The organism is Gammaproteobacteria bacterium (assembly GCA_009845905.1).
In the GTDB taxonomy this organism is placed as follows: domain Bacteria; phylum Pseudomonadota; class Gammaproteobacteria; order Steroidobacterales; family Foliamicaceae; genus Foliamicus.
Map to the genome: position 1 here is coordinate 1 of VXYS01000003.1, position 57,671 is coordinate 57,671.

The following is a 57,671-nucleotide window of genomic DNA, read 5'->3' on the forward strand; positions in this document are numbered from 1 at the left end:
GTGCTGGACCTCGGCGACAACGCCGTGGGCGACATCACCGCGCTCGGGAGTCTCGGGCACCTGCGCGTGCTCGACCTGTCGAACAACGCCGTATCCGACCTGTGGCCACTTTCGGGACTGACGGCGCTGCGCCGGCTGGACCTGTCCGGAAACCGGGTGGCGGACCTGCGGCCGCTGTCGGAACTGCGCCACCTTGAAGTGCTGGTTCTGGACGGCAACGAGGTCTCGGACCTGGCGCCGCTATGGGGCCTGCAGAAACTCGCGCACCTCGACATGGGGAAAAACCGGTTGGAGGACGCCGCCCCGCTGGGCGAAGCGCGGTCGCTGCAGCGCTTGGACCTCGCGGACAACCGCTTGCGCGACATCCGGGTGCTCGGCGACCTGGAGAAGCTCGTGTGGTTGCGCGTTTCCGGGAATCCCATCACAGACTTCTCCCCGCTCGATCGACCGACGTCTGTCCGCTGGCTCGTAATCGACGCCCAAGCCCCGGGTGCACGGTAGGCCTCAAACTGGCTGACTAGTATTACTCGAGGTTTCCGGAACACACTCCGAACCTCCGAAATCCCCACCCCGCAGAACGGCGAGTTGACACGGGTCCTGAGGGAGCGAGGCTGTGAGCCCGTCGGTATCGATTCCAGCCGCGAACTCATTGCCGCCGCGCGGACGCTTGGTCTGGACGTGCGCGAGCAGGACGCCTGCGAAATGGAATTCGAGGATGAATTTGATGCGGTGTTCAGCAATGCCGTGCTTCACTGGATAAGCGACACCGACATCGTCATCGGGAACGTGTACCGCGCGCTGCGACGCGGCGGGCGCTTCGTCGGGGAGTTCGGCGGTTACGGCAACTGCGCGGCGATCGTGACGGCTCTCGTAGATGAACTGGAACTGCGCGGCATTGACGGTTCGAATGCCAGCCCCTGGCATTTCCCGACGGCCGATGAGTTCAGCAACAGACTGGCCGCAGCGGGATTCAGTGTGCCGTACATCGAACTAATCCCGCGTCCGACGCCGCTGCCCGAAGGAATGCAGGGTTTTCTTGCGACGTTTGCAGACAGTTTTGCTGCGCATGTTGCCCGTGATCAGCGCAATGGATATCTGTCGGCTGTTTGCGACCGGCTCGAACCGCTGCTCCGGAGGAACGAGGAGTGGACCGCGGACTATGTGCGGCTGAGGTTTGAGGCCGCTAAAGAGTGACGCGGGCAATCCCGAACTGGCGGCACGCGACCGCTATCTTCTCGCCTTCCAACAGGCGGGCTATGAATCGATGTCGTTCATCCATTGGCTTGCACTCTCTCCAGGGCATCCGGGACTCCCAAATACCCAATTTGTAAACCATGTCTCAAGAATATTCTGTACGCTACCTCTCGATAACGGCACAAGTGCACCGATTCTGAGGGGAACATTTTTCCCTAAGCCCAGGTGGACGATTCTGGGGGAAAGATCACACTTAGGAATTGGTTCCCAAATTGTGTATTTCGCCATAGTATTGTGCTCGTTTGCCGGTAAGGGGGGATTAGTCAACTCAAAGCCGGTCTGTGACCGGGCGCTATAGGTGCTCGCGGATTTGTTGAGGATGCTGCAAACCAAATAGCAGGCGGCGTGGTAATACGCGAGCAACCGCCGGCTTGCTGATTATCGGAGTGATCGTCAAGTAGCTGAAATGAACGAATACACAAGAAACTCAGGTCGTGCACCAAGCATCATGTTTCTGGTTGGGGCTGGAATATCAATCCCCGTTGGAATTCCAGCCATGCAAGGGATCTACGCAGGTTTCCTACGGAAGGAGAAATCAGGAATTACGGACCTGGAACTGAGAACCTGCAAGTTCTTGACCGGAAATTTGAAGGTAAGGCCCGACTTGGAAGAGTTCCTTCTTGCTGCAAATGCAATCACAAATTTTCGCGATTCTCCTCTTGCAGCCTTTGTTGAAGCATCTGTGTCAAACCGCTCGTATGGAACCAAGATAGAGGAATACCGCAAGCGGGCAAAGAAAAGGGCAAGTCAAGTTGAGGCCGTGCGGAACAGAATTCTCGAATTTTTAGCGCGTACCTGTTTTGAGTTTGACCGCCCAAAGGCAATAGAGATATTTGGAGAGTTTGTCGAATCCATTGCGTCGGCAGGATATCCCGTTTTTTCTACGAACTATGACTTCGCGCTCGAACATGTTGCCGTCACGAGAGAAATTAGGGTCGAGAATAACTTTGAGCAGCACGGGCGCGGACAGGGGCAGAGATGGTTGTGGAACGACTCTATTAACTTCCCGACCGGTGGGGCCTTGACATTGATCAAGCTCCATGGCTCTGTCACTTGGTATCGGGATGACACCGGAGTAATCGAGAATATTCAATTCGACACAAATAAGAATTTCGCGGGAAGGGACGTAAGTCGGCTAATCGTTTTTCCCACGCGCTTCAAAGACATTTATGACCAGCACTTTTTTGCTCTGTATTCTCACTTCCTTTCGGTACTTGCGGATGCAAAGGTCTTGATCATCGCTGGGCATAGCCTGCGAGATGAGTACTTAAGAGCGGGCATTATCGAACGCTTTAGGACGGGCGGCCTTCAAATCATTGTCATAGATCCAGAATTTCCCAAAGCGCTTCCAGCGGAACTCAAGCCGGCACGTCTTGGCGAAACCGGACCCATAGTTCATATCCCTTACCCATTTGAGGATATTCGTGATGAATTGACGCACCTTGTAAGGAATAGCGAGCCCTCAGCAATCCCCAGACTTTTTTCAGAGATTGTGCAATCTATCAAACTCAAGTCGAACAAGCTTGCAATCAGGGGTGACATAAGAAAACTGAAAGCCGGAGAACCGAAGAAGTTCTTGGCTCGCGTAGAAGCACAAATTCTTCCCAAAGATAAACCAGCAATCCTTCGATGCTGGATTCAATCCGCGCGACGTGTTCGTCCTGTGACATCAAGTGATTTCTTGGAAGGTGGTAATTTTGTGGTTGAAAGAGGTGAAAGCGGTATGATTCGAAGCGATATTCCTATAGAGATCATCGTTCCGAAGAAAAGGCAATGGGCAGTTCAGGGCGACGTTTTGCTCAAGGTTGGGCTTGTCAAAGCTTCAGTAAAACGTCCGGCTCGGTTGAATCAGGAGTCAACAATTGCATTGGATGAACGCGTGTTCTCGTACAGTTCAGACTAGGAGCAGTTGACCCTTAGAGCGCAGGCCAATATCCGGCGGGCGGCAATACCCGTAACTAAGGTAACAATTCCCCTAGATCAGAGCCGCCTGGGATATGGACCTTGCATGATTCAGCTGTGAAGCATGTTCGAGGCGATTCATATAGCCGCATATTGAGAACGGGTTTGTGCCTTGCGTCGGGAAACGGTTTGCAATGCTGTTATGTTGCCCGTTGGATAAAGGCGAGGAGTTCCAAATGTCGACCTGCTTTGTTATTCAGCCCTTTGACAAGGGAAGATTTGATAAGAGATACGAAGATGCCTTCAAACCGGCGCTAGCAAACGCCGGTTTCGATGCCTACCGCGTAGATGAAGATCCCGGAGCCGACGATGTGTTGATAGATGCCATCGAAAAGGGCATAACACTTTCTCCGATCTGTTTGGCAGACGTAACAACGGATAATCCAAACGTTTGGTATGAACTCGGATTTGCCTACGCGGCCGGCAAGCCAGTGATCTTGACCTGTTGCGATGAGCGAGAGGACGCATTGCCTTTCGACATCCGACATAGGAAGGTTATTCATTACAAGTCCGAGTCAACAAGCGACTTCGAGGCATTAAAGCAGCAGGTGACAGAGAGGGCGAAGGCCCTGCAGAGAGGTGCAATTCAGGGGCAAATTAGCAAATCCGATCCGATAGCGCCGAGGGACGGACTAACACAAATGGAAATTCAACTTCTTGGTGTAGTGGCGGCGGCGACAGCGGCGCCCGGCACTAGGCACAGCATTTGGCTAGTGCAGAAAAATGCACAGTCAATAGGACTTACGGATGTTGCGATTGGCATTGCGTTTCGAGGTCTTCTGCGGCAAGAAATCATTGCTGTCGAGGAAGTAGACGATCCAAATGGAACCTATGATGGCGCATATGTTACTGATAGTGGATGGGATTGGATTAAAGAACACTCAAGTTTTTTCAATCTGACCGCGAGGCCTCCGCAAGACCTTGATGACTTTGAAGGCGAGGTGCCGTTCTAGCCTGGTAGTGCGAAAAACAATTGACGTTATTGGATGCATAGGGACGTCTTTCTTCCGCGCTCCAAGCCAATGATTCCCAGTCGAGTAGTACGGAATGCCAAAAGCTAACCAGACACCCGAACAGGCCGCACGCGACATCATTGACGGGAAGTTGGAGCAGGCTGGCTGGAAAGTGCAATCGAAGGACAGAATAGATTTCGGCGCTGGCCCCGCGATTGCAGTGCGCGAGTATCAGACGGACATCGGCCCTGCCGATTACGTTCTCTTTGTCAATAAAAACGCGGTCGGGGTTATCGAGGCCAAGCCGGAGAACTGGGGGCAGAACATAACGAAGGTCGAAGCGCAATCGGGCGGTTATGCCGCTGCCAAGCTCAAGTGGCTGAACAATCAGGAGCCCTTGCCGTTCGTGTATGAAAGCACCGGCGTGTTAACGCGTTTCACGGATACGCGCGATCCGAAACCCCGATCCCGCGAGATATTCGGCTTCCCTCGGCCGAAAACACTACAACAGTGGCGCGATCAGCCAGCGTCGTTGCGCGCACGCCTCCAGAGGCTACCCGTCCTGGATCGCGAGCGACTCAGGAAATGCCAGGTCAACGCGATCAAGAGGCTGGAGAAGTCCTTCAAGGAAAACCGCCCGCGCGCCCTCATTCAGATGGCCACCGGCTCGGGCAAGACGTACGCGGCCATCACGTCAATCTACCGGCTACTCAAGCATGTCGATGCCGAGCGCATCCTGTTTCTGGTGGACACGAGGAATCTGGGCAAACAGGCTGAGCAGGAGTTCATGGCCTACATGCCCAGCGACGACAACCGCAAGTTCACCGAGCTTTACGGCGTTCAGCGCCTCAAGTCGTCCTTCGTCAGCACGGATAGCCACGTCTGCATCAGCACCATCCAGCGCATGTACTCGCTCCTCCAGGACAAGGAACTGGACGAAGCCGCTGAGGAGGTCAATCCCGCAGAGCTAAAGGTACGGCCCAAGGAACCCGTGCCTGTCGCCTATAGCGGCAAGATTCCACCGGAGTTCTTCGATTTCATCATCATCGACGAGTGCCATCGCTCGATTTACAACCTCTGGCGCCAGGTGCTGGAGTACTTCGATGCCTTTCTCATCGGCCTGACCGCCACGCCGGATAAACGCACCTACGGCTTCTTCAAGAAAAACGTGGTCAGCGAATACGGCCACGAGCAAGCGGTCGCCGACGGCGTAAATGTCGGCAACGAGATCTATGTCATCGAGACGGAGACGACTCAGCAGGGCGGGCAGCTCAAGCTGAATCAGCAGGTCGAGAAGCGGGAGCGGTTGACGCGCCGCAGCCGTTGGGAGGTTCAGGATGCAGATGTCACTTACAGTCCCCGGGAACTCGACCGCGATGTAGTAAACCCGGATCAGATACGCACGGTTATCCAAACCTTCCGTGACAAGTTGCCCGAGATATTTCCTCACCGCGACGAAATCCCGAAGACACTGATCTTCGCCAAGACCGACAGCCACGCCGACGACATCATCCAGACCGTGCGTGAGGAATTCGGCGAGGGCAACGAGTTTTGCAAGAAGATCACCTATCGGGCCACCGAAGACCCGGATTCCGTGCTGGCGCAATTTCGCAACGACTACTATCCGCGTATCGCCGTGACGGTGGACATGATCGCCACCGGCACCGACGTGAAGCCGCTGGAATGCCTGCTTTTCATGCGCGACGTGCGCAGCCGCAACTATTTCGAGCAGATGAAGGGCCGCGGTGTCCGCACCCTCGGCCATGATGACTTGAGGAAAGTCTCGCCATCGGCTGGCAGCGGCAAGACCCACTATGTGATTGTCGATGCCGTCGGCGTCACCAAATCGCTGAAAACCGCGAGCCAGCCGCTGGACTCCAAGCCCTCCGTACCACTCAAGGACCTGGCAATGGGCGTGATGATGGGCGCTTGCGACGAGGAAACGATCAGTTCCCTTGCCGGCCGTCTGGCCCGGCTCAATCAGCAACTCAGCCCCGCGGAGCAGTCGCGAGTTCAGGAAAAGGCCGGCGGGGTTGCTCTCACAGCGATCGTCGGCAATCTGCTAGCTGCCATCGATCCTGATCGCGTATTAGACAAGGCTATTGAAATCAACCCCAAGGCCGTCCGCGAGGAGGCATCGCCCGCAGCCTTAGAAAAGGCTCGGCAAGCCTTGGTCGGCGAAGCCGCCAGCGTATTCGATGGCGAATTGATTGAGTTGATTGACAACATTCGCCGCGACAAGGAACAGACCATCGACCATGAGGGCCTGGACACCCTGACCGGTGCCGGATGGGCGGGCGACGCCCGGGAAAACGCGGCAGCGATCGCGCAGGAGTTCAGGCGATACCTGGAAGACAACCGCGACGAGATCGAGGCGCTGACTATCTTCTTCGAGCAGCCGCACCGCCGCAGCCAGGTGACCTACGCCATGATCCGGGACGTGCTCGACAGGCTGAAGAGCGACAGGCCGCGGCTGGCCCCGGCGCGAGTCTGGCAAGCTTACGCGCTGCTAGACGATTATCAGGGGGGTCAGCCGATCAACGACCTCACGGCACTGGTGGCGTTGATCCGCCGAGTTTGCGGAATGGACTCAACGCTTTCGCCGTACCGAAATACCGTCCGCCGCAATTTCCAGATCTGGATCATGACGCGCCACAAAGGAAGTGGCGAGAAATTCAACGAGCAGCAGATGGCATGGCTCCACATGATCCGCGACCACATCATCACATCATTCCATCTCGACCGCAGCGATCTGGATATGGCTCCATTTGACAGCCAAGGCGGCATGGGGCAGATGTACAAGCTGTTCGGCGACCGGATGGACGACGTGATTGGCGAGTTGAATGAGGCGCTGGCGGCGTAGATGACCTTAGGTATTTCGCCGAGTGAAATAGTAGGCCAGGGCACCTACCAGCTTCTATGCAAGGCTTCGCATTGGGAAAGGATTCCTCTGTCACAAGTAGCCGAAGTCCAAAATGGCTTCGCATTCCAGTCTGCATACTTCGATAGAGAAAACGGGGTCCCGCTAATTCGAATTAGGGACATTCAAGGAATTCATACAGAACACCGCTACTTTGGAGAATTTGACGAACGGTACAAAGTTTGTTCTGGAGATATTCTCGTAGGGATGGATGGAGACTTTAGGGTCGCGCGCTGGAAAGGTGAAGAGGGTCTGTTGAACCAGCGCGTGTGCAGAATTCAGAATCAAAGCAATCTCTTTGATGGCAGATTCCTATTTCTTTGCCTGCAACCGTATCTAAACGCAATAAACGCTGAGACTTCATCTGTGACGGTAAAGCACTTGTCATCCAAGACTATCGAGGCAATTCCACTTCCACTTCCACCGCTCAACGAGCAACACCGCATAGTCACCAGGATCGAAGAACTGTTCTCCGAATTGGACAAGGGCGTCAAAAATCTGGAGAAGGCGCGCGAGCAGCTCAAAATCTATCGCCAAGCCATCCTGAAACACGCCTTCGAAGGCAAGCTCACAGCGCAATGGCGCGAAGGAAATAAAGACCAGCTAGATAACCCTGAGCAATTGCTAGCGCGTATCAAACAGGAACGTTCGGCTCGCTACGAACGGCAACTCAACGAATGGAAAGCCGCTGGGGCAGAGGGTCGCAAACCTAAAGCCCCGAAATCTCTACCCGATCTCACTGCTGAGGAATTGGGCGAATTGTCTGAGCTACCGGATGGATGGAGTTGGACTCGTTTCGGTTTGCTCGACATAGAACTAAGACGGGGACCATTCGGAAGTTCGATTACAAAGAGCATGTTTGTTCCGAGCGGCTTTAAGGTCTATCAACAAGGGAATGCCATTTACCGAGACGCCTCACGAGGCAGCTACTTCATCAACGAGGAAAAGTATAGAGAATTATCGGGATTTGCTGCTTTGCCTGGCGATTTCATAGTGAGTTGTGCTGGAACGGTAGGCAGAATTTTTGAACTTCCAGAAAGCTCGGTGCCGGGAGTGATAAATCAGGCCCTAATGCGAGTACGCATCAACGACTCGATCCTCGATAGGCGCTTCTTTGTTAGGTTATTTGAGTCTGCCTTTTTTCAACGGAAAGTGCTTTCAGACGCTAAAGGCACGGCGATGGTGAATTTGGCGGGAATCAAACAGCTTAATTTAGTTCCAGTTGCAATTTGCAGCTTGGGCGAACAAGAGGCAATTAACGAATTGCTTGATACACGGCTTGCCGAAGTTGATCAATGCGAACAAGTCATCACTTTCTCACTGCAACGAGCCGAATTTTTGCGCCAATCGATTCTGAAGAAAGCCTTTTCTGGTCAACTCGTAGCGCAGGATTCCGATGATGAGCCGGCATCAGTGCTTTTGGAGCAAATCAACGCGGAGAGGGAGAAGGTTAGAAAGAGTGTGGAAACCGCCAGGAAGGCCAGAAAGATGAGAACTACTGCATGAACAGCGCCCCCATCGTTTCCAAGGTCTGGAGCTTTTGTCATACGCTGCGCGATGACGGGGTGGGTTATGGCGACTACCTAGAGCAACTGACCTACCTGATATTCCTTAAAATGGCGGACGAATATTCCAAGCCGCCCTACAACCGCGATTTAGGCATTCCTGCCGAGCACAAGTGGACTAGCCTGAAGTCAAGGAAAGGCGCGGAGTTGGAAGACCACTATGTCGCCACGCTGCGCAAGCTAGGCACAAAGAAGGGCCTGCTGGGACAGATATACGTCAGCGCCCAGAACAAGATTCAGGATCCGGCAAAACTGTATCGCCTCATCGCCATGATTGACGATGCCAGCTGGGTGACCATGGGCGCAGATATCAAGGGCGACATTTATGAGAGCCTGCTGGAAAAAAATGCTGAGGACACCAAGTCGGGCGCAGGTCAGTATTTCACGCCTCGCGCCCTAATTCGCGCCATGGTCGAATGCGTGCGGCCCGAACCGGGCAAGCGCATCGCTGATCCGGCCTGCGGCACAGGCGGCTTCTTTCTGGCGGCGTACGATTTCATCACCAATCCGGATAACTTCAAGCTCGATAAGGAGCAGAAGGCGTTCTTGAAGTTCGAGGCGTTTCATGGCAACGAGATTGTGGTCAACACGCGACGGCTTTGCCTGATGAACATGTTCCTGCACAACATCGGTGAAATTGAGGGCGGCGCGCCGATATCGCCGAATGACTCTCTGGTCGCCGACGCCGGTGAACGCTTCGATTACGTGCTGGCGAATCCGCCGTTCGGCAAGAAAAGTTCAATGAGCTTCACCAACGAGGAAGGTGAGCAGCAAAAGGATGACTTGACCTACAACCGCCAGGATTTCTGGGCCACCACCTCAAACAAGCAACTCAATTTCGTGCAGCACATCCGAACCATGCTCAAGACCACCGGCCGCGCTGCCGTGGTCGTGCCCGACAACGTGCTGTTTGAAGGCGGCGCCGGCGAGACGATCCGCAAGAAACTGCTGGACAACACCGATCTGCACACCATCCTGCGCCTGCCGACCGGCGTGTTCTACGCGCAAGGCGTAAAGGCCAACGTGATCTTCTTCGACAACCACGAAGCCAGCCCGAATCCCTGGACGAAGCAGGTCTGGTACTACGACTACCGCACCAACATTCACCACACGCTCAAGAAGAAGCCGATGCGCTTCGAGCATCTGTCGGATTTCATCGATTGCTACAACCCGCAGAACCGGCACCAGCGCGAGGCCACATGGGACGAGGAGAAGGCGCCGGAAGGCCGCTGGCGCAGCTACAGCTACGAGGAGCTTACGGCCCGCGACAAGACCAGCCTCGACATCTTCTGGCTCAAGGACAAAAGTCTCACCGATCTCGACAACCTGCCCGAGCCAGACGACCTCGCCGCTGAAATCATCGAGAACTTGGAAGCGGGTCTCAACAGCTTCCGGGAAGTGCTCGCGGGTTTAGAGCGATCCCCTGATCGTTGAAAATTGCTTTGGCAACGTTCATGAGGGGTTGCGATTATGAGCTTTGAACCGAGAGAGAAATACCTTTCTCGTCTGATCAACGAGCTTCGCAGGTTGCCCGCAGAGACGACTTGGGTCGAATTCAAAGAAAACAAAGCCAAACCAAAGGATATCGGAGAGTACATTTCCTCTTTGAGCAATATGGCGGCCTTGGAAGGCAAGGCCAATGCCTACCTGGTTTGGGGCATTGAAGATGGTACGCATGACTTGAAGGGGACAAAGTTCGAGCCAAGAAAGCGGAAGGTCGGCAACGAAGAGCTAGAGAACTGGCTAGGACGATCTTTGACACCAAGACTGCACTTCCTTTTTCACGAACTCAAGGTGGAGGAGAAGCGCGTGGTGCTATTGGAGATCCCCCGGGCAACCGTTCGTCCGACACAATTCTCTGGAGTCGAATACATTCGGGTGGGTTCGTACCAGAAGAAACTGAAGGATCATCCAGGCCTTGAGCGCGAGTTATGGCGCATTTTTGACATTACGCCCTTCGAGGCATTGAAGGCGATGGAGCAAGTAGATACGGGAGGAATTCTCGATCTTCTGGACTATCCAGCATATTTCGACTTGTTGTCGCAGCCATTACCCACTGACCGCGATGGGATTCTGAAGCGGCTGGCAGAAGACCAAATCATTGTTTCAAATCATGCTGGAAATTGGGACATTACCAATCTTGGAGCGATACTCTTCGCAAAAAACCTTGCTGCGTTCAGACGGCTAGATCGAAAGGCTATGCGGGTTATTGTCTATGAGGGGAAAGGACGCATTAGAACCATACGGGAGCAGGTCCACCACAAAGGCTATGCAAGCGGTTTTGAGGGTTTGGTCGATTTCATCAATGCCTTGCTTCCGCGTAATGAGATTATTGATGCGTCCTTGCGTAGAAATGTACCTATGTTTCCCGAATTGGCGATTCGTGAACTGGTTGCCAACGCTCTCATCCATCAGGATTTTGACGTGACCGGCAGCGGACCCATGGTCGAAATATTCGAAGACCGGATGGAGATCACCAATCCCGGTCTGCCGCTGGTAAACATTGAGCGTTTCTTGGACACGCCTCCAACATCACGCAATGAGTCGCTTGCGTCTTTGATGCGGCGTGCGGGTATCTGTGAGGAACGAGGTAGCGGTATTGACAAGGTAGTGTTCGAAACCGAGTTTATGCAGTTACCTGCCCCCATTTTTGAATCTCCAGAGGGTCATACACGTGCTGTCTTGTTTGCCCATCGAGAATTCAAAAAGATGAATCGAACAGATCGCGTGCGAGCCTGTTACCTTCACGCTTGCCTCCGTCATGTCGAGCGCGACCCAATGACGAATTCCACGCTTCGCAAGCGATTTGGCATCGAAAAGAAAAATAGCGCAACTGCGTCCCGAATCATTCGGGACGCCTTGGCGGATGAACAAATCAAACCATTCGACCCGGAGCAGGGAAAGAAATTCGCAAAGTACCTGCCGTTCTGGGCTTGAGTTGGAATGGTTGCTATTTTTTGTGACAGTTATTTGATGAAAAATTCCTGTGACGGGAAGGATATTCTTTGTTCAAAGATCTAGTTCTTTTTTTGTTCAACAGTTTTGTTTCTCGCGAACTCTCACTTTTGTTTGATAGTTATTTGATGGGTAAAGCTGAAGCGTGCGAGGTTTTGGTTACTCAAAGATCTAATTCTTTTTTTATTCAATAGTTTTTGTCTCTCGCGAACTCCCACTTTTGTTTGACGGTTATTTGATAGGGAAAGCTGGAGCGTATAAGAAATCGTTTGTTCAAAGATCCGATTTATTGGTATTCAATAGTTTTTGTTTTTCGCGAATCCCAATTTAATTTAGCCCCGTTGATCTTCCCCGAAGAGAGGACGTGCATGATAAAGACTTATATGAAGACGTTGCTGGAAAACGGGTCGCAGCGCGACGCGGGATTGGGCGACACAATCAATCCGCTCGAGGGCAGGTGAATGGGATTTTCCGATCAGAGCCACGTTAACCGTGTTCGTGATGCGCTCTGGGAGCGTGCACAAGGTGCGACCGTCATGGTTGGCGCAGGGTTCAGCAAAAATGCAGTCAGCATGCGCACGCCCGGGCAAACCCCGCCCACGTGGAAGATCCTCGCGCAGAGCATGCGCCAACTCCTGTATCCAGACTGTAATTCTTTTCAGACGAACGACCCACTGAGGCTGGCGCAGGAATTTGAGGCAGCTTTCGGTCCGAATGCCCTGAATGGGTATTTACGCAACATGATTCGCGACAGTGACTTTGCACCGGGCAATACGCACGAAAAACTCCTTTCCTTGCCATGGCGTGACGTGTTCACAACGAATTGGGACACGCTCTTGGAGAGAACGGCGCCATCAATCGTGGAATACCCGTACAGCATTGTGCGCAGTACGGACGAAATCCCACTCGCCGCAGGCCCGCGTATCGTGAAGCTGCATGGGTCTGTGGACGCCCGGTTTCCGCTCATATGCACAGAAGAGCACTACCGCACCTATCCGCAGAGATTTGCGCCTTTCGTCAACACGGTGCAGCAAGCCATGATGGAAACACTGCTGGTCCTGATCGGGTTTTCCGGCGACGATCCCAATTTTCTGAAATGGTCTGGATGGGTGCGGGACAATCTCGGTGAATCGGCGCCCAAGATTTATCTGGCGGGTTGGCTGGGTTTGACCGTTCACCAGCGCCGTATGCTTGAGGATCGCAATATTGTGCCGATCGATCTTGCCCGGCACCCTCAAGCTAGCAAATGGCGCAGGCGCCCCCGGGATGTTCGACACTCATATGCGACGGATTGGATTCTTCGCACGCTCGGTTTTGGGCGGCCCTATGACATTGCGCTTTGGCCTTTTCCTTCCCCTGGTCCCTCAGAAGAAATACCGGAGCACCTCAAGCCATTGCCGGTAAAAGCAACCAATGAGCCCATGGCAGAGCCTGAATTGACCACCAAAGAAGAAGGGTCATCCAGTAGCAAACTTGATATCGCAGAGGAACTGATTGATGTCTGGCGCTACAACAGGACGAAAGCGTATCCAGGCTGGCTGAGTACGCCGTCGCGCGTGCGGCAAGGAATGGGGATCTCGCAAAAGCGCACCGAGTTCATTCTGGACGTGTTGCCGGAAATGGATGTGGTAGCTCGATTACGGGCGTTGTATGAGGTGGTGTGGCGTTGGGAAATCCGGCTTAAGCCGCTTTCTCAAGCGGAAGTGGTGTCGGCACGTCTCGCGGAGACTGCGCGCGTAGTTTTGGCCCAAATTGATTGCGAGCGCCAAGAGATAGACGGCGAAGCCGTGCGGGATGCGGACTGGGTGGAAATCTCTAAGGCATGGGTTGCGGTGTCCTTGGCTTTGGCTACGGCTGCGCGGCTTCGATTCGACGCGGAGGAGTTCAACCAGCGGCTAGTGGACATAGCATGGTTTGAAGACGGTTCAAGCGACATCGCGCAGCGCATTCAGCACGAGAAGTGCCTTTGGGCTATTTTTGACTTGGGCTTCGAGTCGCTTGAAGGTTTGCTTGAAGCGTGGCGCACGGATGATTGCGATCCGGTGTGGATGATGCGTAAGGCCGCGCTGTTGTTCGAGCTCGGTCGCGATGCCGAGGCGCGCGAATTGAACCAGAGAGCACTGCATGTTGTTCGCAGTGTTCCCGACAGCGACATCGATGTTTCGGCCAAGTCCCGTGAGGCTTGGGCACTCTACTGTTCGTGGCTGACACCGGCGTACGAAGAATACCGGAAGGCGGCGACTGATACATGGAGGCGATGGGCTGAGTTGACACCAGTGCTCTGCAATGCCCCACAAGAGATGCAGTTCTGTGCTGAACAGATCAAGGGCGAGAGTGCTCTGGACAAGGGCCCACTTTTCGATCTTGGAATGGTTCGAATGCCGGGCTTGTCATTTTCCAATGCCGAAATCTGGCAGTGGTCAGCAGCACACCGTGCAGTGCGTCTAGCGGAAGTCGCTGGTCTACCGCCTTCGGTGGAGATTACAACTGTTGCGGCCAAGAACATGCTGCTCGCGGCAAGGCGGCTATGGCGACACGAACCTGAATTTGCGGCGCGCCTTGTGCTGCGGGCGTCCAACAGCGATTCGTGCGACACGCTCAACTTCGTGCTCTCACGGGCTCGTGTAGCGGTCATTCCTGATGAGGCGGTGCAGCGGCTGGCGAACACTTGTATCCGCGGCATCGAATTCATCCGGCGGCGAATCGTGGTATCGGATGCGCTGGCTCGAGACTACTCGCGCAAACGGCTGGTGGTCCTAATGGAAGCTCTTTCACGGTTCGTTTTGCGAATGGAGTCGCAAGAACTGGACTCAATCTGGAGCAAGGTGATCGGCTGGTACTCGCACAGCGACATTGCCGCAACGATGCTAGTTGAGCGAGCGGTCTGGAACTTATTGCTCAGGACCTGGGAGGCATTGCCTGACAGTATTCGAGAAGACCGGGTTCTCGACCTTTTTGAAGCCCCCATTGTCGGCATGGACGGATTTGCGGTTCAAGGCGTTGGAGACGCTGGAAAAAGGCGCCTCGCCACAAACTATCCTGACACTTATGCGGTGCTCGCCAGACACGGTTCTCCCCCAGTGGCGCGAACGAAGGCAACAAATTCAAGGCGGGCGGAGATCGTTCGCAATCTTGTGCGCGCGCTAAAGGGGGATGAGGAAACACGAAAGCGGGCCGCCCTAAGGACACTTCAATTGGAGAATGTGGTGAAGCTGAGCGCCGGGGAACGCTCCAGAATCTCCAAGGCTCTATGGGGCGTTGGCTTTGTCGAGCATGATGAATTGCCGTCTGGGACGGACTTGTTCGATTGGGCCTTTCTTGTGTTGCCCGAGCCGAAGAAAGGACTTGCGGAGAAGCAGTTTCGCGCCAAATGGCTGGATGAGGACAGCTTGGCCGAGCCCAAAGACTACTGGGAAACCTTTTGGCAAGTGGGGTTTGCAATCAGGAATCTTCGGGTGCGTGGTAAGCCTTTCCCGCTCTCGGAGCAGGAGCAGTCGCGTCTGGCGGACGCAATCAAGCAATGGTCGGAGGAACCGGTGCCCGCATCTCTGCGACGGCTCACTGGAGCGTCCGCAGACTTCTTCCCTGGTGGTGCCGACGACCAAATTCGGAAGGCCCTAAGCGGCCTGTGCCACATTCTCGTGGCGATCGATATTCCGCAAGAAGTTGTCCAGCAGCTGTACACGAAAGCGATGAAGTTGAATGAATCGGCAATGCCGGCTCGAAGTCTATACGCCGGTTTTGCGCGCCTGTTACCTCACTTGCTCGACGATATTGTTCATGAAATGAAAGTCGCGCTGGCTTCCGATGTTTCTAGGATAGCGGTAGATGCGTCGGTAGGACTGGCGTTCTGGTTGCGAAGAGCATCGGACGAAAACGCTGTAGTAGTCTCACCACCAATCGAATTGGTACGAGAGATCGGGGTTATCGTCGCTGCGCGCAGAAAGGCTGCGCTTGCAATTTCTCTCAGGATGGCCGACTGGATATTCGCGCACGGTTGCGACAAACAACGCGATGCCATCGCGCCGCTCGTGGCCGAGGGACTCGAAAAGCTCCATAAGAAACTCCAATATGGCGAACTCCAAGATGAAGACTTCGATGTGCCGCTGTTACGTTGGCGTTGCGCGCAGTTGGCGCTTAGCATGATCGAGAAAGGATATGACGCCAACGATGCGGTAATTCGTTGGAGCAGAGAAGCGGCGAACGACCCGCTGCCGGAAGTAAGACATGCCGGCAACAATGATCCGCGAATGTCCAAGCCTGATTAGATTGCTGCTCCGGCAAAGCTACAAACCCTGCAGTTCAAAGTAGTCTTCATCAATTCCCTTAATTTCGTAGTTGGCCCTCGTTCGAACGCCGACATCGTGGTGAACCAACAGGCGGGCCAGTTCCTCCCCATCAATCAGCACAATGCGCTTGGGATTCCCCGCAACATAGTCTTCCGCGGCCTGCGAGAAGCTGGATGTGGTAACGAATACGCCCTTGATGGTACCCGCGTTATCCAATGCCCCCGCAAAGTTGCGCACATCCGCAATGCCCACGCGATTGTTGCGGGCATACCTTTTCGCCTGAATATAGACTTCGTCTAGGCCAAGTGAGTCTTCCTTTATCTTTCCGTCAATGCCTTCGTCGCCTGAGCCTCCGGTAACGCGCGCCAGCGCTGCATCACCACCGCCGTAACCCATCGCTGTCAGCAGATGGACCACCACGCGTTCAAGAAACGCCGGCTCGGCATCACGAATCCGTCCCAGTATTTCGGCTTCCAGAATTGCCCGCATTTCCCGGTAGGCATTTCCCATCGTTTCTTCAGGCGTTGTCTCGAGCGCGTCGTGTCTTGAGTCTGATGGACGGTGCTGCGGTTGCGCTTCCCTCTGTGCTCTGACACGCTCCTCCCATTCGACGAAAGATGGGTAACGACGCAGGAAACGGTCGTCGATTCTTGCCGGTCTCTGCGCTAATAGCCGCTCTCCATCAGTAGTGAGTTTGTAGACTGCGCGGCGAACCCGATCGATCAGACTGGCCTGCATTAGTCCGAGCAAAGCGAATTGCACTTGAACTGCCAGCTTTGATCCCCCACTTGGATATTCTTCTGCCACCTGTTCTTTTGTGAAGCCTTCAGCGGCGGCCACTCGCTCGCGTATATCTGCAAGAGATGTCTCAGTTCCGTTGGCAAGTGCCTGCAGAACGGGCAGCATGAATGTTTGATAGTTTGTAAATGTTGGCATGAGTCCCCCGCGGAACGAGTGCTTTCGAAGAATAACTACGGCTTACTCGCCGCTGTTGTTGTATAAACCGCGCAGCCTACCAGACCTAGCAAGACAAGCTGTTTGGCTTTAACGCGAGCTAAGTGAGCGGCACGCCTTATCTGAGAATAAAGCAGAGTCGTTCTGGAATATCTATAGCTCAAGCACCGCTAAAGAATGATGAGCTCTAATCTCAACAGATCGCCAACTTTGTTCGTTGACAGCTGCGTAACCCATTCGCATACTCTTACTTAGAAACTCAATTTGTCGACCCCATATGGGCGACGGACCCTATGGCCACCATCCGGTGGCCATAGCTTTTTCAAAGGCCGCGATTTTGAATATTTGCTGCATCGACAAAGCCGAAAAATTTGGAATATTGCGCAGTCCGCCCCATCCGATTGACAAGACGCGGCTAATCGTAGAATCTTTCTTGGTTGTAACTACAATTTGTAGGGCTCAATAGAACTTGGATTATGAGTGGGAAGAGACAAGAATCAAAGACAGACAAACCATGAGAAAACACAATAAACCCCTGACGCCCAGGCAGATCGCGGACGCCAAGGATCAGGACATTGACTTCAGCGACATTCCCGAGCTGGATGACGATTTCTGGCGAAATGCCGAGCTGGTTGAGCCGGACCGGACGGAGCAGATCACCTTGCGCGTCAAGCGTTCCGTGTTGGCCTACTTCAGGGCGTCCGGGAAAGGTTATCAATCCCGGATGAACCGCGTGCTTGAGAGCTACGTGCGCGCCCAGGAAAAATAGAATGACCTGCCGCACGGTCTATGCAGCCATCGCCTTGGCAGCCCTTTTCGCGACTGGCGCCACCGCCCAGGACCGCCCCAACGTCCTCCTCATCATGACCGACAACCAGAGCCCCAACCTGCTTGGGGCGTACGGCAATCGGGACATCAGGACCCCCAATATCGATCGACTGGCGCGCGACGGTTTGCTGTTCGCTCACGCCTACGCTACCTCCGGTGTGTGCTCGCCGTCGCGTGCCGTGCTGATGACTGGGCTGATTCCGTCGGCCAATGGCGTGCACAACGGACTGCCGGCCCGTTACGCGGTCGAAGACTATGCCGCGATTGAGGAATTCCGCAACTTGCCGCAGACGTTGGCCGACGCCGGCTATTACACCGGCCTGGTCGGGAAATATCACCTGGGCCGGCATGAGAAACCCCAGCTCGGGTTTCAGTGGTGGACCACGTTCCGCGGTGGCCATACGTCCAGTTTCGTCGACGCGCAGATCTTCGATAACGGCGAGTCCTATAACGTGCTCGACCGGGACGAACATCTCACCGACTTCTGGTCCCGCCGGGCGGTGGACTTCCTTGCCCACTACAAGGAACAAGAATCGGCCGAGGGAGCGCGTCCGTTCTTCCTCTGGCTGTCCTACAACGGGCCGTACATTCTGCCGCCCACGGTGAATCAACCGCCGGTCTCCCGCCACGCGGACTACTACGAGGACAACGTGCCCGCCATGCCGCAGAACCGGGTGCACCCGTACATGCGGGAATGGGCCAGGAACAATACGGCGCCCGCGCCCGAGCCGACCGAGGGCGGAACCTATCCCTGGTCGGCCATCGATGCGCTCAACAACTCCACGGCCATGATCAACATCGCCGCGGAAATGACGCATGTGGACGAGGGCATCGGCACTGTATTGGCGGCATTGGATGAACTGAGCCTGCGCGACGATACATTGGTGGTGTTTCTCGCCGACCAGGGATCGAGCTGGGGACAGCTTGGCCTGTGGGGCAATTCGTCCTGGGGCGAACCCGAGCCGGCCTACAACGCCAACATGCAGCTGCCGTTGATCTTTCGCCATCCCGGCCGCATCGAAGCGGGTGCGACGGAAACAGCCATGGTCAATCAGTTCGATATGCTGCCGACCTTGCTCGAATACCTTGGTCTTGGGCATCTGGAGATCGCCAATTCTCCCGGAGAGAGCTTTGCGCCGATGCTGCGCGGCCAGGACGTGGCCTGGGAAGACGAGGTTTTCTTCGAATACATCTCCACCCGGGTGATCCAGACCCGGCAGTGGAAATACACCAAGCGCTTCCTGGCGTCGCCGAACGAGCTCTACGACATGATCGACGATCCGGGCGAGACCACCAACCTCGTCGACGAACCGGCGTTTGCGGAGGTTGTTGCGGACCTGGACACACGCCTGACGGCGTTCTTTTCCGAGTATGCCGATCCCGCTTTCGACCTGTGGAAAGGCGGCACCGGCAAGGCGCTGGTCTACTACGGCGCGCGCAACCAGAAATTCCGCGACGCCTTCCCCGACTGGCGCGAACCCTTCGTAGAAAAGCAGACCGCCTTCCGCGACCGCTAATCCGGGTGACGAACGCGATTCCAGCGACTATGACCGCCGTGCTGCTGACCCGGCACGGCGGCGTCGATGCGCTGGAATACCACGACGACGTTCCCACGCCAACGCCGGGAGCCGGCGAGGTGCTGATCCAGGTCGCCGCGGCTGGAATTAACAACACGGACATCAACACCCGCGTCGGCTGGTATTCCATGAACGCCGCCGCAGCCGGTGGGACGCGCGGCGCAACGGAGGTCGGCGAGGTCCGGGCCGAAGACGCCTCCTGGTCCGGTGCGCCGATGGAGTTTCCGCGCATCCAGGGCGCCGACTGCTGCGGGCGGATCGTTGCGGTCGGCGGCGGGGTCGCGCGCTCCCGGATCGGCGAGCGCGTCATTGTTCGGCCACTGCTGCGATCGTACGTTGGGTACCGCCCCTTCGAATGCTGGACCTTGGGTTCGGAGTGCGACGGGGCATTCGCGCAGTTCGTCAAGGCGCCTGCGCGTGAGAGCTACGCCGTGAACTGCGATTGGAGCGACGCTGAGTTGGCGAGCGTTCCCTGCGCCTTTTCGACTGCGGAAAACATGCTGCACCGAGCCTCCGTGGGGGCCGAGCGCGTGCTGGTGACAGGTGCATCGGGTGGGGTGGGCTCGGCGGCCGTTCAACTCGCCACGCGGCGCGGCGCGTTCGTCGTGGCGGTGGCCGGCCGTTCGAAGGCGGACGCGGTGCGGGCCCTCGGGGCCGACGAGGTCGTGCCCGCGGATGCCGACCTGGCCGACGCTGTGGGCGAGAAAACCCTCGACGTGGTGGTCGACGTTGTGGCGGGACCCTCCTGGCCGGCTCTGCTGGAAGGTCTAAAGGTCGGCGGGCGCTACGCGGCGGCCGGCGCGATCGGGGGACCCTTGGTACAACTGGATCTTCGCTCGCTCTACCTCAAGGACCTCACCTTCTTCGGCTGCACCTTCCAGGAGGACGCCGTGTTCGAGAACCTGATCTCCTATGTCGAGCGCGGCGAGATCCGGGCGGTCGCGGCCAGGACCTTCCCTTTGCGGGAGATCGCGCGAGCCCAGGCGGAGTTCCTCGCCAAGGACTTCGTCGGCAAGCTGGTGCTGGTCCCGCCGACTCGCTGATGCGCGGGATTCACAACGCCGGCCGCAAATCAACAATCCGATCTTCAACGACGCCCGAGCCCTTGAGCCGATAACGCTCGACGTCTGACTGCACTGGCGTGTCTCACACGGTGACGCCCTTGAAGGGAAGACCTTGCCACCCTGTTCGTGGGAGTACTGGTTTACGGTGCGCCGAACGGTGCGCTCAATCTTCCGTGGCATGTTCCCCGCGGTAACACCAGTGCCAAGGCTCGTAGTCAAAACCCCATTGATTGTCTCTGGGGAATGACAGCCTGAAACCGAACCTCGCGGCGTTCCTCGTGAGCCAATGGAAAGCAGCTGACTCGGCGAACTCTTCGCTCACGGGCTCGCAACCCAAGGTTCCTACGTCAAGTGCACGTCCAGTGTGGTGCTCGCTACAGCCGGGCGGCGCCATTACTGCGAAAACTTCGCGAATCGTTTCTCCCCGGTTCAGCTTGTCGCTCACAAGTTTGTATTGGCGGTCGAAGCTGCGAAACGCCGAGATGATGATGAGAGAAATCCCGTCAGCCTTCGCTGTTTCGCGCATCCTTTTCCACGATGCAGCAGCTTCGGGAACGAGCAAGTGCTCTCGACCGCTGGCGGAAACATCAGCGATCACGAGTTTCAAGGCATCGGGGTATACAGGCAAGCGCCGCTGTTCCAACAGGTCAGCTGAGGCGCCCAGCTTTCGAAGCGTGTCCCGCACGCGGCTCTGCAATTCTGCGTGGGTTGTTTGCTCTGTCATCACTGCAGTAGAGTAACGCTTGAGTCGCTGGAAGATTCCTGCCCTCTTTCCGAGGCCCGTACGTCAGTGCGGGCTTTCGTGTATTAGGAGCGCAAATAGACACAATTAGCCACCATTATTGGATTATTTCGGAATGGACTGATCGGATAGAATCAGGTGTCTCATCGCCTGCGGGCGGGCAAAAGACATGGCGACGTTAGCTACTCATTTCTCGAACCTGGAAGCTGCTGCGATCAAGTCCGATGAGCGCGCGGAGCGTATAGCCAGCAAACATTCTCTGCTCCACGAGGGCCAAATTGCTGGTTTTCAGGTTGTGCCCCTGTTCGTGATGATTCATGTCCTTGAACTGGCCGTTTACTTCGGTCTGAAGGACATAAATCGACAAATTGCATCGCTTGAAATCACTACGGAGGAACATCGCGCATGGTGTAGAAGCGCGGCTGGGAAATTGTCCGAGATTGCTCGGCGTGCAGCGACGATAGACGAGAAAACGCGCGGCACGCCTTCTCTGTTTTTCTTTCGGAAGTGGAACGAAGATGCGGCATGCTTGGCGGAAGATGCGGCGGAAACGCTTGCATTAGCTGGGAGTACAGAATTCACACGGCTGCTTGAGGACGACTTGGCAATATTGGCTTAAGTGCGCTTAGGCCGGCAAACGGAATGGCGGGGAGCTGCGGCTCCCCGCGCTTTTTTTGGGACCAGGATGCGGTGACAGAGCGCTCAGTCGCAACCCTTCAGTATCATTTGCCCTCGCTAGTAACGGGCTTGCTTCCTGCCCATTATGGGCAATAATATGCCCGCAATGGGCAGGATGGCTTCAACACTCCCGGCCAGAGGCAAGGCGGTCCGTCGCTCAGACGCGCCGACCAGTCTTGCCGACGCGCTCTTTACCACTACCCAGCAGCGTGTTCTGGCGCTGTTGTACGGCCAGCCGGCGCGCAGCTTCTTCGCCAGCGAACTGATCCGGCTTACCGGCTCCGGCTCGGGCGCTGTTCAGCGCGAACTCAAGCGGCTCGTCTCAAGCGGCCTGGTTAATGTGAAGCACATCGGCAGGCAGAAGCACTTCCAGGCGAACTCCGACTGCCCGGTATTTGATGAACTTTGCGCGATGGTGCGCAAAACCGTCGCCATGGCGGAGCCTATCCGGCAGGCTCTCGCACCGCTCGCCGAGAGAATTGCACGCGCCATGATCTACGGCTCCGTGGCGAAAGGAACGGACACCGCAAGTAGCGATATCGATCTTCTGGTTGTAGCTGATGAATTGACACTGGAGGCGCTTTTTGAGGCGCTTGCCCCTGTCGAAGCCGACCTGGCTCGAAAGATCAACCCAACTCTCTACACCCTTGCGGAATTCGAGGGCCGGCGAGCCGCTGGAAACCCGTTCCTGACCCGCGTATTCGAGGGCGAACACATTGTGCTCATCGGAGAGGAATGTGCCGCAAGATGAACTCAACAACTTGGTTCGCATCGGCAAACTCAAGCTGGAACCCCCTGGGCGTGCTGAGCTTGAAGGACTATTACGCTCGGGCAGCCTGCGGCTCGCCGATAGTCGGCGCACTGATATCAGCCTGGAAAGCCGATTCGACCTCGCTTACAACGCAACTCACGCATTGGCGCTCGCGGCTCTGCGGGCCGAAGGCTATCGTGCCGATTCCCGCTACCTGGTCTTTCAATGCCTTCAACACACTATCGGCCTGTCCAGTGCCCAGTGGCGCGTGCTGGATCAGGCTCACCGCAAGCGCAATCTAGCCGAATACGAGGGCGAATTGGATGTGGACGAGCAACTGCTCGTAGCTATGCTTAGAGTGGCGCGTGAGATTGAGAAGCGGGTATCCAGTCTGGTCGCGGAGTAGCAGCACACCGTCGACCATGAGAAAACACGATTTGCAATGAAAGACTCATACGACTTTTCAAAATCGGTTAAGAACCCGTACCTTCAGAAACCGAAGCAGGAAAAGAAGATGCCCAAGGCTAAAGCGGGCGACATTGCTAAGCCGCGTCCCCGAGCGCGGAGTCTGAGCCACGACCTGATCAAAAAATGTTGAGAATGCCGGGATCTAGGCTGAGACCTACGCTATGCGTTGCTGCGGCGATGGTCTTGCTTGTCTCGACTGCGGCGATGGCGCAGCAGCGCGTGTTGATCATCGGCGGGGCAGGGCATGCGGGGTCGGCGGTCGCCAGGATGCTGATCGAGCGTGGCGATCACGTCACGGCGTTTGTCCGCGCCACGACCGACCGATCCAAACTGGAAGGCGTGCCGGTCGATTACGTGGTCGGCGACGCGATGGAGGCGGATGAAGTGGCGGCCGCGCTCGAAGGCCAGCAATTCGATGTGATGTTCGAGACCGTGCAGGTCTGGCCCGGCACCGAGGCTAGCTATACGCAGATGTACGAAAACTTCGTCCCCTCGGCCAAGCGCATGGGCATAAAACAATTCATCAGCATCGGCGGCGGTTGCGGCGAAAACCCAAGGGAGGACTGCCCGCTCAGCCCACCGCTCTACGAGCTTTCCCAGGATATGAACCAGTCCGAGCACATTCTTCGGGATTCCGGCGTGCCCTACACGATCATCCGCGTCGGCGTACTGATTCCATCCAACCCATTTCATCCCGACGCCGACAAGCGAAGCGGCACGTCGTACATGACGACGGACCTGACCCGGTTCGGCGGGGTGCTGCGTGTCGATCTGAACGAGCAGATAGTGGCCTGCATCGGCGCCGAGCATTGCCTGAACAAGACCTTCATCATCGATGATCCCACGATAAAACCGCAGATCGACCACTGGATCTGCAAGCGGGCGAATGAAGGTCCCGTCGTCTCCGGAAACGTCCCGGCCTGCGGCCCGATGCCGCGCGTCACCGAAGCCCAACTAAGAGGCAAACCATGACCCTGCTGACCCGCCGAACCGCGCTCGCAACCGCCGGCGCCGCCGCAACTTCGTTCTTCGTTCCCGACCGCGCAGACGCTGCGTCACCGCCTCCGCGGCTGGAGTTTCCGACGACCGAGTCCCATGTCCGAGCGTTCATCAAGATCCTGGCCAGCCTCGAGGACGACACGATCTTCCATTTGTACAAAGGCACGCTGGAAGCGGTGGTTCCCGGCAGTGCTCCGGTTCGGCTTGTCGACAGCACCACCATCATTCGCCGTCAGGTCGAGGTTGTGCCGGAAGGCCGTCTCATCAGCATTTGGGAAGCCACCGTCTATCACGGGCAGGGCGAAACCGAACCGCTCGAGTCGTTCGTCAATCCGCTCAACGGGCGCACGGTGCGTCCCTTTCATCAGCGGGAAGGCCGCGGTCAGACGCTGTGGACGGACCAGGCACCGCATTTCCTGCTCGACGACGGGTCCCTGTTTTCCCGGTACGGCCCGGAGAACCCATTCGCGATGGAGTGGTCGCAGGCCGGCGAACGGGTCTGGACCTCGCGGTATTCCGCCGGCGTCTACCTCAAGCATCCGCTCGATCCGGAAGACTGGCCCCTGGAATACTCCGGCCCGGACCTCCTGTACTCGGAAAAAACCACCAGCAACGGGCTGGCGCGCGAACTCGCCGACCCGTCCATAGCCAACGCGTCGGCCACCTATTCGCTCAATATGTCCCTGATCTGGTGGCCCTGGCTGCTCATGGGGCAGCAACCCGGTTTTCTCATCTGGAACACCAACGGCATCAAGCTCCCGAACCGCGATGCGATTTCCATCTCGGACCGGAGACTGGTCGAGGCGGTTCATCCCACCATCTTCGGTTCCGGTACGCCGTGGGAAGGGCGGCTGAATCTGTGGACGGAATACCCGCAGAAGCGAACGCCCGAGAAAGTCTGAGCTCTCTGGCGACCTGAGCAAGGCATTCGGGCGTCAGTGTGTGCGGGCGATTCAACATCATCACCGATCCCAGGGCGTGGATGGACGCGCTCGATGTCCTTTACTCGATCATTGAGGACGGGTTCGAGCCGCGCTACAACATAAGCCCTTCCGAACCGCCGCTTCCCGCCGGGTCTAAGCGCGCCTCGCCCCGGCGCATCACCCGCGTGCCGATCGTCCTGCAGCGGGGCGACGAGTTCGTCGGCGAAGATGCCATCTGGCCGCTGATTCCGGTGTGGGCGCGAGGCGAAGTGCCCAAGTACAGCACCGCCAATGCGCGCTCGGAGGAGATGGCGGACAAGAACGCGTATCGCAACGCCTGGAAGCGCGAGCAGCGCTGCCTGATCTACGCCACCGGGTTCTACGAATGGCAGGCGCGTCCCGGCGTGCGGGCCAAGCAACCTTGGCATATCCGGCTCAAGGGGCAGGGCGGGTTTGCATTCGGCGGACTCTGGGAGAGCTCACGCGCGAGCGACGGCACGGAGGTCCTGTCCTGCACGATCGTGACGCTGCCCGCCAACGAACTGATGCGCGGGATTCACAACGCCGGCCGGAACCGGCACCGCATGCCGTTGATACTTCCGCCGGATGCCCAGAAGGCCTGGCTTGAGGCGCCCGCAAAGTCGGCCATGGACAGGGTCGCCGCCGTGCCGTCCGAGGCACTGGAGGCGTGGCCGGTGTCCACCGCCGTCAACAATCCGAATTTCGACGATGCACGCCTTCTGGAACCGATCCAGGCATGACGGTGCTGATAGTCGGTGGTGGTATCGGTGGTCTGGCGGCGGCCGTAGCGTTGCGCCGCGCAGGCATCAATGCCCGGGTTTTTGAACGGGCTCGTGAGATTCGCGAGGTGGGGGCCGGGGTGACTATATGGTCGAACGCCATCATGGCACTCCAGAGCCTGGGGCTGGGCAAGCAGGTTCGATCACTGGGCTCGGAAATGCTCCGGATCAACGTCCTGTCCGCGAAAGGGAAGCTGATCTCTTCAATCGACGTGGAGGCAATCGCGCGCGCATGCGGCGCGCCGTCACTCGCATTGCATCGGGCCGATTTGCAGCGAATTCTGCTTGACGCGCTGGATACGGACCAGGTGCATACCGCGAAGGAGTGTGTCGGCGTCACTCAGGACCGGAATGGCGTATCGCTTCGTTTTGCCGACGGCACGGAGGCGGCGGGAGAGATTGCGATCGGCGCGGATGGCGTCCGTTCGATAGTCCGATCTTCATTGTTCGGAAGTCAGAAACTTCGTTCTGCGCGGTACTACTGCTATCGGGGCATGGCCGAAACGCCTGGGGTCAATAAGCACGAGGTTCTCTCGCTGCTGCTTCCCGGACTTCAGCTCGGTGTGTTTCCTGAAGTCAGGCCAGCCGAGGCCTATTGGTTTTTGTGTCGGAATAAGCCGTTCGATATCGCCTGGGCGGATGCCGAGTACGATCACATGGCGTTTCTTCGATCAGTCTCCAGGGAATTGCCCGCGGAACTCGGTGCAATGATCGTCGGGACCCCCCCGGAGAGGATTCTTGTCGACGAAGTTCTTGATCGTCCCCCGGACAAGCACTGGGGGCACGGCCGGGTCAGCCTGATCGGCGACGCTGCCCATCCGATGGCTCCGACCTTCGGCCAGGGAGCCTGTATGGCCCTTGAGGACGCGGTTATCCTCGCGGACAGCCTTAGGCGCGCGATAGACCCGGGATCAGGATTGAGGGATTACGAGAACAGACGTCGCCGGCGAACGGCAACGATCACAAGGCTCTCGTGGTACTACGGAAACACTTTTCAATGGGAGCAACGTGCGCTGGTGATGTTCAGAACACTGTTTGCCGCGTCACCCTTCGGCCCCTGGAACCTGCGTAGAATTCTGCGCAAAGCCTGGCGATTCCATTTGCCCGAATTGGCCTGACAAGCAAACGAGTACGCAAATCGGCGTTGAGCGTGCCGATCTGCGCCGGAAGGAGAGAACAATGGAAATAACAGGTGATCGTGGTCAGCGGACCCGTTGGGAGGAGGAATACGACGTTGTCATTGTCGGATTTGGCATTGCTGGCTGCTCCGCCGCTATCGAGGCGTTGGACGCCCGGCCCGACGCCAGGGTTCTGATACTGGAGAAGGCGCCGGAGGAGCACGCCGGCGGGAATTCCCGTGCTTCGGGTCAGGGGCTGGTCATTCCGAAGGACAAGGAGGCCATGAAGCAGTATCAGCGCAATCTGAGTTATTCGAACCCGGTTCCGGAGGACTTGCTGGAGTTCTGGGCCAGCGAACTGATGGAGCTCCACCCCTGGATCGAGGAACGCGCCAGGGACGCCAAACAGAAATATCGGGTTTCCGAGCCCATCTACGAATTCGCCGATCTGGGCGCCAGGGAGGCGGTCAGGGAGCAGGCGACCATACTGCCCCGGCCGGGAGGGCTGTGGGAGGCATTCAGGAAGAATATCGACAGGCGCCCGGTCACGGTCTGGTACGAGAGCCCCGCGGTGGACCTGGTGCAGGATCGCGACAGCGGCGGGGTCTTTGGCGTTGTAGTCGAACGCGGCGGCCGGAAGGTCGCCGTCAAGGCCCGCGGTGGCGTCGTCATGGCCTGCGGCGGATATGAACACAACGAGGACATGAAGCGGAATTACGCGGGGTGGACGGACGTCCCGACCTTCGGCAGCCCGTACAACACCGGCGACGGCATCCATATCCTGCAGCGCGCGGGCGCAGATCTGTGGCATTTGCGCAATCGCATGAATTCCGGCGGTTTTCACCTTGCTTTCAAGGTGCCCGAATACGAGACCGCGTTCATGCGCGCGTTCGACTACGCCAGCTACAGCTGGATCGAGGTGGCTGCCGACGACCGGCGCTTCGGCGACGAAACCTACCCGTTCAACCGCACGCACTACAAGTGGAAGCAGCACGGCCACTACGTCGACACCCTGCATGCCTGGGTGATGCCCGTGCACATGATCTTCGACGAGAACGTTCGCAAGAACAATTGCCTGGGCATGAAATGGATGACCTGGAACATGGCGGTCGAGAAGTACGACTGGAGCGATGACAACAGCAGGGAAGTGGAGAAGGGCTGGATCACCCGGGCCGACTCGATTGCGGATCTTGCCGTCAAGCTGGGCCGGGACCAGGATCGGCTGGTGAAGACGGTTGCCGAATACAACGCCGCCTGCGCCGACAAGGCCGATACTCTCTTCAACAGGGACCCTTCAACGCTTGAGCCTCTCGAGACGCCTCCGTATTACGCGATCGAACTCAAGCCGGGTCTCGTATGCACGTCCGCCGGGGCGAAGCGCACGCCCAGGGGCGAAGTGCTGAACCGCGCCGGCGAGCCCATTCGGGGCTTTATGAGGCGGGGCAGCTGGGCTCCATGATTTCCGACCTTTATCAGAACGGCACGTATCTGACGGAAGCCATGATCTCCGGCCGGTCCGCGGGCCGTAATGCCGTGTCGAGATCCTGATCCGAGGCGTCCTGTTCCCAAGACGGAGGAAACCATGCAGATTGGAATCATCGGCACGGGAGCGATTGGCGGCTACGTTCGGGACGAGCTGAAACGCAGGGGGTTCGCAGTACGTGCGCTTCTCGTTCTTCCGGAAAATGTAGCGGAGACCGTCGGCGAGTTTCCCGACTGCGTGTGCGTCTCGTCCGCAGCGGAACTGCCCGACGACATCGACCACATGATCGACTGCGGGGGCCACGTTGCGCTGAAGATCCACGGACCCGAAATTCTGCGCCGCGGTGTCGATCTCACGACGGTATCGGTAGGTGCGCTGGCTGATGCAGAGCTCTACAGCGACCTGGACCGGGCCGCCGCGGAAGGTAACACGAAGCTATACCTCGTCAGCGGCGCGATCGCTGCGCTCGATTGCCTGCGGGCAGCGCGCGTCGGCAACCTGCAGTCCGTGACCTACACCGGCCGCAAGCCACCGAAGGCCTGGAAGGGCTCGCCCGCCGAAGAGAAACTCGATCTTGATAATCTCGTCGGCGAAGCGCAGGTCCATTTCGAAGGCACCGCGCGGGACGCGGCTACGCAATACCCCGAGAACGCCAACGTGGCTGCTGCCGTCGCGCTGGCCGGCGCCGGATTCGACGAGACGCAGGTAAAGCTGATCGCCGACCCGAATGTGGACCAGAACATCCACGAGATCGTGGCCACGGGCGATTTCGGCCGGTTCTCGTTCGAGATCAGGGGCAACGCACTGCCCGACAATCCGAAGAGTTCGGCAATTGCGGCAATGAGCGTCGTCAGCAGGCTGGAGCAGGAAACGCAACGCATCCGTTTCTAGGCGGAGCGTCGCCTTGACCGGGCAGGGGCCTCAAGCGGTAAGGAATGCGACGCCGGTCCAGCAGATCGCGGCGAGGCCGGCGGCGATGGATGCCTGCGGGATTTGCGTTTTCACGTGGTCCATCAGGTCGCATCCCGTACAGACGGAACTGAGCACCGTGGTGTCCGATATTGGCGAACACTGATCGCCGTATACGCTGCCGTCCATGACCGCGGCGAAACAGAGCGTCATGAACAGTTCCGGGTGGGCGAGTCCCTGGCCGGTCGCCACCGCCCAGGCCAGCGGCATGGCCAGCGGAAACGCCACGGCATAGGTTCCCCAGCTCGTGCCGGTGGAGAACGCGATCACGATGGTCAGCAACTGCAGCAGCACGGGCAGTATGAAATACGGAATGCTGGATCCGAGTTGCTCGACGAGAAAGTGCCCGCCGCCGGTTTCCCGGCTGATGCCGCCGATCGTGATCGCCAGCAGCAGGATCACCGACCCGATCAGCACGCCCTTGATGCCGTCCTGAAATCCGGTCATCAGGTCCTTGAGCGACATGCCCTTGGCCAGCGCCATCCCCGCGGCCAGCAGGAGCGCCGCGCCGAACGCCCAGTGCACGTTGGGCGATCCGAAAGCGATGAACGTTCCCACCGCAATCGCAATCAGCGTCCCCAGCGGCAGGAAGAACTCCAGGATGTGCGGCTTGTAGCCTTCCGGCACGTTGCTGCCCTGCAATTCCTTTGCGGCCAGCGGCGCCGCGTCCGGCGCATCGAGCGCGCCGGTCTCGCGCGCCCGCGTCATGGCTTCCTTGAGCTGCTTGCCCAGGAACAGAGGCTTCTCCACGCTGAGCAGGAAGGTGCCCAGGACCGCAAAAATCGCGTAGAAACAGAAAGGCACGCTCTGGAAGAAGAAGGCGATGCGGTCCGACTCGGTGGCCAGGAAGCTCACGCCGGAGACGAATATGAAGGCTTGCACGTAGCCCGGCCAGGCATTGAAAGCGAGTTGCGAGGCGATGGGCGACGCCGTGGAATCGACGATGTAGGCCAGTTCCTCGTGGCTGACGCGTTCCTGGTCCGCGATGGGCTTGACCGTCGTGCCCACCAGCACGGTGCTGACGGTGCCTCCCTGGAAGAAGACCACGCCCAGCAGCCAGGCCACCAGCTTGGCGGAGCGCGGTCCGCGCACGAACCGCGCCGTAACGAACTCGGCGAACGCCTGGGCCGCGCCGGTGCGCGACCACACGCCCATCAGTCCGCCGAGCAGCCACAGGTAGAGCACCAGAATACTGGCCGAATTGGTGGTTGCGAACGACGGGATCAGAACTTCGCCGGTCAGGTCGTAGCGGCCCAGGATCAGCGCGCCGGAGACCACGCCGCCCAGCAGCGCGGTGATGGGTTCCCGGGTCACCCAGCAGAGCAGGACCGCCACCAGCGCCGGCAGCAGCGACAGCCAGCCGAAGTGGAAGACGGCATTGAGCCGGTAATAGACGGTCCGGGCTTCGCCGTCGACCGATTCCACCTCGGACACGTATTCCTCGCGTATCGGCGGCTCCACCCTGGAGCCTGAGACCCGCTCGGGGTTGAGCTGCGCCTGCGCCATCGGAACGGGATCGAAGGGAACGGACTCGCCCTGCACCTGGTAGTAGAGCTGACCCGATTCGTCCGCCTGGGCGTCGAGAGCGACCCGCTCCACCATCCAGGTGGGCGGCACGGTCAGGCCCGCAATCCAGGACCCGATCAGGGCCAGTGCGAACAGCAGAAATTTTCGGTATCCGACAGGCATTTACTCCCCCTTGGCGCCGGCCGGCGCGCGGCAGATCGAATACTAGCCGGAATTACCCGTTAACGGGCGACACCATAGGCGCCGAACACCGTTTGTCCCCAATATTGGGGATATTCCTCATCGCGCAGCCGAATTACCATCCGATATCGGGGTTGATACGGATTGCTCGCACGGTGCACTTCAGGTTTGGGCGTCGGCGCGTGAAGGCGCGTCCATGAGCGAACGGGACGCGTTCGGGCGGATACTCACCGCGTTGCACGGGGCGGTCCGCTAGCCAGGGAATCTTGAAACGGGGATCATGAGAATGGGGAATTGCATAACTCATCGTGGCTGGGGCATCGCCCTGATCGGGGCTGTCCTGATGGCCTCCCAGGCGGCAGCTCAGGAGAACAGCAGCCGATGGTACGGTTCCGTAGTTGGAATTCGCGATATGCCCGACGCGTCTTCGGCTAGTACTCCGACCGGAAACTTCGGCACGCTCGCAGGCGATATTGTGCTGTCGGACGAGACGGGGTTCGGTATTGCCGTCGGGCGCACCGTGGCCTGGGACTTGCAGGTTGAGGTCGAGGCAACCTGGCGCGCTTTCGACATAACCGAGCTACGTGGAGTACGGGTCAACGGCCAGCCCGTGCCGCCGGGATTCAGCGGTACGGGCAATTGGGACACGGAGACGCTGATGCTGAATCTCCGCAAACACTTTTCCTCAGGCCCGGTGCGACCCTTTATCGGCGGCGGCATCGGTCTCGTAAGGCATGAGGGCACGCTGATTCATCGATTTGCTCCACTCGATATTGAAGGCGACGATACCGGCGACGACTCGGTACTGGCCTACCAGTTTCTGGTTGGCGCACAGATAAGGGCCGGCAGGAATGTTCAGGCCTTCGTCGGCTACCGCTACCTGCGGAGCGACGACATAGAGATCAAGAACCTGACCGGAGAATTTCAGACGCACGGCATTGAGGCCGGCGTCCGGTTTCTCTTCGACTAAGTGAGGGCGGGAGCAGGTCGAGGGACGCGGTAACCAAGATCTGCATGAGCGATTCCTTGGCCGGCCTGGTTGGTGGCCTTGGACTTTTCATCGCCGGGATGTGGCTCCTCACGGCGAACCTGAAGACCATGGCGGACTACCGCCTGCGCCAGGCGGTCAACCGATGGACGGGCAACCGGTATTCCGCGCTGCTGTTGGGGTGCGTCGGTGGAGGCGTCACCCAGAACATGACCGCGCTCACGTTCATCACGGTGGGGGTGCTTCGGGCCGGAATGATCTCGACGTCGGGTGCGCTCGCGGTGATCCTGGGCGGCTGCATCGGCTCCTCCCTGCTGGTGCTGATAGTGACGCTCGACGTGAAGGTGCTGGCGCTTTTTCTCATCGGCATCTTCGGCATAGCCGCGGCGAGCGAGACGTTGACCAGGCACCGGACGCTGGCAGCGGCGTTGTTCGGCGGCAGCCTGCTCCTCTTCGGGCTGATCCTGCTCCAGGAATACGCCGCCCCTTTCGCCGCGCAGCCCTGGTTCCAGGCGATGCTGGAGCAAACCGGACGCTCGATGGAGCTGGCGTTTGCCGTCGCCGCGGTACTGACGTTCGTGATCCAGTCGCCCAACGCAATCTGCATCCTCGGCATCGGCCTTATGGGCGCCGGGGCGCTGACGGTCGAGCAGACCCTCATGGTCTTCTACGGGGCGGGCATCGGCTCGGGTGGCCTGCTCTATCTGCTGTCCAGCGGCCTTGCTGGGCGTTCCCGGCGGATCGCAATGTACATGGTCCTCTATGACCTCCTGACCAGCGTCGTGCTCGTGCCTCTGCTCTACCTGGAAATCCACTTCGGTGTGCCCCTGGCGATGGCGTTGCTTGAGCGTCTGCCCTTTGCGGCGGAGATCAATCTGGCGATCTTCTACATCCTGACCAGCCTGGTCGCGCTACCGCTGCTGCTCGCTTCGGTCAATCTGTGTGCTGCGGCACTGAAGCGCCGGTGGCCCAGTTCCCTGTCCGACGCGCTTGCCCGGCCACGCTTTATCCGCGACACCGGTGCGGGTGAGGACCCGCTCGCGCGGGTGCGCCAGGAGCATGCGCGGGTCGTGCAGAACTTCGCGTTCTACTTCGACGCCGTGCGCCAAGGCCGTCGTGTGGCGCCCCTTCGTGAGGCGTCATGCAGCCTTCTGGACGACATCCGGGGATACCTTGACGCCATGCCCCTGCGGCGGCGCGCCCACGAGGTCGAGGCGCGCAACGCCCTGCGCAATCAGCACCGGCTGCTGATCGAACTCGAAGATGCGCTCGGGGAGCTTTGCACTCTGCTCGGCGCACGCGTTCCGGCTACGCCATTGCGCTGGCTGCATGCCGGCGCCCTGGAGGGCGTCGACGCGTTGCTGCACGTAGTGATCGACGCACTCGACAAGGGAAAGGGGGATGCCGCGGGCTGGCGGCTGGTGGCCCGCGCCGGCGAGGGCCACGCGCAAACGGTACGCAAGATCCGCGCCGGGTATCTCGCTGCCGATCCCCCGCTTCCGCAGAAAGCTTTGGGCGAAATGCTGCGCCTGAGCGAAGCGGCCGAGGAGGCGTTGCGCGTGCTGGCCGAACTCAAGCCGGCGTTCGCCATAAGGCCCAAGCCCGAATCGACGATCTAAGCGGGTTGGCGCTTAGCGTAGCTTCGCCTTCAGCGTCAATCCGAACGAACGGGGCAGGTTCACCCAGGTGTGCCAGCTTCCGGGCTGGAACACGGAGTCGAACACCAGCGAGTTCGTCCGCTTGTCGGCCAGGTTTCTGCCCCAGAGCACCAACTCGTAGCGGCCATCCGCTGTCCCGACTCCCACGTTGGCGTTGTACAGGTTGAATGCGCCGCGCACCTTCTCCGGGTCGAGATCGGAGCCGGTATTGACTTGGCCGACGTGCGACCAGTTCAGATTGGACCACCAGCGCCAGTTCGTCCCGGGTATCTCCCGGTCGACGAAGAGCGACGCGCTGCCCTGCCACAGCGGCGATTGCGTCAGACGCTTGCCTTCAAGGTGGCCATTGGCGGGAACCAGGTCGTCGCCGTAACGAGCGTCGGCGTACGTGGCGCCCGCTGTCAGCAAAAGCCCGCCGCCGAGCGCGAGCGAGGACTCGATTTCCAGTCCTTTGCTTATCACGTCCCGGACATTGCCCACGGTAAAGCCGAGTCCCGTATAGGTATTGAGCTGGAAGCCTTCGAAGGTGGTGTGGAACAGGGCGCCGTTGGCGGTCAACCTGCCGTCAAGCAACCGTGCTTTCAGGCCCAGTTCCCAGGAATCGGACGTTTCCGGTCCGAAACGGCTCTGGTCGACGAAGTTGCCGCCGGCATCGCGGAATCCCACGGCCTCCTGGTTAAGATTGAAGCCCCCGGCCTTGTAGCCCCGGCTGAAGCCGGCATAGCCGTTGATGTCGTCGCCGAATCGCCAGGACGCCTTCAGCGTGCCGGTGACCTTGCTCTCGTCCGCCTGGTTGTTGTAGCTCAGGTTGTCGCAGAGCGAAAAGAAGGTCGAAACACCGCCGAATTGCGCGCAGAATGGGTCGTTGACGAACTCCCCGAACGGGGCGCCGTTGACAATGGCGCCGGCGTCCTTTTCTTCGGTCGAGTAACGCAGGCCCAGGGTCAGGTCCAGCGCCGCGTTCGCGTGCCAGGTATTGTGCGTGAACAGCGACCACCCCTCCGCCTCGGAGAAGTACAGCGCGTCGAAGCCCTGCCCGGGAACGCCCCGGCCGGCCGGATCGCCCAGGAACAGCGGCGCGATGGCCGGGTTGCCGAATAGCGCACCCACGTAGGCGCCGCCGTGATGGGACAGGACGATCTGCTCGGTGGACTCCATGTCCTCCGTGTAGATATAGGCGCCGGCCAGCCAGGAAAATGCGTCCGTTTCTCCGAACAGCTGAAACTCCTGGGACCAGTTCTCGAACTCCTCCTCGGTGTCCTGCGGATGCAGGATGTCGGCATTGGTGAAGTCGATGTCCTGGCCGCGCGAGATCTCAAAATCCAGGTAAGCCGTAATCGACCGGAAGGTCATGCCGGCCGTGGGCTCCCATGTCACGTCCAGCGACAGCCCCTTGTTCCTTACGTTCTCGAAGGGCGGGTAGTTCACGCCCACGCGGGCGTCCCCATCAGGTGCGAACGGAGTGATGTCGCCTCCGAGCGCGGCAATGATCGCGCTGGTGGGGCCCGTTATCCAGAACGACGCTGGACAGCAGGACTCGTCCTTGCGGGTGTAGTCGCCGATGACGCGTATTTCCAGCGCGTCGGTCGGGGTCCACAGGAGCTGGCCCCTTACGTAGCGGCGGTTGCGGTGGTCGTAGGTAGCGTCGGAATCGATGTCCCGATAGCCGCCGTCGCGTTTGCGGTAGGCCAGGCTCAGGCGTCCGGCCAGGACCTCGTCCGCCAGCACGGCGTTGCCGACGAAGGCCGCCTCCCGGGAACTCAGGTTGCCGAGTCCGAGCGTGAGGTCGGCGCTGTCCTCGAACGCCGGCTTGCGCGTGATGATGTTGACCGCGCCGGCGATCGTGTTCTTCCCGAACAGCGTGCCCTGCGGCCCGCGCAGGACCTCCACGCGGTCGATGTCCACGAGGTCGTCGAAGGCGAGCCCCGCGCGCGAGCGATAGATGCCGTCGATGAACGTGCCGACCGCGGCTTCCAGGCCCGGGTTGTTCCCCGTCGTGCCCACGCCGCGTATGCGCAGCGTGCCCCCATTGGACGTGCTGTTCGAGTTGTAGACCGCGACGGAGGGCGACACCTCCTGCAGCCCGTACAGATCGGTCACGCCCCGGCCGGCGAGTTCTTCTCCGGTATATGCCGATACGGCAATGGGAACGTCCTGAATCGACGCCTCGCGCTTGGTCGCCGTAACGAGAATCTCTTCGATGACGGGTTGATCCGCTCCCTGTCCCATCACAAGCCGCGGCAACGCCAGCGCAAGCAGGCCGGCTGCGACGAAGAACCGGTTTGTCGTCAACTTACCCCCCACAGACTGGCGTCGGGAGGCCCTCCCGGCACCGTTCAAGCACGATGCCGAGTATACGACGACCGCTAGAAGAGCATGCGCAGTCCCGCTTCGACCGTGCGTCCCGGCTGCGGCGCCACCAACGCCGGTAGCAGGGATAACCAACCGGAGTGTTCGACTGACCTCACCAACCGACCCCAAACTCCACGCCGACGATACGGGGCGCATCCAGCGGCACATAGTAGGTGCCGTCAGCGCCAAACAGGAAATGCTCGAACCCAAGCCCGGACGGGTAGCGCTCGTCGGTCAGGTTTTCCACGAACAACTGCAGCCGATATTTATCCCCCTCATATCCTGCCTGCAGGTTAACGACGTTCACTCTGTCCCGCAGCACACGGCTGCGCTCTTCGAGCGGTGTTTCGCCTGTGACGCTGAGTTCCCCCCGCAGAAAATACCCACCGCCGAATTCGTACAGGGCGGAAAAATTCGCGTCGAATGACGGCACCAGCTTGACGGGCTCACCGTCAAGGTCGAATTCCTGTACCGCCTCCCCCTGGGCGCCGGCCCGGAACAGAAAATCCTTGTACGTGGCGTTGGTGTAGCCGTAGCTCGCCACCAGTTTCAGATTGTCATTGGCCTGGTAAACCGTCTCGATCTCGAATCCGTAGCTCTCGATGTCGGCATTGGCGCCGATAAAGGCCGACGAAGTGACTCGACCCATGTCGTCGGTCAGGACGCGGACTTCCTGCCAGTTGTCGGATTGAATGTAGAAAGCCGCCAGGTTCAGGTATCCCCTGCCGTCGGGAAGGCGTGTCTTCAGCCCGACTTCGTAACTCCAGACAGACTCCTTGTCGTAGATGGTCAGGTCTTCGCTGATGCTGGCGTCCTCCGCCAGGGTCAGATTGAAGCCGCCGGGGATGTAGCCTTTGGAAGCGCTGGCGTACGCGTTCACGCTTTCCGAGGCGTCATAGCTCAATACGAGACGGGGCAAGATCTCGGTGTAACTGTCGTCCAACTGAATGTTGTAGAAGTTCAGTTGCACAAGGCCGATATTCAGCGGGGGGCCTTCCTGCTGAATGGTCTCCCGATCGGCCCAATCATGACGCAAGCCAACGGTTGCGCTCAGTCCATCAATGCCAAGCGAGAACGTCGCCGAGCCGAACAGGGCGAAATCCTCGCCCCGTGCGAATTGCGGCGGGGTGAGTACGTAGGGGTTGTAGTCGTTCAGCAACGGGTTGAATGCGCTGGTCGTCAACACGGTTCGCTTGTCTTCCTTGTACCAGGACATGCCGACGATGTAGTCGAATTGATCGCTGTCCGGCGAAGTGAATCGCAACTCGCCGCTCCAGAACTTCTCGTTTTCAATCTCGCGTCCCGCAAGGCCGGGTATTTCAAAAAACGGCGGCCCGAACAGCGGGTTGCCTGGCATGTAAAACGGATTGGGAAACTGAAACCAATTCCCCGCGGTCAGATCCAGGTCGAGTCCGGACGAATCCTTGTCCAGTTTGGTGAAGGAATACGCCATATCCAGCGAGCCGTATTCCAGATCCCAGGTTGCGGAGAGGCCGGCAACCAGGTCTTTCTCCATGGTGTGTTTGGGTGCGTCGTTCAGGAACTCGAACTTCCCCACTTCGCGTCCGCCGTTGAAGTAATCGCGGTAGATGCCGTCATAATGCCGGCGGTCAACCGGCGCATACTCCTGGTCGAAAAGACCGGGCGCGTCCGTGTCGAGAATGTAGGCGGTTCCCTTGATCGTCAGGCTGTCCGCCGGTTGCCAGGCCACGCGGGCCTGCAGGAACAGATCGCGGATTTCTCCGGGCTCGCCCGTCAGCGTGGCCGGATTCGTAATGTACGAGTCTTCCTTCAGCGCCCGTAACGCGAGCGACGCGGACAGTGTGTCGTCGGCCAGGGGACCACCCAGAAACGCGTCCAGGATGTAGCCGTGGTTGCCGTTGTACGTGCTTCCGGTCAGGCGGATATCGGATTCCCGTTCCCGACCCGGCTGTCGGCTGTTGATAATCAGCAACCCCGCCTCGCTGTTGGCGCCGTAAAGGGTCGATTGCGGGCCGCGCAGCACCTCGATCGACTCGATCTGGCTCAGCACGGCGTTGCTGAGCTCGCGGAAAGGAATGCCGTCAATGTAGAGCGCCGCCCTATTGACGATATACGGGTTGGACTCGATCCCCCGAATCGTGACAAACACCGAACTGAGCTGGGCGGTCTCGTTGAACTGCACATTGGGCACGAGGTCGTCGATGCGTCGGAGGTCGCGAATCCTGGCCTCGTCAATGAACTCCTCCGTCATCACCGTTACCGCCACGTCGCTTTCCAGCAGCGTCTCGGTGCGCTTCTGGCCGGTGACCAGAATTTCCTCGATATCGAATGCCCCGTCTCCCGCGTCTGCCTCCCAACTTTCATCAAGTTCGGCATCCTGAGCGCTGCCAACAACCGTAAGCAGCGTATGGAAGATCAATATCGCATTGACCGCCCACTTGTCCGCTCCGGTCTTGAATCTGCGCAAGTGCATGTGGGCACCTCCAGTCACGAAATGTAAAGAAACACCACCAAGCGCCTCGTCAACTGGATCGTGGGCATGATCCAAGAGAGAACACCGCTTGGGAAGAAATAAATACCAAGGGCTGCTAGAGCCGCTAGAAGAGCATGCGCAGTCCCGCTTCGACCGTGCGTCCCGGCTGGGGCGCCAGGTCCTTGACGACGGACGTGTGCAGGCGCTGCTCGTCGTCGGTGAGGTTGCGCCCGGCCAGGTACAGGTCGACCGTCGTGTCGGCCGGGCGGAAACGCCAGGAGACGCGCGCGCGCAGGTCGTTGTAGCCGTCCGTCGGCAACTCGAACTCGGCGACATCGTCCTGATCGGACGCCCGCACGTAATCCACGTTGGCCCGCAGGCGGTCGCTCGTGAACTCGAGCGACACGCCGACCCGGTCGGGCGGTATGAGCGGCAGGTTGTCGTTGCCGGAGATGTCGAGTTCCGGCGTGACCCTATCGTAGAAGACACCCAGGTTGAGACGGCCGGCGCTCCACTCGGCCACGGTCAGACGGCCTTCCACCTCGAAGCCGGCGAAGGTCGCGTCGGCCTGGGCGTAGCGGCGCACGGCGAACCCGTCCATCTCCTCATCCGTAGCGGCCTGGTAGATGAAGTCCGCGAAGTCCGTGTAGTAGAAGGTCCCGCTCACGGACCAGCGGTCGCGGCCTCCGCTGATCGTGGCCGCCAGGTTGCGGGCCTTCTCGTGGCCGAGCCCGGGATCCCCGATCTCGAAAACGCCCGTGCCGGGGTGCGGGCTGTCGGAAAAGAGTTCCTCGCCCACCGGAGCGCGGGACGAGTAGTCGGCCAGCAACGTGCCCTCCCAGCCGTCGCCGAGCGGCACGATGAGGCCCAGCGAAGCGCTGCCGCCGCTGAAGTCGCGGCTGCCGCCGTTCGCGGGATCGTGCTCGACCCGGTCGTAGCGCAGGCCGGCCTCGAGCCCGAGTCTGCCGAGCGAGCGCTCGCCGACCCAGAACAGGCCTAAGGACGACGTGTCCACGGGGGGCGTGAAGGCTTCTTCGCCGACCACGGAGAACTCACGGTTGCCGAGCTGGACGCCGAGGGCGCCGCGCCAGCCGCCGGTCGGACCGTGCGTCAGTTCCGCGCGCGCTTCCCAGGCCTGGTTCGAGAAGATCGTGCCCACCTCGCCGGCCTCGTTCTCCGCGTGCTCGTAGTCGTTCATGCCGAGCCGGAAGTTGAGGCTCTCGAAGCCGCCGAACGGGTCGGCCAGGCCAGCCTTGAGGTCAATGCGCGTCTGCTTGAGGTCGACGATGGGAGTGGCCTCGCCTTCATGGTGTTCCTCGTCTTCGTGATGTTCCTCGTCCTCGTGGTGGTCCTCGTCCTCGTGGTGACCCATCTCTTCGTGGTCGTGTTCGTCGTGCCCGTGGTCGTGGGCATGGCTGTGGCCGGGGATGCCGTACTCGGAATCGAGATTGCTTACGGCAAGGCCGACGAAGCCGCGGTCGCCGACGAAGGACAAGCCGACGGAACCGCCCTGGACCTCAAGACCGCTGCCCGGCAGAAGCCCGTAGGCTTCTTCCTCTTCATGGTGCTCGTCTTCGTCATGGTGTTCGTCCTCGTCCTCGTGTTCGTGTTCATGTTCCTCTTCGTGGTGCCCTTCCTCTTCGTGGTGGTGCTCCTCTTCCTCCAGTGCGCGCAGGACCGCGGACTCGGCGAACCCGGGGATGTCGTAGTCGTCCGACTCGCGGGCAAAGGCGTCGAGGTGCCACGCGATGTTGCCGGCGCCACCGTCGAGGCGGAAAGAACCGTTTCTGCCGCTGCCGTTGTCGGAACCGCGCAGGTCGAGAGCACCGCGTATGCGCTCCGGCACTTCCTGCGGTATGCGCCCCGTCTGGACATCGACCACGCCACCGATTGCGCCGGAGCCGTAGAGCAGGGTGGACGAGCCCTTCAGGACTTCGACGCGCTCGGCGACGAAGGGATCGACCGTGACGGCATGGTCGCCGCTGCTGACGGAAACATCGAGTGTGTCAATGCGATCCTCCATCACGCGCACGCGCGCACCGCCCATGCCGTGGATCACGGGTCGCCCGGCGCCCACGCCGTAGGAACTGTTGTGGATGCCCGGCTCGTTGCCCACGGTCGCGCCGATGTTGTCCACCGCCTTGCGCTCGAGCTCGTCGGCATCCAGCACGTCGGCGGCCTGCGCGAGTCCTTCGCGCGAGAGCGGGTGGGCCAGGACGATGATCTCCTCGATGGCCCCCGATTCATCCGCTGCCGGCGCTTCTTGGGCGAGTGCGGCTGTCGTCAGCAACGGTGCTGCCGCCAGCAAAGAAAGTAGTTTGCGGTTCATTGCCCTTCTCCCAGTGAATGAGCAGGTGAGTGACATGGGACGCGCGGCGCCAAGGTCCGTCGCAATCTAGAATTGATACAATATAACATATCGGATGTGGCAGAATACGCGCCATGATTTCGTTTGACATCAAAAGCGTCCAATGGGGTCCGTCGGCGCGCATGGATCTATGCGCGGTCGGGCTCTCGACGCTGTGCGTGCTTCACTGTGTGGCCCTGCCTGTACTCGCAGCTCTGATGCCTCTTGCTGCGCAGGCTGCGGAGAGCGAGCTTGTACATCGGATACTGGTAATCGCCGCCGTTCCCGTGAGCCTCCGGGTGATCTGGAAGACACTGCCGGCGGCCGGCAACAGGCTGTTCGTGGGTGCGGCAGTGGTTGGCCTCGGGTTGCTGCTGCTGGCCGCGTTCGTGGAGGCGGTGTCGTCGTACGAGGAACCGATTACCATCGCCGGCGGTTCGCTCCTGGGTTTGGCGCATCTTTGGAACTGTGTGCGACAATGCGGAAATGGCTAGACAGCCGGCGACAGCGGCGCCGCTCGCGGCGAAATGGCGAAAGCTCGCCGAAGAGCGCTGCGCGGAGAAGGGCGAGCGGCTGACCCCGGCGCGACTGGCCGTCTATGCGGAAATGCTGGCCCGGCGCCGGGCGGTTTCAGCCTATGAACTCATCGGGCTGCTGGAGAAACGGCAGGAACGCAAGATCGCGCCTTTGACCGTCTACCGGCACCTGGACTTCCTGATGCGGACCGGCCTCGTCCACCGGCTGCAATCCGCCCAAGCCTACCTGCCGTGTGACCATCCCGACCATGCCCACGAGAGCCAGTTTCTGCTTTGTTCCTCGTGCGGCCACGTGGACGAGGTGGAGTCGAGCGGACTTGAGGCGTTGCTGTCCCGGATCGCGGACGAGCACGGATTCCGGCCGGACAACGCGGTCGTGGAGGTCAAGGGGTTGTGCGGCACCTGCGCCGACGGCCAGCCGGACTGAGCGGGCTTCGCCTCGTTACGCGGTTTGCTTTAGCCAGCGATACATAAGCCAGGTAACGACTGCCACAAAAGCGTTCATGGCGCCCACCAGGATAAAGGGGCTGCTGGCCCCATAGGCATCGAACAACAGGCCGCCGAAAAAGGTGAGGGTCACGATGCCGGCCGAACCGGCGAGATTGGAGGCGCCGAAAACCGTGCCCTTGTAGCCCTCGGGCGCCACCTGGCCGATCAGAACGCCGGCGCTGATGATGGCGCTGGCCTGGCCGATGCCCAGCAGGAAAGCCGCGACCCACATCATCGGTCCGAGCGGATCGTCGATCAGCGCCACGCTGCCGTAACCGATGCTTGCGATCACGAACGAGATTCCGATCCCGACCAGGCGCGGGACCCGGTCCAATATCGCGCCTATGACGAACGGCCAAACCAGACCGCAAACTGCGACGAAACCGAAAATCATGCCGGCCCGCGCGACGGCCTCGGCCGGCGACATGCCGGCGGCGATGCCTGCCTGCGTGACCCAGAGCGACAGGAAGGTCGTGACAATCACCAGGTCGCCTTTCGAAGCATAGGACGTCAGATAAGCCAGGCCCAGCAACGGGTATTTCTTTACCAGGGTCATGCCCTTCGCCGCCTGACGAAATACGTTGTGCGTTGAACTCTTCACTCCCCGATTGGGGGCTTGCAGCCCGAAACGAAGAAGGATCGCCAGCAACAGGGCCGCTGTCGAGCAGACCCAGAAACTGGCGCGCAGCGCGTTGGCGTCGCTCAGCCCCAGCTCCCCGAAGTAACTCGGCAGCTTCGAGAAGAACGCGACCATTACAACCACGCCCAGCGCGTTGACGAACCCCACGATCCCTATCCAGCGGCCGCGATATTTGTCGTTGATGTATTCGCCCTGGCAAGTCGTCAGCATCACGGTGCAGGCCGTGGCCCCGATCGAATAAGCGATGCGGAGTCCGATCAGCTGCGCTTCGCTTGAAGCCATCGGATACACGGCAAACCCCACGGCAAGCAAAACCATTGCGCCGACATAGATCGGCCGGCGGCCGACGCGGTCGGACCAGGCGCCTATGAAACCGCAGATCGCGATCTGCGTGATTTCCTGCAGCGACACGAGAAGGCCGGCCAGCGAGCCTTGCTCTTCTTCGGGAATTCCCAGCAGCGCAAACAGGAACGGATTCATGAAGTTCAGAAACGTCACGAAGCCGATCGTCCAGAAGCTCGCGAACAGGATTGTCAGCGCATTCCGCCTGGTGACATCCTGCTCCAGGACCAGGGGCCCAAGGCGCGCGTAACCTGCCTCGCCGGTCGTCACGGAAGATGCTCCTTGTCAGATGTCATCATGCACGCGCTTCTTCTCCCCAAGTTTGGGGATACTCCTGATTGCGCAGCCGCACTACTATCGCATATCGGGGTTGATACGGATTGCTCGCGCGGTGCATTTCAGGTTCGGGCGTCGGCATATGAAGGCGCGCCCATGAGCGAACGGGACGCGTTCGGGCGGATACTCGCCGCGTTGCAGGAGGCGGCGCTCGAGCCGGCCCAGTGGTACCGTGCCGCCGCGCTGATCGAAGAGTCCGTCGGTGTGCACGGCAGCTCCCTTGCGTGTGGCGAGGGGGACTCGGACCAGGACTATCAGTTCTACTTCCTTCGGACCAGCCTTCACGGGGAACGGCGCACGGATCTGGAACGCCTTTGGCTGGAGACCGGTTTTTCCGCCGACCAATCGATATCCCGCTATCGGCGTTTCCCCTTTGACCGGACGATTCATATAACGGAGGTTTATACGGAGGAGGAGTTGAAAACCTCCCTGGGGTATCACATTCTGAGGACCCGCGCCCAGGCCGGGAACGCGATCAACGTTCGCCTGAAGGGGCCGGGCGCTTCGCGCGTCCTTTGGCAAATCAACGACCCGGTGGACCGGGACGGTTGGTCGTCCGAGCGGCTCCACCGGATCGGGCGGCTCCATCCGCATGTCCGCCAGACCGTGCAAGTTGGGCAAACGCTGGCCGGCGCCGGCGCCCTGGGCGCCACGTTGATGCAGTTGCTGGACGTTACCGGCCTGGGCGTCATCCAGCTCGACGTGCGAGGGCGGATCGTGGCGGCCAACGACCGGGCCCGGTCCCTGCTGAACGCCGGCGACCGCTTGTACGACGAAAACCGTTTTATTGTCGCGCGCGCACAGGCCGACGATGACGCGCTCCAGGCTTTGCTGGCCCGCGCTCTTCCTCCGTTCGGCGATCCGGGAGAGGGTGGTTCGCTGACGATCAGGCGATCGATGCTGCGGCCTCCGCTGGTGCTGCATGTGAACCCGTTGCCCGAGAGAGAAACGTGGTTTCGGGGATGGCCGGTGGCGGCGCTCGTACTGCTCGCCGAACCGGCACGGGGAGTCGGGATCGACCCGGACCTGGCTGCGGCCGTCCTGGGGCTGACACCGACGGAGAGCCGCGTGGCGGTGATGCTGGCCGATGGATTCAGCGTGCGCGAGATCGCCGCCGCGACGGAACGCAAGGAAAGCACGATCCGCTATCACATCAAGCAAATCTACGCCAAGCACGGACTCCGGCGACAGTCGGAGCTCGTGCGGCTGGTTCTCTCACTGGCCGGGGCCGAGCGCTAGGCGCAACGTCAAATGGCCACGGTCATGGCGTTGTAGTCGAATTCGGCTTCCATGCCGGTGGTGGGCGGCTTGGCGCGGTCGGCCGGGTCGGCGCTCATGTAGATCCCGCCGCGCTTGAGCGATTGCACGTGGAACCGGGTGGTCCGGGCTAGGCGGGCCCGCTCGTAGCGCGCGAAGGCCGCACGCCAGTCGCCTTGCTCCGCTTCGAAGCAGCGGGCGAGGATTGCGGCGTCCTCGAAGGCCATGCCAGCGCCCATCCCGTAGAAGGGCGTCATGGGATGTGCGGCATCGCCCAGTAGCGTCACCCGCCCCGCGATCCAGCCGTCGAGCGGCTGGCGGCTTGAGAGCGCCCAGCGCAGGCACTTCCCGCCGGGCGACGCCCTGATGATGCGCACGACGTCTTCATGCCAGTCCTCGAACTCTTCGAGGACCTCGGCGATGCCGGTCTGCGCGTACCAGTTTTCCTCGCCGATGTCGTCGGGCCGGTAGGCGTTGGCCACCCAGTTGATCTGGCTGCCCCGGCGCAACGGATAACGGGAAAACATGCTCCCTTCGGCCGGATAGGAGGCAAAGTGGGGTACATGACTGACCCCCGGCACGTCGGCGGCATCGACCACGCCGCGCCAGGCCATGTAGCCGGTGTATTTGGGGGGTTCCGTGGGAAACAGCTTGTCGCGCACGACGGACTTGAGACCGTCGCAGGCGATGACGATGTCGCGCCGGTCCGTAGCGCCGTCGGCGAAGCGCAGGGTCACGCCGCCGTCGTCCTGCCCGATGTCGGTGAGCGCGTGTCCGAGGCGAAGGGCGTCGCGCTCCTTGTTGAATGCGTCTTCCAGGACCTTGTGCAGGTCCGCCCGGTGCATGTGCCGCGTCAGTGCGCCCCGGGTCTTGATTGCCTCCTCGATACTCCGCTCCGAAAACCAAATGGGCTCGCCGGTCTTGTAGTGAAGCGCGCCGAAGGTCGTGGAGCCGTCGGCGAAGGATGCCGCCGCGTCTTCCAGGCCCAGGCCGTCGAGGACCACGCTGATGTTGGGGCCCACGGTGATCCCGGCGCCGATTTCCCCCAGCTCCGGCGCCTGTTCATAGACGGTGACGTTGAAACCGCGCTGCTGAAGCGCAACGGCGGCGGTCATGCCGCCCAGTCCGGCGCCCACGATTCCGATGTCCGGACTCAAGGCCATGCCTGAATTTCCAGCCGTGCCCGCACTCTATATGTTTGCCATCATGCGCTCAAAAAATGAGGGACCGTCGTCCAGTTCCGGCGATTGGTCGAACAGAGGCGTATAGGCACGGGCCCGTTCCAAATAGTCGGCATCGCACTCGTCCACGCTGTTCAGTTTGACCGCATCGTAATGCCAGATGGCATGACCCGGCAGGAAGCCGAGCTCGCTGTAGGGCGGTCGCGTGCCGGAGACAAAGTTCCAGCCTGCCGAACGATAATGGGCATCAGTGATATCGGGGTCGAACACTTCGCGGGCACTGGCAAAAAACGACACGGATTCCAGCGACGGCTGGGTAATCACCGGCGGGAAGTAGGAGGATCTCTGCAGACGGATGTCGTCGCCGTCTCGCGTCCAGTTCAACTGCAACGGTTTGTCTGGGTAGTGTTCAGGAAAGATCTTCTTCATGCTGCCGTAATAGTGGCCGGAAGGCGTGAACACCTCTCCCTCCTTGTGGCGTATGAAACTGGGTGTCAGTGCGACCGTGTTGCCGTTGAACGGGCTTGTGAAGGAGTCGATAAAGGTGTCCGTCTCCAGATCGGTGAAGAACGACAATACGGACGGAAAGCGCACCCAACTGGCCTCGCCGATCTGCCGCCACCAGGCGGACTCGCTGTTGCGGAACCCGTAGAGCGGCACAAATCCGTCGTTTCGCACCGCCATGATGATGCCGCGGGTCTTCTTCACCACCCGGCCGCCGTCGGTGCGACCCAGGATTTTTACGTAGGCTTCGTTCTGCGCAGCAGGATCGGCAGGCAGGTCATCCGCAGCGTAGGACAAGGCAGGTGGAACGGCGGCAGCGCAAGCGCCTGCCACTATGAATTCACGCCGGTTCAATGCTTTCATGAAAGGTCCTTTCCGTAGCCGAGATCACGGAGGATGATATTGGGGATCACGCCGTCGTCCCAGTCCATCGAGGGCATGCCGGTTCGCACGATCACGAGATCGGCGGACGGAATGACGTAAACGCGTTGCCCGCCGCCGCCGTCGAAGAACACCACGTCATCCGCCAGAAACGGCTCTGCCTGCTTTACGCCGAACGGCGTGTTCCGGTTGTAGAAACGTTCGGTCACGTGCGGCGAGCCGATCCATGCCTGCAGGCCGTACTTGGGATTGTTGGGCGACGGCGAGAACATGGCGGCCAGCCACTCGGCGGGAATGACCTGCCGCCCGTCGACGACCCCGTCATTCCTGATCGCCAGGCCGATGCGCAGCCAGTCCCGCGGGCGCGCCTGGAAGAAAGCGTAGGCCTTGGGCATGCCTCCGTCGCGGTCCATCCACAGCGTGGCCGGTTTGGCTCCCAAAGGCCGCCAGAGTTTTTCCGACACGTAGTCGGCGTAGGCGCGGCCCGTCGCGCGCTCGAGAATCAGCAGGAGCAACTGGGAATTGGCGCTGTTGTAGTTGAATTCCGTTCCCGGGTCCGCCGTGAGGTCGAAACGGAGAATAGCATTCTCCATGTGGGGGCCGATAAACAGCCGAAGTGCTTTGTTAAATGGATTTTGTAAAAGACTGTAATCAAAGGAGAAATGTTCGAGGCTGCTCGCCATCTGCAGCACTTGGCGAATGGTCAGGCCTTCCCTTTCCGTGCCTCTCCATTCGGAAATATATTCAGTCACCGGATCGTCGATGGACGCGATCGATCCGTCTTCCACCGCGAAGCCGAACGTCAGGCCCAGAACCGACTTCGCCATGGACAGGGTTTCGGTCACGTCGTCGGGGCCGAACTCCCGCCAATAGGTCTCGAACTGAATCCCCTCGCCGTGATGGACGATCAGCGAAAACGAGTCCACCCGCTCCGCATAGTCCACCAGTTCGGCAATCGCGCTTGCGGACAGGATCCGATCGGCCGGGTCGACGCTGACCAGTGCTTCGCGGAAGTCGCCCTCGACCGTGGCTGTCGGACTGATCCAGCCGGGAATGCTGATGGATGTTTGATCGCGGATGGTCGCGAAGCGGTACCAGAAGGTCCAGTCGACAGCGACGGCGGCCGCGATCAGCACGGCAACGGCGGCGATGATCCGCCGGGTCATGGGGCTATCCCGCCCGCGGTGCGCCTGATTCCGCGGATGATCGTGTTGGGCAGAAAAGCGTTGTCCCATTCCGGCTGGTCGGGGAGGGGCCGGAAGCCGGTGCGGACGATGACCAGCTGTTCGGACGGCACGATCACGACCGACCGGCCTTCGGAACCGTCGAACAGAAACAGGTCCTCGGCGAGGAACGGCTCCGAGTGGTAGACGCCCGGCTTGGGCACGTCGTTGAGCCACGAGTTCGGACGGTGAAAGAGCCGGCGTTCCGCATGGGGCTTGCCAAGCCAGACCATCAGGCCGAAGTGCTCGTTATTGGTCGAAGGAGTGAGCATTTCCGTCATCCAGTAGTCGGGGAGCAACTGCCTGCCGTTCCAGGAGCCGCCATTCATGACGAGCAGTCCGAAGCGCAGCCAGGTTTCCGGAGGCAGCATCAGGCAGCAGCCGCCATGGGGCATGCCCCCTTCGCGGTTGACCCAGATGAATCCGCCGAGCGCGCCCAGGGGTTTGAGCAAGGATTCGGAGAAATACTCCGCATAACGCTTGCCGGTGGCCCCCTGGATGATGTGGGGCATGATGTCGGCGGTCATGTCGCTGTAGTCATATTCCGATCCCGGCGTGAAAGACATCGGAACCTCGTCGAGCAGGACCTCGTCCCAGTACGGGCTGAGATAGCGCCGGGAGCTGAGTCCGGTGATGGGCTCGTCGCGGATGCCGAACCAGCGCAGACCGCTCGACATCTGCAACACGTTACGGATGGTCATGGGCTCCTTGTCCGTGCCCCGCCAGCGCGGAATGTACCGGGCGACGGAATCGTCCAGCGAATCGATGTGCCCGTCGGCAATGGCGCGGGCGATGAGCAGGCCGCCGGCCATCTTGTGCATGCTGCGGGAATTGACCACGTCGGACGGCTTAAGGCCCATCCAGTAATCGGCCGATTGCAGCGCGCCGCGATGCCAGACCAGCAGGCTCTCGGACCGGTTGCGCCGGGCGTAGGCGCGGGCCTCGCCCAGCGCATCTTCCGCGATCGTGCGGCTCTCCGGCGGAACCACCTCGAAGAATCCGTCGTGCGCGCCGGCAATCGCCTCCGTGGGCTCATACCACCTGTAGCCGCCGGGACCGCTGGTTTCCCCTTGCGTATTGAACCGCCGAACAAGAACCTCTTCCGTGGTTTCAGCGCCCGTTACGGCTGATTGAGCGCCCACCAGGCCGGATTGAGCGCCCATCAATACGACGCAGGCCGCAACGGCGGCGGCTTTTCCGATTGTCATGAACACGGATGTTCGCATGTGGCGAATTTATATCAGCGATTGTTACCATTGGTGAGACGCACTTGGGAAAGAGGAGACAGGCCGGTGTTCACAAATGTCTGGTACGTCGCTGCGCGAAGCGAAGATCTTCAGGACAAACCCCTCAAGGTCCGCATGCTGGGCTGCGACTTTGTGCTCTACCGCGAGCCGGGCGGCAAGGCGGTCTGCCTCAGTAATGTCTGCCCTCATCGGGGCGGGAGCCTGGCGCACGGCAAATGCAAGGACGACGGATCCATCGCCTGCCCGTATCACGCCTGGTCCTTCAACGGCGAGGGCAAGTGCACGCAGATCGCCTCGCGCCGCGATGAAGATCCGCAGGATGTGGCCCCGGGCGTCAAGATCGACGCTTATCCCACCGAAGAAAAGTACGGCTTCATCTGGGCGTTTCTCGGCGACGAACCCGAAAACGCGGCGCCGATCATCGAGATGCCCGAATTCGACGACGACGGGTTCCGTTCCACTACCACGCACAGCGAGGTTTGGGAAACCAACTATCACTGGGCGAAATTCTCCAATCTCGATCTCGTCCATCTGCCGGTCGTTCATGGCATCAAATTCCAGAACCAGGACAATCCCGATTCGCCGCCGCCGTTTGAACTGACGGAACATGACGACGGATTCGATCTTGTGTATTACCCCTCGACGTCACGTCCGCGCAAGGGCGGGGAATGGGACAAAATCCGCGACAGCGACGAAGCGAAGAAAGTCGAGTCGCGCATGAAATTCCGCGTCGCGGGGATCAGCCTTTACGGCAAGGTAGAAATCGGCGGCGTCGGCAGTGGCATGCACAACGTGTTTTACGAGTTTTCGACGCCGATCGATGATCAGACGACGGCCATGTACTACATCTTTTTCCGCAACTTCATGCTGCAGCCGGAGCTCGACGAGGAGCACCTGAAGCGCAATCTGATGCAAGCGCGCCAGGACAAGGCGATCGCCGAGGCGCAGCAACCTCGCATTGCACCGGTGGGACCCGACCCCAACGGCCTTTACACCTATGACGAAGACTCCGAGATTCGGCTCTATTGGAACCTGATGGGCAGTATGCGGGAACGCGGCTGGCAAATCGATCGCAAGGCCTGGGCCGAGGCCCTGGCTGCCGGCCACTATCGGGCGATCCCCTCGCCCGTGCGCAAAAAGGACCCCAAGGGCTGGGTCCACGATGAAGTGCCGCGCTACGCCAGGGGCACGACCTTCGCCGCCGCTGAATAACCGTCCAACTCGCTGGGGCGAGTTGCAACTGGCCGGCGAGCCGCGCTTACGGCGTCAGGGGGTTGTGCCGGCGCCGTATTCGTTGGTGGGGTCGCGATAGATCGTATGGAAGTGCGGCCCGTCCACGGCGATGCCGTCTTCGACCGAGAACTCGATGATCAGCGTGGGGCCCTGGATGCGGTAATAGACGTGCCCGCCGTCGCCGGCTTCGTGGGGGCCGTTCCATGCGAAGTGCAGGTCGTCGAGCCCCGCCTCCAGCGCCGCCATGCGCGCATCCGCGTTTTCACGCGGCTGCAGCAGCACCCAGTGGCCGATGGTCTCCAGCAGTAGCGCGCGGGCCTTTTCGGGCCAGCCCGCGACGGCGCTGCCCAGCACCTCGGGAATGAAACCATCCTGTCCCGCCCCGGCCTCCACGCTGCGCGGCCGCGGGGTGATTGACGCCTCCCTCCGAAGCGGTTCGGGCAGGGCCTGCATGACGGCGTGACCGGCCGCGAGTTCGTCTGCAAAGAGTGTCGCCAGCGCGCCGGCGTACTGGAATTCGGCAGGTTCGACGCCCACGAAGGTGGGCGACAGCCCGGTCGCGCGTCCATCCGCGAAGCTCCCGTTGATCGCCAGGTGATGCCCGCCGAACTGCCAGCCCCAACGGCCGGCGCCTGTCGGTTGGCCGAAGAAGGCGAGCCAGTAGTTGTCGTCCGACCATCCGGCGCGCGCTGCCCTGGGAAACGCCTTCAGAATGGCGTCGGCGCCGACTATCCGGGTGGCGGTCTCGTAACCGTGCGGTCCCAGCGCCGCGGCGAGAAAATTGAACGCGCGTTCGAGCTGGACGGACGTCAGATCGCCAAGGCGCAGCCCGTTCCGCTCGAAACGCGTTACTCCGGAGGGCAGGTTCGACCAGTTGCCGCGCAAAGGACTGTCGATGGGCAACACGATCGCATCCGCCTGCTCGGCACTCATCTCCGCCAGCAACGCATTCGCCGCCTCCAGCGCGGCGCGGGCGCCGGGCTGTCCGTACGTCTCGGCGAACGGCGGCGCGGGCGATATGCGCGTCCCGGCGGACTGCGCTTCGGCGCCCTGGTTCTGCTTCAGCACCTCGTGCGCACCCAAAATGCCCGCGCCCGGCCAGATCGTCGCCAGGACTGTCAGCAGCAATACAAGCTTGCCGTTACGCATGGATCAACTATACGCGGTGTCAAGTATCGTCCACCACGGCCGCGATATGGGGTAGATGGCGGTATTGCTCGCCCAGGCCGAGGCCGTAACCCACCAGGAAGTCCTGGGGCGCGTCGAAGCCGGCCCAGCGCACGTCGCACTTGAGATCCGTCGCCTTGCGCTTGTGAAGCAGCACGCAAACCTTAACGTCGCCGGCCCCCTGTTCCCGGAGAAACGGGACGACGTAATTCACTGTATTGCCGGTATCGATAATGTCGTCGACGAGCAGTACGGATCGTCCGCTCACGCGAATGCCGGGGTTGTAGGTGATCTCGACTCGCCCGCCGGTTTCCATTGAATCCCCGTAGCTCTCGGCGCCCAGAAGGGCGATCTCGTGCGGCGTCCGGATGTGGCGTACCAGGTCGGCCAGGAAAATGAACGATCCCTTCAAAAGCCCGATGACCAGGAGGTCCGGCGTCGAATCGTAGTAATCGCTGATGGCGGTTCCCAACTCCTTCACGCGCGCATTAATTTGCTCGGCAGTCAATATTCGATTGAGTTGACGCACGCGTTTCATAGTGCCATGTTTAGGGTTGCGATACGTGCATACGAATAGGGGAGAGAGTTCATGAGCCCTGCCGAGCCTGCCGTGCTCAACCGGCCCGATATGGACTTCGAAGAGGAGCGGGTCGCGCTGGCCTGCGCGTTTCGCTGGGCGGCCCGCCTGGATATGCATGAAGCGGTCGCCAACCACTTCAGTCTCGCCGTCAACAGGGCGGGCACCCGGTTCCTGATGAACCCCAGGGGGCGCCATTTCTCCCGCGTCAGGGCGAGCGAGCTTCTGCTGCTCGATGCCGACGATGATGCGGTAATGACGCGGCCGGATGCCCCGGACCCCACGGCCTGGGCGTTGCACGGCAGCATCCACCGGCACTTGCCGCATGCGCGTTGCGTGCTTCACGTTCATTCGAAATACGCGTCGGCACTGGGCTGTCTCGCCGATCCCAGGCTGCCGCCCATCGACATCAACGCGATGCGGTTCCGGGGAAGCGTTTGCATCGACGACGGCTTCGACGGCATGAGCCTCGATGGCGAGGCCGAACGCATCGCCCGGCTGTTGCGCGACAAGCCGATTCTTCTGATGCGCAACCACGGGATGATGGTGATCGGCGGGACGGTCGCCCGGGCCTTCGACGATCTCTACTACTTCGAGCGCGCCTGTTCGACCTACATTACGGCCCTGCAGACCGGCCGCGAGCTGCGCGTCGTTTCCGACGAAGTGGCGGCGAAGACGGCGCGGCAATGGCGCGACTATCCGGGTTTGGGCGAGGATCACTTTCGCGAGCTTCAGGCCATCCTGGACCGCGAAGAACCTTCCTATCGCCGCTGATCGTTGCGGGATATGTTGCCGAACAGCAAAAGTCAAATCATCGCGCTGCTTCTGGGCGCTCTGCTGCTCGGCGGCTGCGGGAATCAGGGCGATCGATCGTTCGAGCCGGGCCCCCCGGTCGAGGATCCGGGCTGGCCCACGTATGCGGGCCCGGCAACAGGCACGCGCTACTCGCCCCTCAACCAGATCAACCGTTCCAACGCAGGCGATCTGGAAATCGCCTGGACCTACAACACCGGTCACCTCGACCGGGCGCCGCAATTCAACGTCCTGTTGGGCTTCCAGGCGACGCCCATTCTTCTTCCGGACGAGGCGGGACGCCACCTGGTGTTGTGCGATCCCTATAACCGGATCATTGCGCTGGACCCGGCCACGGGGCTGGAACGATGGGCGTTTGATCCCGAGATCGATCTGAGCCCGCATGCGGGGCGATTCAATTGCCGGGGCGTGACCTACTGGCGCGACCCGGACGCGGCGGACGCGGAGGCCTGCGCCCACCGCATCCTTCTCGCCACCAACGACCGCCGGCTGGCCGCCGTCGATGCGCGAAACGGCGCATCCTGCGTGGACTTCGGCGAAAACGGGTTTGTCGATGTCACGCCGATCATTCAGCAGCTGCGGCCGACCAGCCAGCTGCTCTCGATGCAGCTGACCTCGCCGGTCGCCGTCGTTAACGGCGTGATCGTGATCGGCGGGACCGCCGCCAAGTTCAGCGATGCGAGTTCCACGAACGGAGCCGTGCGCGCCTTCAGCGCCCGCACCGGCGAGCACCTGTGGACCTTCGACACGCTGATCCGCGAGCCGGAGGGCGATCCGGAGAGCAGCGCCTGGCACGTGGGCGGCGCCAACGCCTGGACCACTTTCTCCTGGGAAAACGAAAGCGACCTGGTGTTCATTCCCACGGCCAGCCCGTCGCCCGACTTCTATGGCGGCAAGCGGCCGGGCGACAATCTCTACGGCAACTCGCTGGTCGTGCTTCGAGCAAGCACCGGCGAGCTGGTCTGGCATTACCAGATCGTGCATCACGACGTGTGGGACTGGGACCTGCCGACCAACCCCATCCTCGCCGAGATCACGCGCGACGGCGAAAAAGTCCCGGTGGTGATGCAACTGACCAAGCAGGGCATGGTTTTCACCTTCCATCGCTACACCGGCGAGCCCTTCTTCGAGATCGAGGAGCGTCCCGTGCCTACCGATGGATTGCCGGATGACGAACTCTCGCCCACTCAGCCGTTTCCGGTCAGGCCGCCGCCGCTGGTCAGGCACGGAATCGGGCCGGACGACGCCTGGGGGATGACGCCGTATGACCGGAACAGGTGCCGGGAAAGCATCGAGGCCATGCGTTACGGCCCGATCTACACGCCCCCGAGCACGAAGGGCACGCTGATGATGCCGAGCGTCGCCGGCGGCATGAACTGGGGCGGCGGCGCCTTCGATCCGAAAAGCGACATCCTGGTGGCGCCGGTCAGCGAAACGCCCTCGTGGGTCCGACTGACCCCCAACGAGGAATTGGATCCGGAAGTGGCCGGGGCTCCCGGGTCGGGTCTTCCGATGGGACCGCCGGGCTTCATCGACGGCACGAACTACGGCCTGCAACAGGGGGTCCTGTTTTCTCCGTTCATGACGCCGTGCACGGAGCCGCCCTGGGGCAAGCTGGTGGCGGTGGACATGGCGGCGGGCGAAATTCTGTGGGAAGAACCGCTGGGGCTGATCGACAAGTTGTCTCCGATTCCCATTCCGTTGCGGTGGGGCACGCCGTTTGCGGGCGGGCCGATCGTCACGGGCGGCGGGGTGGTGTTCATAGGCGCGACCGCCGACGAGCGGTTCCGCGCATACGACACGCTGACCGGCGAGCTGCTCTGGGAGTTCGACGGTCCCACCTCGGCCAATGCCACGCCCATGACCTATATGGCCGACGGCAAGCAATTCGTCGTGGTCGCCACGGGCGGACACAGCTGGGTCTATCCCTTCAAGAAGGGCGACTCGGTCGTGGCCTACGGCCTGCCGGACTGATTCGCTGAATCGTTTCCATATACATCAATTGCAACCAGCCGTCTTCGGAATACTCCTCGGGGTTGCATCGGCAGCGGCATCAGGTCAGTCGGTCCCGTTCTTCCCGTCGGCTTCGGATGCCTGGGACCGGCGGGGAGTGGCGCAGGTAATCAACCGGTCCGAGGCGGCAGGCGAGGTGACGATCGAGGCGTTCGACGATGAGGGGGTGGCGTACGAGCCGCTTTCGCTATCGATCGGCTCCGGCGGGACCGTGCACTTCGACTCGTTCGACCTGGAGGACGGCAACGCCGGAAAGGGGCTGTCCGGGAGCACCGGGCCGGGGCGCGGGGACTGGCGACTGCGGCTTGCCAGCGAACTCGATATCCGGGTTCTGTCCTACGTCCGAACGAGCGACGGCTTTGTCGCGCCGATGCATGGCACGGCGCCTTGGCGGGATGGCAGTTACCGCGTCGCAATATTCAGCCCCGGGAGCGACCGCAGCCAGGAGAGCCTCCTCCGCCTGGTCAACCTGGGAAAGGCGACCGCAAAAGTGGCGATCCGTGGAATGGACGATGCGGGTGCTTACAGTGCCGGCACGGTGAACGTTCAAATTCCTGCCGGGGCAGCGAGAACCTACTCGGCCGCGGAACTGGAATCGGGGAAGGCAATGGGCCTGGATGGATCGCTGGGCGATGGTCGCGGCAGGTGGCGGCTGACGGTCCGGTCGGACCGGCCGCTCGCGGTGATGAGCCTGTTATCGGGCCCGGCCGGTCGCCTCACGAACCTGTCGAACGGGCCGGCGGATGGAGTAACGCAGAACTTCGAGTTCAGCCGCGGGGAACACGGGTTCGTTGCCGGGTTCGCAGACTATCCGCCTGACGATGAGGAGATCTACGAGTTGACGTCCGGCTATCGCCCGCTTCCGGCGCCGCTGGAGCCGCAATCCGCGCTGTTCCTCTCCGGGGTCAACCGCAGCGACGATCTCGTCATGTTCTACAAAGGACAGGTCGCCGGTCTCGTCGCGGGCACGGCCTACAGCGTTTCGGTCAGCGTGGAGATCGCCACCGATACGCCCGCCGGGTGCGTGGGCGTCGGCGGCGCGCCGGGCGAGAGCGTCTGGATCAAGGCAGGCGCCAGCGAGGTCGAACCGCTGCCGGTCCTGGAAGACTCGTATCTGCGAATGAACATCGACATCGGGAACCAGTCGAACGGCGGCGGCAATGCCGTCGTGCTCGGCAATATGGCCAATTCCCGTAGTTGCGAGCAGCCGCGTCAATGGGAACGCAAGTCCTTCCAGTCCCGGTCGATACCGGAACCCGTCACGGCATCGGCGGATGGCCGGGCCTGGCTGTTCTTCGGCACCGACTCGGGATTCGAAAGCCGCACCGAGGTCTACTTCACGCGGGCGACGGTCACTTTTGCTCCGCTGGAACCAGACGGATCACGGCCTGCATCCGACCCGATTCCGTTGCGCTGGCTGCCGCCGCGAAAGGACCGGCCCGATGTCAATTAGGGGAACGCTATACCATTCGCGCCGGAGGTAATGAAAATGAGATCGATCTTTCTAGCCGGGCTTCTTCTCGTCGGCATGGCTCATGCCGACGATACTCAGGAGCAGCCGACGAACAGCGACGGTGCTGCGCAAGATGCTTTAGAGACTGCGACAGTCCAGGACATACTGAATTTCCATGAGATGACGGACAACATCGCCATTGGTGGACAGCCGACCGTGAGCCAGTTGGCTCAGGTCGCGGATGCGGGTTACTCCGTCGTCGTGAACCTGGCGATGCATGACTCGGATAACGCGATACCGGAAGAGGGCAGTGTCACCGCTTCCCTGGGCATGTCCTACATTCATATCCCCGTTCCGTCCGATGCTCCGACGTCAACGCACGTGCGGAAATTCTTCAACGTAATGGACGCCTTCGAAGGCGAGAAAGTCTTTGTGCATTGCGTTGTGAGCGGACGGGTGTCCGCCTTCATCAATCGATACATGATGCTCAGAATGGGGACATCGGCCGAGCAGGCCACTTCGCCGTTGCTGCAAAGATGGCTGCCCGCCATGGAGGAACCCTGGACGTCGATCATGAATCTCGAGCTGGCCGATCTCGAACAATGAAGAATCGAAATACTGCCTCGGGGGGTACTGACGGTTGAGCGAGGGAAGGGTTCTCCTTTACGAAACGAGCATCAAGCCGGAGTGGATCGACCACAACGGCCACATGAACGTCGCCTTCTTCGTGCTCGCCTTCGACGAGGCGACGGACGCCGCGTATGAGCACTGGGGCATCGGCATGGATTACCCGGACACCAGCGGATGCTCGGTGTTCACGCTGGGCCTCAACGTCGATTACCTGGGCGAGCTGTTCGAAGGCGATGCGATCCGCGTCGAGACGACGCTCGTCGATTACGACGCCAAGCGCATCCACTACTTTCATCGAATGATCGATACGGCTAAGGACAAGCTCGTTGCGACCAACGAGTGCCTGTGCATGAACGTCGACCTGGAAGCCAGGAAATCCGCGCCGTTCCCGGATGACGTGATCGAGAAGCTGGCGCCGTTTGCCGGTGACGCCGAACCGCCCAAGGGTTTCGGCCGCACGCTGCGCATCCGGCGTTCGTGACGGATTCGAGCTTTGATTTTGTAGTCGTCGGCGCCGGTTCGGCCGGCTGCGCCGTGGTTGCCGGTCTGGTCGAGGCGGAGCTGGGAACCGTTTGCGCGCTCGAGGCCGGCGGCCCGGACAATTCGCTGATGGTGAGGACGCCGTTCGCCCTGATGTTCATGATGGGCAGTCGCAAATGGGATTGGCGGCGCATCACGACGCCGCAGCGTGAGTTGGGCGGCAGAGTCCTGGCGGTCCCCCGGGGCAGGATGATCGGCGGCTCCGGTTCGATCAACTCGATGGTCTGGTTCCGCGGTCGCATGGACGATTTCGACCGCTGGGATATCGAGGGATGGTCTTCCGATGACGTGGCGCCCGCGTTCGAAGAAGTTGAAGCTCGCATGACGCCGCGGCGTCTTCCCAATCCTCA

Annotated in this window: 46 protein-coding genes (1 of these 46 running past the window's edge); 33 read left to right on the forward strand and 13 right to left on the reverse strand. The window is 60.3% G+C overall.

Translation table 11 applies throughout. The features are described 5' to 3' along the window. The 9 genes from F4036_00100 to F4036_00140 all read left to right on the forward strand — a co-directional run. On the forward strand, window positions 1–501 hold a 501-nt coding region (locus tag F4036_00100; protein ID MYK36142.1), incomplete at its 5' end, for a leucine-rich repeat domain-containing protein. 12 nt (window positions 502–513) lie between these two features. Continuing rightward, window positions 514–1,194 carry a class I SAM-dependent methyltransferase gene (locus tag F4036_00105; protein ID MYK36143.1) on the forward strand — a complete coding sequence of 227 codons (681 nt, stop codon included), beginning with the start codon at window positions 514–516 and terminating at the stop codon, window positions 1,192–1,194. Between the two features lie 466 nt (window positions 1,195–1,660). After that, window positions 1,661–3,157, forward strand: a complete 1,497-nt coding sequence (locus F4036_00110; protein MYK36144.1) for a hypothetical protein — start codon at window positions 1,661–1,663, stop codon at window positions 3,155–3,157. A 235-nt stretch (window positions 3,158–3,392) separates the two neighbouring features. After that, window positions 3,393–4,169 carry a hypothetical protein gene (locus tag F4036_00115; protein ID MYK36145.1) on the forward strand — a complete coding sequence of 259 codons (777 nt, stop codon included), beginning with the start codon at window positions 3,393–3,395 and terminating at the stop codon, window positions 4,167–4,169. Window positions 4,170–4,263: 94 nt separating this feature from the next. Next, entirely contained in the window at window positions 4,264–7,032 is a 2,769-nt protein-coding gene (locus tag F4036_00120) for a DEAD/DEAH box helicase (GenBank protein ID MYK36146.1), read from the forward strand. Next, window positions 7,033–8,595 (forward strand): restriction endonuclease subunit S, encoded by a 1,563-nt coding sequence (locus F4036_00125; GenBank protein ID MYK36147.1) that lies wholly within the window; start codon window positions 7,033–7,035, stop codon window positions 8,593–8,595. It begins immediately after the preceding gene. After that, window positions 8,592–10,088: an SAM-dependent DNA methyltransferase gene (locus F4036_00130; GenBank protein MYK36148.1), complete on the forward strand. Its 1,497-nt coding sequence runs from the start codon at window positions 8,592–8,594 to the stop codon at window positions 10,086–10,088. Before F4036_00125 ends, F4036_00130 begins: the two co-directional genes overlap by 4 nt. Window positions 10,089–10,124: 36 nt before the next feature. Further along, window positions 10,125–11,591, forward strand: a complete 1,467-nt coding sequence (locus tag F4036_00135; protein ID MYK36149.1) for a transcriptional regulator — start codon at window positions 10,125–10,127, stop codon at window positions 11,589–11,591. 479 nt (window positions 11,592–12,070) lie between these two features. Beyond that, a complete protein-coding gene (locus tag F4036_00140) occupies window positions 12,071–15,877 on the forward strand; it encodes a hypothetical protein (protein ID MYK36150.1) in 3,807 nt (1,268 codons plus the stop codon). 18 nt (window positions 15,878–15,895) lie between these two features. Here F4036_00140 and F4036_00145 read toward each other — a convergent pair whose 3' ends face one another. Next, window positions 15,896–16,834, reverse strand: a complete 939-nt coding sequence (locus F4036_00145) for a restriction endonuclease (protein MYK36151.1) — start codon at window positions 16,832–16,834, stop codon at window positions 15,896–15,898. A gap of 532 nt (window positions 16,835–17,366) precedes the next feature. On the opposite strand from F4036_00145, the gene F4036_00150 reads away from it, so the two are divergent. From F4036_00150 to F4036_00160, 3 genes are read left to right on the forward strand one after another with little or no spacing between them, the layout of a single operon-like run. After that, window positions 17,367–17,621 (forward strand): BrnA antitoxin family protein, encoded by a 255-nt coding sequence (locus tag F4036_00150; protein MYK36152.1) that lies wholly within the window; start codon window positions 17,367–17,369, stop codon window positions 17,619–17,621. Window position 17,622: 1 nt separating this feature from the next. After that, window positions 17,623–19,197 carry a sulfatase-like hydrolase/transferase gene (locus F4036_00155; protein MYK36153.1) on the forward strand — a complete coding sequence of 525 codons (1,575 nt, stop codon included), beginning with the start codon at window positions 17,623–17,625 and terminating at the stop codon, window positions 19,195–19,197. A gap of 29 nt (window positions 19,198–19,226) precedes the next feature. Further along, window positions 19,227–20,300: a zinc-binding dehydrogenase gene (locus tag F4036_00160; GenBank protein MYK36154.1), complete on the forward strand. Its 1,074-nt coding sequence runs from the start codon at window positions 19,227–19,229 to the stop codon at window positions 20,298–20,300. Window positions 20,301–20,484: 184 nt separating this feature from the next. Here F4036_00160 and F4036_00165 read toward each other — a convergent pair whose 3' ends face one another. Next, window positions 20,485–21,045, reverse strand: a complete 561-nt coding sequence (locus tag F4036_00165) for a M15 family metallopeptidase (protein ID MYK36155.1) — start codon at window positions 21,043–21,045, stop codon at window positions 20,485–20,487. A gap of 187 nt (window positions 21,046–21,232) precedes the next feature. On the opposite strand from F4036_00165, the gene F4036_00170 reads away from it, so the two are divergent. The 9 genes from F4036_00170 to F4036_00210 all read left to right on the forward strand — a co-directional run bounded on the left by F4036_00170 (window position 21,233) and on the right by F4036_00210 (window position 29,174). After that, window positions 21,233–21,682, forward strand: a complete 450-nt coding sequence (locus tag F4036_00170; protein ID MYK36156.1) for a hypothetical protein — start codon at window positions 21,233–21,235, stop codon at window positions 21,680–21,682. A gap of 165 nt (window positions 21,683–21,847) precedes the next feature. Next, window positions 21,848–22,492, forward strand: a complete 645-nt coding sequence (locus F4036_00175) for a MarR family transcriptional regulator (protein ID MYK36157.1) — start codon at window positions 21,848–21,850, stop codon at window positions 22,490–22,492. Then, the gene (locus F4036_00180; GenBank protein ID MYK36158.1) at window positions 22,479–22,898 is read left to right on the forward strand and encodes a hypothetical protein; all 420 of its coding nucleotides are present in this window, start codon (window positions 22,479–22,481) and stop codon (window positions 22,896–22,898) included. Before F4036_00175 ends, F4036_00180 begins: the two co-directional genes overlap by 14 nt. 185 nt (window positions 22,899–23,083) lie before the next feature. Next, entirely contained in the window at window positions 23,084–23,932 is an 849-nt protein-coding gene (locus F4036_00185) for an NAD(P)H-binding protein (GenBank protein ID MYK36159.1), read from the forward strand. Next, on the forward strand, window positions 23,929–24,861 hold the full coding sequence (locus tag F4036_00190; protein ID MYK36160.1) for a DUF1838 domain-containing protein: 933 nt from the start codon (window positions 23,929–23,931) through the stop codon (window positions 24,859–24,861). Before F4036_00185 ends, F4036_00190 begins: the two co-directional genes overlap by 4 nt. A gap of 38 nt (window positions 24,862–24,899) precedes the next feature. Then, window positions 24,900–25,643: an SOS response-associated peptidase gene (locus F4036_00195; GenBank protein MYK36161.1), complete on the forward strand. Its 744-nt coding sequence runs from the start codon at window positions 24,900–24,902 to the stop codon at window positions 25,641–25,643. After that, on the forward strand, window positions 25,640–26,800 hold the full coding sequence (locus tag F4036_00200) for an NAD(P)-binding protein (GenBank protein MYK36162.1): 1,161 nt from the start codon (window positions 25,640–25,642) through the stop codon (window positions 26,798–26,800). The genes F4036_00195 and F4036_00200 overlap by 4 nt, the downstream gene beginning before the upstream one ends. Before the next feature lie 61 nt (window positions 26,801–26,861). Next, a complete protein-coding gene (locus tag F4036_00205) occupies window positions 26,862–28,259 on the forward strand; it encodes an FAD-dependent oxidoreductase (GenBank protein ID MYK36163.1) in 1,398 nt (465 codons plus the stop codon). Window positions 28,260–28,382: 123 nt separating this feature from the next. After that, a complete protein-coding gene (locus tag F4036_00210; GenBank protein MYK36164.1) occupies window positions 28,383–29,174 on the forward strand; it encodes an aspartate dehydrogenase in 792 nt (263 codons plus the stop codon). A 30-nt stretch (window positions 29,175–29,204) separates the two neighbouring features. Here the strand turns inward: F4036_00210 and F4036_00215 are convergent, their stop codons facing one another. Next, a complete protein-coding gene (locus F4036_00215; GenBank protein MYK36165.1) occupies window positions 29,205–30,854 on the reverse strand; it encodes a sodium:proton antiporter in 1,650 nt (549 codons plus the stop codon). Window positions 30,855–31,239: 385 nt separating this feature from the next. On the opposite strand from F4036_00215, the gene F4036_00220 reads away from it, so the two are divergent. Further along, a complete protein-coding gene (locus F4036_00220) occupies window positions 31,240–31,929 on the forward strand; it encodes a porin family protein (protein ID MYK36166.1) in 690 nt (229 codons plus the stop codon). Between the two features lie 44 nt (window positions 31,930–31,973). Then, window positions 31,974–33,566, forward strand: coding sequence for a hypothetical protein (locus tag F4036_00225; GenBank protein MYK36167.1), 1,593 nt, complete (start codon window positions 31,974–31,976; stop codon window positions 33,564–33,566). Between the two features lie 12 nt (window positions 33,567–33,578). Here F4036_00225 and F4036_00230 read toward each other — a convergent pair whose 3' ends face one another. The 3 genes from F4036_00230 to F4036_00240 form a co-directional block, all read right to left on the reverse strand. Continuing rightward, window positions 33,579–36,125: a TonB-dependent receptor gene (locus tag F4036_00230; protein MYK36168.1), complete on the reverse strand. Its 2,547-nt coding sequence runs from the start codon at window positions 36,123–36,125 to the stop codon at window positions 33,579–33,581. Then, on the reverse strand, window positions 36,070–38,412 hold the full coding sequence (locus F4036_00235; GenBank protein MYK36169.1) for a TonB-dependent receptor plug domain-containing protein: 2,343 nt from the start codon (window positions 38,410–38,412) through the stop codon (window positions 36,070–36,072). Before F4036_00235 ends, F4036_00230 begins: the two co-directional genes overlap by 56 nt. A gap of 124 nt (window positions 38,413–38,536) precedes the next feature. Further along, on the reverse strand, window positions 38,537–40,741 hold the full coding sequence (locus F4036_00240) for a TonB-dependent receptor (GenBank protein ID MYK36170.1): 2,205 nt from the start codon (window positions 40,739–40,741) through the stop codon (window positions 38,537–38,539). Window positions 40,742–40,854: 113 nt separating this feature from the next. Between F4036_00240 and F4036_00245 the strand changes: the two genes are divergently transcribed. Continuing rightward, the gene (locus F4036_00245) at window positions 40,855–41,253 is read left to right on the forward strand and encodes a MerC domain-containing protein (protein ID MYK36171.1); all 399 of its coding nucleotides are present in this window, start codon (window positions 40,855–40,857) and stop codon (window positions 41,251–41,253) included. Beyond that, a complete protein-coding gene (locus F4036_00250; GenBank protein ID MYK36172.1) occupies window positions 41,246–41,722 on the forward strand; it encodes a transcriptional repressor in 477 nt (158 codons plus the stop codon). The genes F4036_00245 and F4036_00250 overlap by 8 nt, the downstream gene beginning before the upstream one ends. Window positions 41,723–41,737: 15 nt before the next feature. On the opposite strand, the gene F4036_00255 is transcribed toward F4036_00250, so the two are convergent. Then, complete coding sequence (locus F4036_00255; protein MYK36173.1) at window positions 41,738–43,036, reverse strand: MFS transporter; 1,299 nt, start codon at window positions 43,034–43,036, stop codon at window positions 41,738–41,740. Window positions 43,037–43,048: 12 nt separating this feature from the next. Here F4036_00255 and F4036_00260 point away from each other — a divergent pair, with 12 nt between their 5' ends. Further along, window positions 43,049–44,341, forward strand: coding sequence for a helix-turn-helix transcriptional regulator (locus F4036_00260; GenBank protein ID MYK36174.1), 1,293 nt, complete (start codon window positions 43,049–43,051; stop codon window positions 44,339–44,341). Window positions 44,342–44,349: 8 nt separating this feature from the next. Here the strand turns inward: F4036_00260 and F4036_00265 are convergent, their stop codons facing one another. From F4036_00265 to F4036_00280, 4 genes are read right to left on the reverse strand one after another with little or no spacing between them, the layout of a single operon-like run. Then, the gene (locus F4036_00265) at window positions 44,350–45,522 is read right to left on the reverse strand and encodes an NAD(P)-binding protein (GenBank protein MYK36175.1); all 1,173 of its coding nucleotides are present in this window, start codon (window positions 45,520–45,522) and stop codon (window positions 44,350–44,352) included. A 27-nt stretch (window positions 45,523–45,549) separates the two neighbouring features. Continuing rightward, window positions 45,550–46,407 (reverse strand): hypothetical protein, encoded by an 858-nt coding sequence (locus tag F4036_00270; GenBank protein MYK36176.1) that lies wholly within the window; start codon window positions 46,405–46,407, stop codon window positions 45,550–45,552. After that, a complete protein-coding gene (locus F4036_00275; GenBank protein ID MYK36177.1) occupies window positions 46,404–47,660 on the reverse strand; it encodes a serine hydrolase in 1,257 nt (418 codons plus the stop codon). The genes F4036_00270 and F4036_00275 overlap by 4 nt, the downstream gene beginning before the upstream one ends. Next, window positions 47,588–48,874 carry a serine hydrolase gene (locus tag F4036_00280; GenBank protein MYK36178.1) on the reverse strand — a complete coding sequence of 429 codons (1,287 nt, stop codon included), beginning with the start codon at window positions 48,872–48,874 and terminating at the stop codon, window positions 47,588–47,590. Before F4036_00280 ends, F4036_00275 begins: the two co-directional genes overlap by 73 nt. Between F4036_00280 and F4036_00285 the strand changes: the two genes are divergently transcribed. Then, entirely contained in the window at window positions 48,779–50,107 is a 1,329-nt protein-coding gene (locus F4036_00285; protein MYK36179.1) for an aromatic ring-hydroxylating dioxygenase subunit alpha, read from the forward strand. The two genes, F4036_00280 and F4036_00285, sit on opposite strands and share 96 nt — an antisense overlap. Before the next feature lie 54 nt (window positions 50,108–50,161). Here F4036_00285 and F4036_00290 read toward each other — a convergent pair whose 3' ends face one another. Both F4036_00290 and hpt read right to left on the reverse strand, forming a co-directional pair. Then, window positions 50,162–51,277 (reverse strand): DUF3500 domain-containing protein, encoded by a 1,116-nt coding sequence (locus tag F4036_00290; GenBank protein ID MYK36180.1) that lies wholly within the window; start codon window positions 51,275–51,277, stop codon window positions 50,162–50,164. 19 nt (window positions 51,278–51,296) lie between these two features. Further along, window positions 51,297–51,833: a hypoxanthine phosphoribosyltransferase gene (hpt, locus tag F4036_00295; protein MYK36181.1), complete on the reverse strand. Its 537-nt coding sequence runs from the start codon at window positions 51,831–51,833 to the stop codon at window positions 51,297–51,299. A 51-nt stretch (window positions 51,834–51,884) separates the two neighbouring features. Between hpt and F4036_00300 the strand changes: the two genes are divergently transcribed. The 6 genes from F4036_00300 to F4036_00325 all read left to right on the forward strand — a co-directional run. Beyond that, the gene (locus F4036_00300) at window positions 51,885–52,646 is read left to right on the forward strand and encodes a hypothetical protein (GenBank protein ID MYK36182.1); all 762 of its coding nucleotides are present in this window, start codon (window positions 51,885–51,887) and stop codon (window positions 52,644–52,646) included. A 12-nt stretch (window positions 52,647–52,658) separates the two neighbouring features. Next, complete coding sequence (locus F4036_00305) at window positions 52,659–54,659, forward strand: pyrroloquinoline quinone-dependent dehydrogenase (protein ID MYK36183.1); 2,001 nt, start codon at window positions 52,659–52,661, stop codon at window positions 54,657–54,659. Window positions 54,660–54,795: 136 nt separating this feature from the next. After that, entirely contained in the window at window positions 54,796–56,151 is a 1,356-nt protein-coding gene (locus F4036_00310) for a hypothetical protein (GenBank protein MYK36184.1), read from the forward strand. A gap of 30 nt (window positions 56,152–56,181) precedes the next feature. Further along, the gene (locus tag F4036_00315; GenBank protein ID MYK36185.1) at window positions 56,182–56,757 is read left to right on the forward strand and encodes a phosphatase; all 576 of its coding nucleotides are present in this window, start codon (window positions 56,182–56,184) and stop codon (window positions 56,755–56,757) included. 34 nt (window positions 56,758–56,791) lie between these two features. Then, window positions 56,792–57,262: a thioesterase gene (locus F4036_00320; GenBank protein MYK36186.1), complete on the forward strand. Its 471-nt coding sequence runs from the start codon at window positions 56,792–56,794 to the stop codon at window positions 57,260–57,262. Further along, on the forward strand, window positions 57,259–57,671 hold the beginning of the coding sequence (locus F4036_00325) for a hypothetical protein (GenBank protein MYK36187.1). The gene runs 1,123 nt beyond the window's last position; the window shows 413 of its 1,536 coding nt (coding positions 1–413); its start codon is at window positions 57,259–57,261; its stop codon lies beyond the right edge, outside the window. Before F4036_00320 ends, F4036_00325 begins: the two co-directional genes overlap by 4 nt.

Bases quoted from the DNA above. Each gene is read 5' to 3' on its own strand.
- F4036_00110 (MYK36144.1), top strand. From the start codon at position 1,661: ATGAACGAATACACAAGAAACTCAGGTCGTGCACCAAGCATCATGTTT.
- F4036_00115 (MYK36145.1), top strand. From the start codon at position 3,393: ATGTCGACCTGCTTTGTTATTCAGCCCTTTGACAAGGGAAGATTTGAT.
- F4036_00120 (MYK36146.1), top strand. From the start codon at position 4,264: ATGCCAAAAGCTAACCAGACACCCGAACAGGCCGCACGCGACATCATT.
- F4036_00125 (MYK36147.1), top strand. From the start codon at position 7,033: ATGACCTTAGGTATTTCGCCGAGTGAAATAGTAGGCCAGGGCACCTAC.
- F4036_00130 (MYK36148.1), top strand. From the start codon at position 8,592: ATGAACAGCGCCCCCATCGTTTCCAAGGTCTGGAGCTTTTGTCATACG.
- F4036_00135 (MYK36149.1), top strand. From the start codon at position 10,125: ATGAGCTTTGAACCGAGAGAGAAATACCTTTCTCGTCTGATCAACGAG.
- F4036_00140 (MYK36150.1), top strand. From the start codon at position 12,071: ATGGGATTTTCCGATCAGAGCCACGTTAACCGTGTTCGTGATGCGCTC.
- F4036_00145 (MYK36151.1), bottom strand. From the start codon at position 16,834: ATGCCAACATTTACAAACTATCAAACATTCATGCTGCCCGTTCTGCAG.
- F4036_00150 (MYK36152.1), top strand. From the start codon at position 17,367: ATGAGAAAACACAATAAACCCCTGACGCCCAGGCAGATCGCGGACGCC.
- F4036_00155 (MYK36153.1), top strand. From the start codon at position 17,623: ATGACCTGCCGCACGGTCTATGCAGCCATCGCCTTGGCAGCCCTTTTC.
- F4036_00160 (MYK36154.1), top strand. From the start codon at position 19,227: ATGACCGCCGTGCTGCTGACCCGGCACGGCGGCGTCGATGCGCTGGAA.
- F4036_00165 (MYK36155.1), bottom strand. From the start codon at position 21,045: ATGACAGAGCAAACAACCCACGCAGAATTGCAGAGCCGCGTGCGGGAC.
- F4036_00170 (MYK36156.1), top strand. From the start codon at position 21,233: ATGGCGACGTTAGCTACTCATTTCTCGAACCTGGAAGCTGCTGCGATC.
- F4036_00175 (MYK36157.1), top strand. From the start codon at position 21,848: ATGGGCAGGATGGCTTCAACACTCCCGGCCAGAGGCAAGGCGGTCCGT.
- F4036_00185 (MYK36159.1), top strand. From the start codon at position 23,084: ATGTTGAGAATGCCGGGATCTAGGCTGAGACCTACGCTATGCGTTGCT.
- F4036_00190 (MYK36160.1), top strand. From the start codon at position 23,929: ATGACCCTGCTGACCCGCCGAACCGCGCTCGCAACCGCCGGCGCCGCC.
- F4036_00200 (MYK36162.1), top strand. From the start codon at position 25,640: ATGACGGTGCTGATAGTCGGTGGTGGTATCGGTGGTCTGGCGGCGGCC.
- F4036_00205 (MYK36163.1), top strand. From the start codon at position 26,862: ATGGAAATAACAGGTGATCGTGGTCAGCGGACCCGTTGGGAGGAGGAA.
- F4036_00210 (MYK36164.1), top strand. From the start codon at position 28,383: ATGCAGATTGGAATCATCGGCACGGGAGCGATTGGCGGCTACGTTCGG.
- F4036_00215 (MYK36165.1), bottom strand. From the start codon at position 30,854: ATGGTGGAGCGGGTCGCTCTCGACGCCCAGGCGGACGAATCGGGTCAG.
- F4036_00220 (MYK36166.1), top strand. From the start codon at position 31,240: ATGAGAATGGGGAATTGCATAACTCATCGTGGCTGGGGCATCGCCCTG.
- F4036_00225 (MYK36167.1), top strand. From the start codon at position 31,974: ATGAGCGATTCCTTGGCCGGCCTGGTTGGTGGCCTTGGACTTTTCATC.
- F4036_00230 (MYK36168.1), bottom strand. From the start codon at position 36,125: ATGTGCCGCTGGATGCGCCCCGTATCGTCGGCGTGGAGTTTGGGGTCG.
- F4036_00235 (MYK36169.1), bottom strand. From the start codon at position 38,412: ATGCACTTGCGCAGATTCAAGACCGGAGCGGACAAGTGGGCGGTCAAT.
- F4036_00240 (MYK36170.1), bottom strand. From the start codon at position 40,741: ATGAACCGCAAACTACTTTCTTTGCTGGCGGCAGCACCGTTGCTGACG.
- F4036_00245 (MYK36171.1), top strand. From the start codon at position 40,855: ATGATTTCGTTTGACATCAAAAGCGTCCAATGGGGTCCGTCGGCGCGC.
- F4036_00250 (MYK36172.1), top strand. From the start codon at position 41,246: ATGGCTAGACAGCCGGCGACAGCGGCGCCGCTCGCGGCGAAATGGCGA.
- F4036_00265 (MYK36175.1), bottom strand. From the start codon at position 45,522: ATGGCCTTGAGTCCGGACATCGGAATCGTGGGCGCCGGACTGGGCGGC.
- F4036_00270 (MYK36176.1), bottom strand. From the start codon at position 46,407: ATGAAAGCATTGAACCGGCGTGAATTCATAGTGGCAGGCGCTTGCGCT.
- F4036_00275 (MYK36177.1), bottom strand. From the start codon at position 47,660: ATGGGACAACGCTTTTCTGCCCAACACGATCATCCGCGGAATCAGGCG.
- F4036_00280 (MYK36178.1), bottom strand. From the start codon at position 48,874: ATGCGAACATCCGTGTTCATGACAATCGGAAAAGCCGCCGCCGTTGCG.
- F4036_00290 (MYK36180.1), bottom strand. From the start codon at position 51,277: ATGCGTAACGGCAAGCTTGTATTGCTGCTGACAGTCCTGGCGACGATC.
- hpt (MYK36181.1), bottom strand. From the start codon at position 51,833: ATGAAACGCGTGCGTCAACTCAATCGAATATTGACTGCCGAGCAAATT.
- F4036_00300 (MYK36182.1), top strand. From the start codon at position 51,885: ATGAGCCCTGCCGAGCCTGCCGTGCTCAACCGGCCCGATATGGACTTC.
- F4036_00305 (MYK36183.1), top strand. From the start codon at position 52,659: ATGTTGCCGAACAGCAAAAGTCAAATCATCGCGCTGCTTCTGGGCGCT.
- F4036_00315 (MYK36185.1), top strand. From the start codon at position 56,182: ATGAAAATGAGATCGATCTTTCTAGCCGGGCTTCTTCTCGTCGGCATG.